The organism is Photorhabdus bodei (assembly GCF_003287735.1).
Taxonomy (GTDB): Bacteria; Pseudomonadota; Gammaproteobacteria; order Enterobacterales; family Enterobacteriaceae; genus Photorhabdus; species Photorhabdus kayaii.
Genome location: NZ_NSCM01000041.1, coordinates 1 through 44,500, shown reverse-complemented (window position 1 = coordinate 44,500; position 44,500 = coordinate 1). Strand labels below are relative to the sequence as shown.

The following is a 44,500-nucleotide window of genomic DNA, read 5'->3' as shown; positions in this document are numbered from 1 at the left end:
TTCCATACTTCATCTGTTAACATAGTTCTTGGCATGATGGTGAGGTAGAGTCGTTTTTTGGCGAAAGCAATTATACCCCATCATCATGCTGTTCAGTAATTCCTCTCAAAACGTCAACAGCCCCTAGGAATAAATTGCTTTACTCGAATGGCCAGAACTTCCTGGTCAGCAAGTTTTTCTATATAAGTAGCATCAAGACGATCAGTTTCTATAATCATATTATCTCTTTCCTTATCGTTACCTATAATGCTCTGAAACAGTGTGGTTAGCCATCAAACCACATCATAATGAACGATTAGATTGCCCTTCTTTATCTGCACCTCCTGTACTCTGATACCTCCCAGTTGCCCTAGAGATGTCACATGGGTACCACCGCAGAGGTAAGGCGTAAAATGACCGAAGCTGACTTCTCGGAATCCATCGTCTCTCAAAGTTACTCTGCACGGTAAATCCTTTGTAATATAGTTCTCACAGATCATCTGTATGTGCTCTGCCGATACACTTTGAGCATCCATTCCCGGCTTGAATACTATTCTCCCTTCACCCGGCCAGTGGTGAGCTTTAATTGGGTGCCACATCGCAAGCTCAACCACATGCCCAATAAGATGTCCGGCAGAATGCAGCCGAGAATGTAATTGGCGACGTGCACCGTCAACACGGGCAAAAACGCTTCCCGGTGCCACTGGCTCTATGGTTAGATGAACGATTTCTCCGTCTTCCACAGAAACGTGAACTACCTCCACTTCATTGATCCAGCCTATATCGCTAGGCTGACCACCACCTTGAGGGTGAAACATAGTAGATTTCAGCCATACGGCATAACGACCATCATCGCGAGGCATGCAATCAATTACCTCAATATCACCAGTCAGTACCTGACTGGACAGATAAATACGTTCCGTCATATTCTATTTTCGGGGTATAGTAAAATATATTTAATGATATTTGATAAAGATAGCAAGATCAAGCACTAGAAAAATAGGTATTGATTTCTGCGGGATTTATAAAATGTGCTTTTTTGTCGGCGGAAAAAAATAATATCTCTGACGGTGTACACATGGAAACATCAATTAACATTTCTGACTATAAGATATAAAGTAAGAAAAAATATATATAAATAAGTGTGTTAAAAGGATGGTTAAATCATGTGACGTAAAAAAACCTAAATAAGATGAACCATACGATAAAATAACAAGAGTCTTAATTTAACAGGTATCCATTCTGACGACAACATACCTTTTTCAATAAAGAAATGACTATTTTATCAATCAAGGTAATTATAATTAAATAAAATTAATAACTTATTCAACTAAATAAGTGTGATTTTTCAGAATAACAGTCAATTGCGATATTTCAGTGTCAGGGCGAGAAAGAAATCTGGAGAGCTGAATGGTCAGCAGTCTGAGTTCCCTCAAACAGAGGGAACTATCAGGGAGAAATCAGAACTTTTGCGAGACGCTGAATTTAATGTTACGTCCAATCCCGGAAACCGATTCACCGAGGTATGGGTGATAATCCCGATTAAATAGGTTATTTACGGTTACACGAGCTTCAAAACCTTGCCAGAAATTGGGTTGCCAACTGGCGAATAAACCATGCAGTGCATAACCTTTGCTTTTTTTTAGTGCCCAGTAACTTGCTTCTGGGTCCCCGCTTGTAGGAGAACGATCTTGTTTACGGATAAAATCACCCGTCCATCCCATTGTCATTTGCCACTGAGGGATTTTTACACCTAGCATAGTGTGCGCGGAAGTTGGTGGGATTTCGGCAATCCAGGTTTTATTGCCCCACGGATCGCGTGGTGAAGCATCTCTCTGACCATGCATAGTTGAATAAGAGAATTTGCCGAATAAATAATTGCTGTTATAGAAAGTCTCGATTTCCAGCCCCTGAATCGTGTATCCCGGTAAATTACGATAATTGGATATTGGTTTCTCACAACTTGATGATTTATTGTCGATCTGCGCCTTACACATCACACCACGGCGGACAAATATTTCATTTTTGCCGCGGTTATGGAATAGCGTTGTTCGGATTTGTAAATTATCTTGTTCCAAGATCAAATTGTCGAAATCCAATATTACACCTGCTCTCAATCCCGTTATTCTTTCCACATCCAGATTACGGCTACTGCCAGTAGTATTCGTGCGTGCAGATTGTACTTCATATTGTTCATCTACTAATGGAGCACGCCATGTACGGCTGATATCAGAAAATAGAGAAAGATGATTAGTCGCCTTCCACATGATACCTAAATGGGGAGACCAGCCGGTATAAGTAACATTGTTGTAATCGTGTCCGATATTTGGTGAACTATTATTGTAGATTGCAGCGATATTTGGCTTCCCCGTATTAGTGATATGGTCATAGCGAACACCCGGTGTTACAGTAACACTGCCGATAACCATTGAATCCTGCAAATAGAAACTATTCGTTCTTTGCTCTCCTGATGGCATATAGCTTGGTTGAAAATAGCCATGATTATATTCAGGTTTTTTGTCTTTACTTCTATCATGGATAAGGGTATTACGTTGATTTTTATGCCAACGAACTCCAACTAATAATGTGTGTTCTATTGGCCCGGTTATAAAAGTACTTTCATTATTTATATCTACTAGGTTATCCACATAGTCGATCCAGCTTTCATTCCCCAATGAACCTATATAATGGTTGTAGGCGTTTTCAGAGCGTTTATCATGCTGTTCTGTTTTCGAATAGGCATAGGTTGCTGTCAGGTTAAGTAACGGATTGTCTTCTGGTGCAATATTCCATTTGGCTGTGTAATTTTGGTCTGTTTGATCACGATAAACCAACTTCCGGCGCCAGGCTTCATCCCAACCATATTTTTCAACTTCGGCTTCTGACGGAACGGCTATCTCATCACGTTTTGCTGCCCACGGCTGCCAACCATCAGAATCAGAACGCATAGCGGAAAGTGTCAATGTATTAGCATCGTTCAGGTAAAAATTCGTTTTCAATAAATAGGATGCCTGATCACTTTTAGAGAAAGCAAAGCGGGTGCCATCTGGTCGTTTAATATTGCCGCCATCTCGTTTGCTCATATATAACAGGCCGTCAGCAAAGCCTTCTATTGTCCGGCCATAGACTGCGCTGCTATAAATATTTTGGCGATCATTGGTGTGATAACTGTATTTCAACAATCCACCAAAATCTTCTCCCGGCCGTAATAAATCACTGGCGTCTTTGGTGACAACTTTAACTGTTCCGCCAAATCCGCCATTACCATCAAGTAGATTATGTGGGCCTTTATCGACATCGACTCGCTTGATTAATTCTGGCTCAATAAAGATAGAGCCTTGGCGATATTTCTCGAAGCCTTTCGGTGCGTCATCTAAGGTGACTTTAACATCTTCTGTATCACCCATTCCCCAGATATTCAGAGTTTGGCCGCCTGGGCGAGGCGATCCTGACATAGAAACGCCGGGAAGTTGATCGAGCAGCTCGGCAATATTATCTGCTTGGGTACGTTCAATATCCTCTTTTTTCAATACTGAGCTTCCGGCACTGACGCTGTTATTCAATCCGCCAATAACAGAAAGTGTAGAAAGTGTGATGACTTTCTCTGATTTTTCCGGTTTTTCTTTTGATTTTTGCTCTTCATTTTCCTGTGCGGCCAGATAACCTGGCAGGCCCGTACTTAGCATAATTATGCTTGATAAAGCATAATGAAGAGTGCGATTAATTGGCTGTGTAGTCGCTGTAGCTGAGGTTTTTTGTGGTTTCCCGCTATTTTTCATTGTTATAAGCATCCTTGGAATGTCGTTAAATATAAAAGTTGAACTTACAGGATAGGTAACTTAACGCAAGGAATCGGGCAGTAAAAAGTTAATAACGGTATTAATTATTTTGTTGTTCAAGATATCTTCAAATCTGAGCTAAAAGCGTCTGTTAACAGTAACTCTTGATGTTGTTACTAGATTGCTCTTGAGTCTATTTTTATGTATGTTTATACAGTCATTGTTGATAGGCTAAAGCAGAATGCGAAAGATTATTCATATTGATATGGATTGTTTCTACGCAGCTATTGAAATGCGTGATGATCCGTCACTTCGTCATATTCCCATTGCTGTGGGCGGCGGCGCAGACAAGCGGGGTGTTATTAGTACCGCTAATTATCTTGCTCGTCGTTTTGGGGTACGTAGTGCAATGTCTACTGTAATGGCGCTGAAACTCTGTCCTCAGCTTAAAGTTCTTCCGGGGCGTATGGCGCTATATCGGGAGGTTTCCCGGCATATCCATCAGATATTGTCTCGTTATACTGAGTGGATAGAGCCTCTGTCATTGGATGAAGCTTATCTAGATGTCACTGATAGTCATCATTGTTATGGATCTGCCACGCTTATCGCACAGGAGATCCGTAAATCCATTTTTGATGAATTACAATTGACGGCATCAGCCGGTATTGCGCCGGTGAAATTTTTGGCGAAAATCGCTTCTGATATTAATAAACCGAATGGGCAGTATGTCATTCCTCCTGATCGAGTGGCTGATTTTGTTAAGGTTTTACCTTTGCGAAAAATTCCGGGGGTTGGCAAAGTCATGGTGCAACGGCTGGCTAATATGGGGCTGGAAACCTGTTCTGATATACAAAAATATGACGTGATTGTTTTGGTGAAACAATTGGGGAAATTTGGTCAGGTACTTTGGGATCGTTGTCACGGTATTGATGAGCGATTGGTGAATCCAGATCGTCTGCGAAAATCAATTGGTGTGGAGCGGACACTTGCGAGAGATATTCATCATTGGGAACAGTGCACTGAACTGATAGAAAGTTTATATCTGGAATTAGAAAAACGATTAAGTAATGTTAAACCTGATCTGCGGATTGCCCGTCAGGGGGTTAAACTGAAATTTGATGATTTTCAACTAACCACTCAGGAGCATGTTCATCCATTATTGGATAAGCAGGATTTACTGCAATTGGCCCAGAAAACATGGACATCTCGCCGGGAAGGGCGTGGCGTTCGTTTAGTGGGTTTGCACGTGACTTTGCAGGACCCAGAAATTGAGCGGCAACTCTTGTTTGAATGGTAATCCCCCTGCCATCACATCGAGACAGGGGAGAGCTGATTAAGCCTTTTCAGGAATAGCTTTCAGAATTGCCGTCAGTAGTTGCCAATATTGCCCGACACTCTTGATGTGCACCTGTTCGTCAGGAGAGTGAGCGCCCGTAATGGTTGGCCCGATAGATACCATGTCCATATCAGGATAAGGTTTCTTGAATAGGCCACATTCCAGCCCTGCGTGGATCACCATAATATTAGGTATCTTGTCGAATAACTGCTGATAAGTCTCCCGTACTAAGTGCATTACCGGAGAACTTGCATCTGGCTGCCAGCCGGGATAATCACCTTTAGCGGAAATCTCAGCATTCGACAGTTGAGCTAGCGAAGAGAGCATACCTATGACATAAGACTTGCCGCTGTCGATGAGCGAACGGATTAAGCAAATGAGATTTACCTTATCTTGTTCCATCGCCACAACGCCCACGTTTAGCGAAGTTTCTACTACACCTTTGATGACATCACTCATACGGATAACACCATTAGGGGTACTGTTTAGCAATGAGATAAAACGGCTTTGGCAGTCGTCAGTTAATGCCTGAATGTCGGTTTCGACCTCTTCCAATAATACAGTCAGGTTTTTCTCAACGATGGCATACTCATTTTTCAGTATACCCAAGTACTTATCTTTCAGTTGTATAAGCTGTGCTGCTTTATCGGCAGGGATGGCAACAATAACATGGCCTTCACGGGGAATGGCATTACGCAGCGTACCGCCTTGGAAGTCGAGCAGTTTTAGCGCCAATTCCTGAGTATGGGCGGCAAGGAAGCGAGCCAGTAGTTTGTTGGCATTACCCAGTCCTAAATGAATATCACAACCGGAATGCCCGCCCTTTAGCCCTTTGATGATCAGTTTTAGTGTTTTGTAGTGAGCCGGAACAGCTTCACGAGTCAATGCTAAAGTGGTGGTAAAATCGATACCTCCAGCACAACCCATGTAGATTTCCCCTTCTTCCTCTGAATCGGTATTGATCAAGATATCAGCTTGAAGCCAGCCCGGTTGCAAGCCAAAAGCACCATCCATTCCAGCTTCTTCCGTCATGGTCAATAAAACTTCTAGCGGGCCATGTTTTGCATTGTCATCAGCCAGTACAGCCAACGCTGATGCCAGGCCAATACCGTTATCAGCCCCCAGAGTTGTACCTTGGGCAGTAACCCATTCACCATCAACATAAGGACGGATAGGATCTTTAGTGAAATCGTGCACTGTATCGTTGTTTTTCTGTGGCACCATATCAAGATGTGCTTGCAGAACAACCGCTTTACGATTTTCCAACCCTTTACTGGCTGGCTTTCTGATCAGAATATTGCCGACTTGATCACGTTCAACGTGCAACTCTTTTTCTTGCGCCCATTGAACAATGTGGGTTGCCAGCGCTTCTTCATGGTAAGAAGGGTGAGGAATAGAGCAGATTTTGGCAAAGATGTCCCATAGAGGTTGAGGGGATAATTGTGATAGTTCTGATTGTAATAGTTCTGACACGACGAATCTCCTATGACTGCATCTCAATTAAGATGGAAATAAAATACTACTCTCTACCCGAGAAATAGTTTTTATACCCGTTATCTTTCAAGTTGCCTCTTTGTTGGCTGCACTCACTCACCCCGGTCACATAGTTATCTATGCTCCCGGGGATTCGCTCCCTTGCCGTCGCGATGCATCTTGAAATCCATAGGGTATATATGATGAGCGCTTAACGCCATGATGTTATTGGGCTCAGAATACCACTTTACTTTTGTTAAGAATAATACGATTCATCGATTCCCTGTTTCCGCTAGTTTTTACAGACCTAAGTCACTATAATTCGCGCAACTTTTTTTGCGAGATGCTTTTCTAAAGTATTCTTAAGTTGTCGGGATCAATTCTTATGAGCGAAAAATATGTCGTAACTTGGGATATGTTGCAAATACATGCCCGTAAATTGGCACAACGTTTACTTCCTGTCGAACAGTGGAAAGGCATCATTGCCGTGAGTCGCGGTGGTCTTGTCCCTGGAGCGCTTCTGGCGCGTGAATTGGGTATCCGTCATGTAGATACAGTCTGTATTTCCAGCTATGACCATAATAATCAACGTGAGCTGAAAGTTCTGAAAAAAGCAGAAGGCGATGGTGAAGGTTTTATCGTTGTGGATGATCTGGTTGATACTGGAGGTACTGCTCAGGCCATCCGTGAAATATATCCAAAAGCCCATTTTGTGACTATTTTTGCAAAGCCGGCAGGCCAACCTCTGGTTGATGATTATATTGTTGATATTCCTCAAGATACTTGGATCGAGCAACCTTGGGATATGGGTGTAGTATTCGTTCCACCAATTTGTGAAGGTAAATAACATCAGTATTAGTTATGGCAAATCGGAACCTTTCAGAATCACTTTTTAAGCCAAGACAAAAACATCAGGAAACCTCCACGCTGGTAAAGCACCGCGATCCTCGGTTAATTGCGGGTAATTACAGTACGTTGGATGGTAATAGTCATGGTAGCTGGTATCGTATGATTAACCGGCTGATGTGGATTTGGCGAGAAATTGATCCGTTTGAAATAGAAGAAGTGTTGTGCCGGATTGCCATGACAAACGCGCAGCGCAGTGATGATAATTTACTGGATACTGTGATTGGGTATCGTAAAGGTAACTGGGTTTTTGAGTGGTCACATCAGGCGATGTTGTGGCAACAGAGAGCGTTGCAGGCAGAGCAGATCCCGGAAGCTGGCAATTTCTGGTTGAAAGCGGCTAATTTGTATAGCATCGCTGGTTATCCCCATCTTAAGGGTGATGAGTTGTCTCAGCAGGCCGTCATTCTAGCCAATAAAGCTTATGAAAATGCGGCTCGTTGTTCTGGCTATCAGTTGAGGAAAATAGAGTTCAAACTCAAGGAAGGTGGTTGTGTGACCGGTTTCCTTCATCTGCCTCAGCAACTGCAAAGGCCTTCTCCAACTATTTTGGTTTGTGGCAGTTTGGATAATTTGCAAAGCGATTATTATCGGCTATTCCGTGATTATCTGGCGCCGCTTGGATTTGCGATGTTAACTGTGGATATGCCCTCGATTGGTTACTCTTCACGTCTTAAGCTGACACAGGATACTTGTACTCTCCATCAACAAATCATCCATCAACTGGATGAAATTCCCTGGATTGACCACACCAGGATTGGCCTATTTGGTTTTCGCTTTGGTGCCAATATCGCCGTCCGGTTGGCCTATTTGGAATCTAAACGTATCAAGGGTGTTGCAACTCTTGGCGCTATCGTTCATGAGTGGCTCAGCAGCGTTGAACGTCAACAAAATTCACCTTCGATGTATCTTGATATGTTTGCTAGCAGATTGGGTATTTATAATGTGGATGAAAAGGCGTTTCGTCTCGAACTCGGCTGTTACTCCCTTAAAAAACAAGGTTTGTTAGGTCGGCGTTGTTCCGTTCCTATGTTAGCGGGTTATTGGCAGAATGATATTTTCAGCCCGAAAGAAGAATCTAAGCTGATAGCAATGTCATCAATGGATAGTAAATTACTGGCTATTCCGACAACGCCTGTTTATAACAGTTTCAATAAGGCGTTACGGGAGATTAGTCAATGGTTGAAAAATAAAGTCTGTTGATGAAATTTCCGTTACTTATTGATTATTAGCTGCTTTATTTTGTAAAAATTTCATGCGTTTTCGGGTGAAGTGAACAGCATTAATTTGTTCTAAGCTCCTATATTTTTCAATTTAGCATTATGATGCCTGTTGGCATAACGCTTCTCTCCTGTTAAAACTGAGCACTGTTTTTTTAATTTAAATCTAATGGCAAAAATATGATGAATAGCAGCCAAACATTGGTTGTGAAACTGGGGACAAGTGTACTGACAGGCGGCTCTCGTCGCCTGAATCGAGCTCATATTGTAGAACTGGTAAGGCAATGTGCTCAGCAACATGAAAAAGGTCATCGCATTATTATTGTGACTTCCGGTGCTATTGCGGCAGGGAGGGAACATTTGGGCTATCCGGATCTACCTGCAACGATTGCCTCCAAGCAATTGCTGGCGGCGGTCGGTCAAAGTCGGTTAATTCAGTTGTGGGAGCAGCTCTTTTCTATTTATGGTATCCATGTTGGGCAAATGTTATTGACCCGGGCGGATTTAGAAGATCGCGAACGTTTTTTAAATGCCAGAGATACCTTACAGGCTTTGCTCGATAATCGCATTGTGCCCGTAATTAATGAGAATGATGCGGTTGCGACGGCGGAAATTAAAGTTGGTGATAATGATAATTTATCTGCACTAGCGGCAATTCTGGCGGGAGCCGATAAATTGTTATTGCTGACGGATATTGAAGGGCTGTATACCGCTGATCCGCGTAGCAATCCAGACGCAAAACTTATCCCGGAAATTTATGACATCAGCGATGAATTACGTATGGTTGCCGGTGATAGCATTTCCGGTTTAGGGACGGGAGGAATGGCAACTAAGCTTCAAGCTGCGGGGATTGCAGGTCGCGCTGGTATTGATGTCATTATTGCCGCGGGTAATAAACCAGATGTCATCTCTGATGTCATTGAAGGTAATCCAGTAGGTACTCGCTTTCATGGGTTGGAAAGCCCGATGGAAAATCGCAAGCGTTGGATTTTTGGCGCACCTCCGGCGGGTGAAATTATTGTAGATCATGGCGCTGAAACAGCAATCTGCGAAAAAGGCAGCTCTTTATTACCGAAAGGGATTAAAAATATTAAAGGTGATTTCTCCCGTGGAGAGGTTATCTGCATTCGTAGTCTGTCTGGTAAAGATTTGGCGCATGGTGTTTGCCGTTATAACAGTGATGCTCTACGTTTAATTGCAGGCCACCATTCACAACAGATAAGCCAAATCCTCGGTTATGAATATGGTGCTGTTGCGGTTCATCGTGACGACATGATCGTAAGTTAAGGATTTATAATGTTAGAACAAATGGGAAAGGCTGCCAGGGAAGCTGCATGGCAACTGGCACAGCTAAGTACAAAACAGAAAAATCAGGCATTAATCCGCATTGCAGATTTGCTAGAGCAGGAATGTGTAATCATTCTTGAAGCTAATCAGCTTGATATGATTCAGGCCCGTGAACAGGGCATGAGCGAAGCATTGTTGGATCGTCTATTATTGACGCCAGAACGTTTGACAGCGATAGCTCACGATGTTCGTCAGGTATGCCGTTTATCTGACCCGGTAGGGGAAGTCATTGATGGCAGTTTGCTTGACAGTGGCTTGAGGTTGGAGCGTCGCCGTGTACCGCTGGGTGTGGTCGGGGTGATTTATGAAGCGCGCCCTAATGTCACCATCGATGTTGCATCTCTGTGTTTGAAAACCGGTAATGCGGTTATTTTGCGTGGAGGTAAAGAGACTCATAACACCAATCAAGCGACAGTGAAAGTCATTCAGCAGGCACTTGAACAGAGTGGATTACCTACCGCAGCCGTGCAAGCGATAGATAAACCGGACCGTGAGTTAGTTATTCAGCTACTGAAAATGGATCGCTATGTGGATATGTTGATTCCACGTGGTGGGGCAGGGTTGCATAAGCTGTGCCGTGAGCAATCGACCATTCCAGTTATTACGGGTGGAATTGGCGTTTGTCATACCTTTGTCGATGAAAGTGCTGATTTTGCCAAGGCATTAACTGTAATCACTAATGCTAAGGTACAACGGCCAAGTGCATGTAATGCTTTGGAAACCTTGCTGGTACATCAGAAGATTGCGGCTGATTTTCTGCCTGCATTGAGCAAGAGCATGGAAGAGCAGGGAGTTACTCTGCATGCGAGTAAATCAGCAATGGTGTTTTTGAAAGATGGACCTGCTAAGGTCGTGGATGTTACAGAAGCAGATTACCGTGATGAGTGGTTATCTCTGGATATGAATGTGGAAATTGTTAGTGATATGGAGCAGGCAATTGATCATATTCGTACATATGGTACGTCCCATTCTGATGCTATTTTGACTCAATCTTTGCACAATGCTGACTATTTTGTTCGTCAGGTTGATTCTGCCGCGGTTTATGTGAATGCTAGCACTCGTTTTACTGATGGTGGCCAGTTTGGCTTGGGAGCGGAAGTTGCCGTTAGTACGCAAAAACTGCATTCCCGTGGTCCAATGGGATTAGATGCGCTGACTACGTATAAATGGATTGGTTATGGCGATGATTTAATCCGTAAGTAATGTGTTTACTGTTACCCCAGAAGCGTGTCTGGTTATATTGAAGTTTCGGTAAGATCATGCTCTTGGGGTAGCTTTTACCGTATATATTAACTTTTAATTTTACGTTGATGTAAAGTTCTGGTTACTATAGGCGTTAATATATTTTTAACGATGAAATTTATCAAGGATATCAGGCAGTGAACCAAATATTATTTATTGTAGGTGCACGTGGGGCAGGAAAAACGACGGTTGGAAAATTATTAGCCAATGAATTATCGTACACATTTATTGACACTGATCACCATATCCAACAAACCAGTAACATGACCATTGCGGATATTGTTAACCAGCAAGGATGGCAACAATTTCGGCAATTAGAAAGTCAAGCTTTACAACAAGTTACTCAAAGCAATTGTGTTATTTCTACCGGTGGAGGGATCATTCTTTCCGCTGAAAACCGCCAATATATGCGACAAAATGGCACGGTGATTTATCTTCAAGCTTCAGCGAGCATTTTGGCTGAGCGATTAATGCGGCAACCAGAAAGTACCCAACGCCCTAGTTTGACGGGAAAATCTATTGTTGAAGAAATGGAAGAAGTGCTTGCCGCCAGAGAAAATCTCTACTGTGAATGTGCGAACCATATTATTAATGCGCAACTTTCACCGGAAAAAATTACAACTTATGTGAAAGAAATTATGTTCTCTGGAATAGTTTTCTGACACTATTTTAGTATTTTTTATAGAGAAATAGGAATATTACAGTGTCGAATAATAAATAGTATCTTCTATTTATTTTTTCAAATGGGTTGAGATACGAATATGTTGTTTAAATTTCTAAGGCTTGTTTTTCGTTTAATGTTTCGTTTAACAATAGAAGGAGATATTAAACAATTTAACCACCCCAAATGCCTTATCACGCCTAATCATGTCTCTTTTCTTGATGGTGTTTTGCTGACACTTTTCTTGCCGGTTAAGCCAGTATTTGCTGTCTATTCCAACATTGCAAATCGTGGTTTTATGAAACTGGTAAGGCGCTATGTTGAAATAGTTCCCTTAGACCCAATAAATCCAATGGCTGTCAGGATACTGGTTAAAGAAATAGAAAAAGGGCGACCAATAGTTGTTTTTCCTGAGGGAAGAATTACTATTACCGGTTCTTTGATGAAAATCTATGATGGGGCAGCTTTTATTGCGGCGATATCCGAAGCCGTTGTGGTTCCTGTTCGTTTTGAAGGGTTAGAAAGAACCTTATTCAGCCGATTAAAAGGTATTTTCAAACTTCACCTTTTTCCGAAGGTGACAATGAAAATCCTGCCTGCGACACAATTGCCGATGCCGGATGCGTCTAGTTCGGAGCAACGACGTCGTTTAGCCGGTGAGCGTTTGCATGAAATAATGATGAATGCACGAATGGCGACCCGACCGCAAGAAACAATATTTGAATCTTTATTGGTTGCACGAAAACAATTTGGTCGTTTTAAGCCCTGTATTGAAGATGTTTCTTTTAAAGAAGACAGTTATAACAGTCTGCTTAAAAAAGTACTGGCTGCCAGTCGTATTTTGCAGCGTTTTACCTGCCAGGGGGAACGGATTGGTTTTCTTTTACCTAATGCCACTATTATGGTCGCTGCGATATTCGGGGCATCTTTGAGAGGAAGAATACCGGCTTTACTAAACTATACAACCGACAGTCATGGATTGAAGAATGCGCTAGCGGTTGCCAGTATTAAAACTATCGTGACTTCCCGGCAATTTCTGAAAAAGGAGCGATTAACACATTTATCCGAGCAAGTTACGGCGGTTAACTGGGTTTATCTTGAAGATTTGGAAGGCACAGTGACTTTGCTGGATAAATTATGGATCTTGTGGCACCTCTTTTTTCCGAAGCAAGCGATGGTGGCACAAAAACCAGATGATGATGCTTTGGTACTATTTACGTCCGGTTCAGAAGCTGTATCAAAAGGTGTAGTTCACAGTCACGCTAGTTTGTTAGCCAATGTGGAACAGATAAAAACCATTACTGATTTCAATCCACTTGACCGTTTTATGTCTTCTCTACCGCTATTTCATGCATTTGGATTGACTGTTGGCTTATTCACTCCACTGTTGTCTGGTAGTCGAATATTCCTCTACCCAAATCCATTGCATTATCGGGTAGTACCAGAACTGGTATATGAATGTAACTGTACCGTATTATTGGGTACATCCACTTTCCTGGAGAATTATGCCTATTCTGCTCATCCGTATGATTTTGCGCGTCTTCGTTGTGTTATAGCCGGTGTTGAAAAGCTCACTGAAAATACTAAACAGATTTGGCAAGACAAGTTCGGTATTCGTATTTTAGAAGGATATGGCATGACAGAATGTGCGCCTGTCATTGCATTAAATGTGCCGATGATGGCTAAGGTCGGTACTGTTGGGCGGATTTTGCCAGCAATGGAATCCCGTTTGATTCCAGTAGCAGGAATTAAGACGGGGGGACGTTTGCAACTACGTGGCCCGAATATGATGAAGGGGTATCTGAGAGTTGAAGATCCAAATCATTTAGAACCACCAGCGGCAAAAGATGAGTATGGGAATATTCAGTTTGATTGGTTCGATACTGGAGATATTGTTTCAATTGATGAACGGGGATTCTGTACTATCCTCGGTCAGGAGAAACATTTTGTTAAACAGGAATAAATCGTGTTATTGGAAAGTGAAGCTGAATAGGAACAATAATCGTGAATGCATCCTCCATTGTTCAACCGCTATTAACCCGCGGTATGAAAGCTGTGTTGGTGTCGCAGTTTTTTTCGGCTTTTGCCGATAATGCGCTGTTGTTTGCGATCCTGGCGCAATTGAAAGCCCAGTTTTATCCTGACTGGAGTCAGCCGATATTACAGATAGTGTTTGTCTTGGCATATATCCTATTGGCGCCTTTTGTGGGACAAATTGCTGATCGTTTCCCGAAAAATCGTGTGATGTTGTTTGCTAATAGCCTAAAGTTGTTGGGCGCGTTTACTATTTGCCTGGGATATGATCCATTTCTGGGTTATGCCTTGGTGGGCGTGGGGGCTGCATCATATTCACCGGCTAAATATGGAATCTTGGTTGAATTGACCGATGGTGATCGTTTAGTAAAGGCTAATGGTTTGATGGAGGCTTCAACGATAATTGCCATTCTTACGGGCTCTGTTGCTGGCGGTTTTTTGTCTGATTGGAATTTGGCTGTCGCACTGCTTGTTTGTGCACTGATGTATGGTATCGCTGTTGTCGCTAATTTCTTTATCCCTCGATTATCGGCGGTGCGTCAGGATAAAGGCTGGAATCTGAAAAAGGTGCTGACAGACTTTGCTTCATCTTGTTGTATTCTTTGGCATAACAAAGGAGCTCGATTTTCTTTAATTGGTACGAGTTTGTTTTGGGGCGCGGGTATAACATTGAGATTCCTATTGGTCTTATGGGTACCTGTTGTTCTGGGAATTTCTGACAATAGCACGCCGACAATACTTAATGTGATGGTTGCTGTCGGCATTATTATTGGTGCAGGTATTGCTGCCCGTTTCATCACCCTTAAAACAGTCCACCGTTGTATGCCTGCTGGTGTTTTAATCGGCGTGATGGTGGTCATTTTTGCTGTTCAGCAAAGTATTTGGGCTTCCTACGTCTTATTAATCATTCTCGGTATTTTTGGCGGTTTGTTTATTGTTCCACTGAATGCATTATTGCAGGAAAGTGGCAGACAAACGATTGGGGCCGGTTATGCAATTGCAGTACAGAATTTGGGTGAGAATATCGCCATGTTATTGATGCTTGGCTTGTATTCATTGGTTATTAAAATAGGCGTCCCGGTTGCTACAACAGGGATAGGCTTTGGTACTCTGTTGGCGTTGACAATCACGAGTTTGTGGATTTGGAACCGGTTTCAAAGAAATGGATCTTTTACCGGATAAAGAGAGTGTTATGAGTGAAAAAATTCTGACTCAGCTTAGTATTGAACTGGGAGAGAAGCTGAGACAGCAAAAACTGTGGGTGACTTGCGCTGAATCTTGCACCGGTGGCTGGTTGGCGAAAACAATTTCAGATATTGCCGGTAGCTCTGCTTATTTTGACCGAAGCTTTGTGACATACAGTAATCAAGCTAAGCATCAGATGCTTGGTGTGTCAGAAGCCGTTTTACAGCAATATGGGGCTGTCAGTGAACAGGTTGTGAGAGAAATGGCCGTGGGAGCACTGAAAGCCGCGCAGGCAGATCTGGCGGTTTCGGTCAGTGGCATTGCCGGGCCTGATGGTGGCAGCGAAGAAAAACCTGTTGGTACCGTGTGGTTTGGGTTTGCATATCTAACGGTAAATGGGGTAGAAGTTGTGTCCCACCGTTGTTGTTTTAATGGTGATCGAAATGAAGTACGCCTTCAAGCTGTCATTTATTCTCTGAAGACACTGTTATCAGAGATTATATACCCTATGGATTTCAAGATGCATCGCGACGGCAAGGGAGTGAATCCCCGGGAGCATAGGTAACGATGTGACCGGGGTGAGCGAGTGCCGCCAACAAAGAGGCAACTTGAAAGATAACGGGTATAAAAAATTAACTTGATGCTGTATGATTATACAGTATAATTACAAACAATGTTTTAGTATCAGAAATTATTCATCGGCAGTGAGAGAGCCCTTTCATTGCTTACGAGGGAGTAAAAATGGCTATTGATGAAAATAAACAAAAAGCACTAGCAGCGGCACTAGGCCAAATTGAAAAACAGTTTGGTAAAGGTTCCATCATGCGTTTGGGCGAAGACCGTTCAATGGACGTTGAAACTATCTCCACGGGTTCATTGTCACTGGATATTGCATTAGGTGCTGGTGGCCTGCCGATGGGGCGTATTGTTGAAATCTATGGCCCGGAATCTTCTGGTAAGACAACGCTGACATTACAGGTGATTGCCGCGGCACAACGTGAAGGTAAAACCTGTGCGTTTATTGATGCTGAACACGCTCTTGATCCTATCTATGCTAAGAAGTTGGGTGTTGATATTGATAACCTGTTGTGTTCTCAACCCGATACGGGGGAACAGGCTCTTGAGATCTGTGATGCGTTGACACGTTCCGGCGCTGTTGATGTCATTATCGTAGACTCCGTTGCTGCCTTAACACCAAAAGCCGAAATAGAAGGGGAAATTGGCGATTCTCATATGGGGCTGGCAGCTCGAATGATGAGTCAGGCAATGCGCAAACTGGCCGGTAACTTGAAAAGCTCCAATACATTGTTGATCTTTATCAACCAGATTCGTATGAAAATTGGTGTCATGTTTGGTAACCCTGAAACTACCACCGGTGGTAACGCGCTGAAATTCTATGCTTCTGTTCGTCTGGATATTCGTCGCATTGGTTCTGTGAAAAATGGCGAAGAGGTCGTTGGTAGCGAGACCCGTGTCAAGGTGGTAAAAAACAAAGTGGCAGCGCCATTTAAGCAAGCAGAATTCCAGATTATGTATGGCGAAGGCATTAACACTTATGGTGAATTAATCGATTTAGGTGTGAAGCATAAATTGGTGGAAAAAGCAGGCGCATGGTACAGCTATAATGGCGATAAAATTGGTCAAGGCAAAGCGAATGCTACCATCTACCTGAAAGAACATCCTGAAGTCGCTACTGAGCTGGATAAAAAATTACGTGAAATGCTGTTGCACAATGCCGGCGAATTCAATAGTGCTGCTTCTGATTATGAAGCCAATGAAAACGAAGAGATGAATAACGAAGAATTCTAATCTAATAATATCGGTAGTCTCCATTCTTGTATTCAAAGCTGTAAAAGTTTTGTCATCAAACTTATACCGCGTTAATAATGACGCGGTTTCTTCTCTCAGAAAGCGATATTATCCATATTATGCGATCATGCTTTCAGAAAATACCTAGACGATTTACAATGCTGCCAGCGAATGGATGTATATGGGATTTTATACCTTATGGATTTCAAGATGCATCGCGACGGCAAGGGAGTGAATCCCCGGGAGCATAGGTAACTATGTGACCGAGGTGAGCGAGTGCGGCCAACAAAGAGGCAACTTGAAAGATGACGGGTATATACCCTATGGATTTCAAGATGCATCGTGACGGCAAGGGAGTGAATCCCCGGGAGCATAGGTAACTATGTGACCGGGGTGAGCGAGTGCAGCCAACAAAGAGGCAACTTGAAAGATGACGGGTATACTTCTAATAGAAGAACTTTTATCTTATCCCCACTTTGTTTATTCGTGAGTTGAAAATAGGTGATGGAATATCCCACCTAACCAATTCATAAATCTGTTTTTTCCAGCTTGATTTTGGGACAATTATGAGCAAAAGCACCGCTGAGATCCGTCAAGCGTTTCTCGACTTTTTTCATACTAAAGGGCATCAAGTCGTACCAAGTAGTTCTTTGGTGCCAAATAATGACCCAACACTGCTGTTTACCAACGCAGGGATGAACCAGTTTAAGGATGTCTTTCTTGGACAGGACAAAAGATCTTACTCCCGAGCAACAACTGCTCAGCGCTGTGTTCGTGCTGGTGGTAAACATAATGATTTAGAAAATGTAGGTTATACCGCACGCCATCATACTTTCTTTGAGATGCTGGGTAATTTTAGTTTTGGCGACTATTTCAAACATGATGCTATTAGTTATGCTTGGGAACTTCTGACGGGTAAAGATTGGTTTAATTTGCCTAAAGAAAAATTATGGGTGACTGTCTATCAGACAGATAATGAAGCCTATGATATCTGGAAGAATGAAGTCGGAATACCAGCAGAAAGAATTATCCGCATTGGTGATAACAAAGGTGCGCCTTATGCATCGGATAACTTCTGGCAAATGGGTGATACCGGTCCCTGTGGCCCTTGCACTGAAATTTTTTATGATCATGGTGAGCATATCTGGGGTGGGCCGCCAGGAAGCCCAGAGGAAGATGGTGACAGATATATTGAAATCTGGAATATCGTCTTTATGCAGTTCAATCGTCATGTTGATGGCACGATGGAGCTGTTGCCAAAACCATCAGTAGATACTGGTATGGGGCTGGAGCGTATCGCGGCTGTATTGCAGCACGTCAATTCTAATTATGAGATCGATCTGTTCCGTGATTTGATTACAGTTGTTGCTAATGTCACTGGTGCTACAGATGATCTGAGTAATAAGTCTCTGCGGGTTATTGCTGATCACATTCGTTCATGTGCATTTTTGATTTGTGATGGTGTAGTTCCTTCTAATGAAAACCGTGGTTATGTTCTGCGTCGTATTATCCGCCGAGCTATCCGTCACGGTAACATGTTGGGGGCTAAAGAAACCTTCTTCTACAAACTGGTTGCGCCATTGCTAGAAGTGATGGGAGCTGCGGGGGAAGAACTTAAACGCCAGCAAGCAATTGTTGAGCAGATCTTGCAAACAGAAGAAGAGCAGTTTGCTCGTACTCTGGAACGTGGTCTTCAGTTATTAGACGATGAACTCGCAAAACTGCCCGGTGATATTCTGGATGGCGAAACGGCTTTCCGTTTGTATGATACCTATGGTTTTCCTGTGGATTTAACCGCTGATGTTTGCCGTGAGCGTAGTATTAGCGTTGATGAAGCGGGATTTGCAGTAGCAATGGAAAATCAGCGTCGTCGTGCTCGTGAATCAAGTGGTTTCGGTACTGATTATAATGAATTGATCAAAGTTGATGAACGCAGCGATTTCTCTGGTTACGATCATAACGAACAGCAGGCAACAGTAACTGCTATCTTCCGTAATGGTGAATCAGTGAATCAAATTCAAGCGGGTGAAGAAGCGATTGTTATCCTGGATAAGACTGCTTTTTATGCTGAATCCGGTGGACAAGTTGGTGACTCGGGTATTCTGAGTAATACCAATTGTGCTTTTTGTGTTATTGATACACAAAAATATGGTCAGGCTATTGGTCATATTGGTAAGCTTGAAAAAGGTACCTTAAGTGTAAACCATACCATCAATGCGGTTATTGATATTGAACGTCGTGATGCAATTCGTTTGAATCACTCAGCAACCCATCTGTTACATGCTGCATTACGTCAAATTTTGGGTGAGCACGTATCACAGAAAGGCTCTCTGGTTAACGATAGATACCTTCGCTTTGATTTTTCTCACTTTGAAGCGATGAAACCAGAACAGATCCGTCAGGTTGAGGATTTGGTTAATGCCGAAGTTCGTCAAAATTCACCTGTTGTTACTGAATTGATGGATCTAGAAACAGCAAAAGCCAAAGGTGCAATGGCACTGTTTGGTGAAAAATACGAAGAGCAAGTCCGTGTACTGTCAATGGGGGATTTCTCCACTGAATTATGTGGAGGGACTCACGCGAATCGTACCGGCGATATTGGCTTGTTCCGTATTATTGCTGAATCTGGAACGGCTGCGGGTATCCGTAGGATCGAAGCGATTACAGGTAAAAAAGCGTTGGAATCTGTACATCAACAGGTTGATTTACTTCAGGATATTGCTCAATTGGTGAAAAGTGATATTCATAGCCTGAGTGAAAAAGTGCGGGTGACACTGGATAGAACCAAAGCGTTGGAAAAAGAGCTTCAACAGCTTAAAGATCAACAGGCTGCACAAGAGAGCTCTTCTTTAGCAAGCAAAGCGAAAGAAGTGAAGGGTGTGAAGTTGTTGGTCAGTCAGTTAAGCAATACAGAGCCTAAGATGTTGAGAACGATGGTTGATGATCTGAAAAATCAACTAGGTTCAGCAATTATTGTGCTTTCCACTATAAGTGATGATAAAGTCAGCTTAATTGTTGGGGTCACAAAGGATCTGACGGCTAAAATAAAAGCAGGTGAGTTAATTTCCTCTGTAGCTCAGCAAATCGGTGGTAAAGGCGGTGGTCGTCCTGATATGGCCCAAGCAGGTGGTTCTGATATTGAAGCGTTGCCTTCTGCTTTGGATAGCGTGGAAGAGTGGGTAGTATCGCGGCTATAAGCGGTATTACCTGAGTTTAGAGGGCACCATAGAGTTGTTTTTATGGTGCCTTGAAATCTTGTTGTGAAATTGTTAAAAGGTTGAGCGCATATTTATTTATTTTGGCTAAACTATATAGATAGGAAATGCGCTTAAAATTGCTTATACTTTAAGCATATACTATTGTTTTACGTTTTCACGGTGTTTGATGGATAATAGCGGGGAAACCGAAAGACCCGACTCTTTTAAATTTTCAAGGAGCAAAGAATGCTTATTCTGACTCGTCGAGTTGGTGAAACGCTCATGATAGGCGATGAGGTAACAGTTACAGTACTAGGGGTTAAAGGTAACCAAGTTCGTATTGGTGTAAATGCCCCTAAAGAAGTTTCTGTTCACCGTGAAGAAATTTATCAGCGGATTCAGGCCGAAAAATCTCAGCCAACAACTTATTGACTCTAAGTTGGCGTCCTATCTCTGTTAGAACCGGGCGCCATTTTTGAGGGATTTCACCTCTGTTGGTATTTTTTGTTGTGCTAAATTCTTAAACTCTTGTCTATTTTCCCATCTTTTTTGTTTTTCTATCGTAAGAACAGAGTGTTCCCATCATGTTATTGTGGCGAATAATGATTTGTATGCACTTTAATTGAAGGTGTAATAGTTTGCTGCTGATAAAATACACTTTTTGGTGTCAAACCACACATCTTGTGTGTGAAGTGTTCAAACAAACACGGGTTTAGAAAAATTGTTTGACTTATAAATCTGGGAAAGTAATATGTGCGCCACGCAGTGACGAGGAGCTTAAACAAAAGTTCTGAGTCGCGATTCGAGAGAAAGCGTACGGTGAGATGGCCGAGAGGCTGAAGGCGCTCCCCTGCTAAGGGAGTATGCGGTCAAAAGCTGCATCGAGGGTTCGAATCCCTCTCTCACCGCCATTTAAACCACGCATCCATAGCTCAGCTGGATAGAGTACTCGGCTACGAACCGAGCGGTCGGAGGTTCGAATCCTTCTGGATGCGCCATACTTAACCTTAAGATGAAGTCATCTGAGGTACCATTTAGGTAATCGAAGCAACTACTGCCTTTTACCAGAGTGAAAAACTGAACACGCATCCATAGCTCAGCTGGATAGAGTACTCGGCTACGAACCGAGCGGTCGGAGGTTCGAATCCTTCTGGATGCGCCAATTTAACCTTGAGATGAAATCATCCAAGGTACCATTCAGGTAATCGAAGCAACTGCTATCTTTTACCAGAGTAAAAAACTGAACATGCATCCATAGCTCAGCTGGATAGAGTACTCGGCTACGAACCGAGCGGTCGGAGGTTCGAATCCTTCTGGATGCGCCATATCAAGCCCTGCTTAAACAGCAGGGCTTTTTCTTTTCTACCTGTATTGCCGTAACCAACCTGCCCTCGGTATGACGCTGAAATATTTTTGCTTATCTATCTAATCAGCGACAATTTGGCTTGTTTAAGATAAAGTAAACCCTTATAAAAATTCTTCTAAAACACTACGGGAGGTCGAATTGATCCCGGACGTATCAAAGGCTCTATCATGGCTAGAGGCGCATCCGACAATTTTAAAGGGAATTCGTCGCGGTGTTGAACGTGAAACATTGCGTATTACTTCAGATGGTAGTTTAGCCATAACAGAACATCCTAAAACACTTGGTGCAGCGCTTACGCATAAATGGATTACTACTGACTTTGCTGAGTCATTGTTGGAATTCATAACACCAGTTGGTGATGATATAAAATATACGATTTCTTTTCTTGGCGATATTCATCGTCACACGGCGCGTTTGCTGGACAAAGAAAAAATGTGGCCATTAAGTATGCCATGCTTTATTGATGCGGAAGAGAACATCACTTTGGCTCAATATGGTGCATCGAATGTTGGTCGCTATAAGACCTTATACCGTGAAGGTCTGAAAAATCGTTATGGCGCGTTGATGCAGACCATATCCGGGGTTCATTATAATTTTTCATTGCCAATTGAGTTTTGGCGTGCTTGGGCTGGTGTTGAAGACGCGGAGAGTGGTAAAGAACAGATCTCTAATGGTTATTTCCGCTTGATCCGTAACTATTATCGCTTTGGATGGGTGATCCCATATTTGTTTGGTGCTTCTCCGGCAATTTGTTCCTCGTTCTTACGTGGAAGAGAGACTTCTTTTCTTTTTGAACGGACAGAAGATGGAACTTGTTATCTGCCTTATGCGACTTCACTAAGAATGAGTAATTTGGGGTACACCAATAAATCACAGAGCGATCTGAATATTACGTTTAATAACCTACATACTTATATTGAAGGGCTGAAAAAGGCGATTCACAAGCCATCTGACGAGTTTGCTAAGTTGGGCACTAAGCAAGGTGATAAATATATTCAGCTCAATACCAACGTCTTACAGATTGAAAATGAGTTGTATGCGCCAATCCGACCTAAGCGTGTCACTAGAGGGAATGAATCGCCTTCTGACGCTTTGTTGCGTGGGGGAGTGGAATATATCGAAGTTCGTTCATTGGATATTAATCCATTTGCTGCGATTGGTGTCAATGAAACACAAATTCGTTTTCTTGACCTATTCTTAATATGGTGTGTGCTTGCCGAAGCGCCGGAAATGGGCAGTGATGAATTAGATTGTTGCCGTAAGAATTGGAATAGAGTGATCCTTGAAGGGCGTAAACCAGAGCAAATGATTGGCTTTGGTTGTGGAAGTGTGGAAGAACCGCTAGTAAAAGTTGGCAAAAAGTTATTTAGTGACTTGAAACGGGTTGCCGCAATATTGGATAGTTGTTCTGGCACACAGTATCAAAAGGTTTGCGAAGAATTAATTGCTATGTTTGATGATTCATCACTGACTTTATCGGCCCGTGTGCTGGAAAAAGTGAAGAGCCAGGGCATTGGTGGTTTTGGACTGGAACTAGCAGATGAATACCGCCAGCAACTGATCAATGAGAAATATGAGGTTATTAGCGACGAGCAGTTCGCTATAGAACGCAGGGCCTCCGTAGAGCGACAAGACGCATTGGAACGTGAGGATACGATGAGTTTTGATGAGTATCTGAAACATCTGAAACAACAAACAGGATACTAGAAAAAAATGGCCACAAGTAAAAGTGGCCAAATGGGATTTTCTAGAGAATAGGGATAATAATTACGCGTCTTTCATTCTTTACGACCGGTGGCAGATGAAAAGGTTTCATTTGCTTGAAGAAAAATCTGAATTTTTTGTGGAGATAAAGAAATGCCTTTACTGGATAGTTTTACTGTTGACCATACTCGTATGAATGCGCCAGCCGTAAGAGTTGCTAAGACTATGAAAACGCCTCATGGCGACACCATCACAGTTTTTGACTTACGTTTCTGTATACCCAATAAACAGGTTATGCCTGAAAAGGGTATTCATACACTTGAGCATTTGTTTGCTGGTTTTATGCGCAATCACCTCAATGGTGAGGGTGTTGAAATTATTGATATATCGCCAATGGGATGTCGAACAGGTTTTTATATGAGCTTGATTGGCGCCCCGGCGGAAATACGCGTTGCAGACGCATGGAAAGCGGCTATGGCTGATGTCTTGAAAGTGAAAGATCAGAGCCAGATCCCAGAACTAAATATTTATCAATGTGGTACTTATCACATGCATTCACTGACAGAAGCTCAGGATATTGCACGTCATATTCTTGATTCAGACGTCCTCGTTAATAAGAATGACGAGTTGGCATTGCCAGAAGAAAAACTGACCGAATTGAAAGTGTAGTTCCATAGCAGTGATAATATTTCGGGTTCCTGAGATGAAGTATACCCTATGGATTTCAAGATGCATCGCGGCGGCAAAGGAGCGAATCCCCGGGAGCATAGATAACTATGTGACCGGGGTGAGTGAGTGCGGCCAACAAAGAGGCAACTTGAAAGATGACGGGTATATTAACAGGAACTTGCCGTTGGAGGTGAGCCTCCAACGGCGTCAATTTTCCGCCTCGATTTAAATGGCTTGTGCTTTTTGCTCAGGAAATTGGCTAATGGGAGTGACTCGAACTTGTTTAATGACATTATCGTTGACTGAAAGTACTTCAAAATTATATTTGCCGATTTGCACTTGTACATTAAGTGCGGGTATTTCTCCTAATTCTTCAAGCACCATACCATTAACCGTTCGTGGCCCATCAACAGGCAATGCCCAGTTAAAGGCTTTATTTAATTCGCGGATATTGGCTGTCCCGTCAATCAAAATAGTCCCATCGCTTTGTGGTGAAACTTCTTCTGCCAGAGAAGGAGACATTGATGTGGTAAAATCACCGACAATCTCTTCGAGGATATCTTCAACAGTGACCAGACCTTGAATATCACCGTATTCATCAACGATGAGCCCGGCTTTCTCCTTATTACGTTGGAAATTTACTAACTGGATATTAAGTGGTGTGCTGACGGGGACATAATAGATTTTATCTGCTGCTTTTATCAGGTTTCTTTTGGTGAACTCTTTTTTTTCTGTCATCAGTCGGTAAGCTTCACGCACACGAAGCATGCCAATGGCATCATCAAGTGAATCACGGTAAAGCACGATCCGGCCATGAGGTGAATGAGTTAATTGTCGTATGATGGATTTCCAGTCATGATTAATATCAATGCCAATAATTTCATTACGGGGAACCATAATGTCGCCGATTGTGACTTTTTCCAGATCTAAAATTGAAGTCAGCATAGCCTGATTTTGCTGTGATAGCTTGGCATTTGACTCATTCACAATAGTGCGAAGTTCATCTTTACTCATTGCGTGACTAGAGCCAGTAGGTTGTTTGATACCAAGGCAACGCATTAACAATAAAGTAATTTTATTTAGCACCCAGACCAACGGCAGCATGATTTTCTGTAACGGGCGGAGCAAAAAACTACTCGGAAAAGCGACTCTTTCAGGATAGAGAGCGGCTATCGTTTTTGGCATAACTTCAGAAAATATCAGTACGATAAACGTCAGAATACCGGTTGCAATAGCGACTCCGGCATCACCGTAAAGACGCATACCAATGATAGTAGCGAGTGCTGAAGCAAGAATATTAACCAGATTATTGCCGATAAGAATCAGACTGATGAGCTGCTCAGGATGACGAAGTAATGCTTCAACTCTGCGGGCAGAGTGGTTCCCTTGCTTTGCCAGATGACGTAAGCGATAACGATTCATTGTCATCATACCTGTCTCGGAGGCGGAGAAATAAGCTGAGACAATGACCATGATGATTAAAATAATCAGTAATGTGCTTGTTGAGACATGCTCCAAAGCAGAATTCCTTCCAAGTATTGATTGAACATAATACTCCTAGTAAATCATGATTTCCTGCAATAATCGATTACCGAAATAGGCGAGTGTCAGGGTAAATGCGCCGATCAGGTTAAACCAGATAACGCGTTTACCGCGCCATCCATCATGGTAGTGACCCCATAATAAAACAATGTAAACAAACCATGCGATAATAGACAAAATTGCTTTATTGATGTTTTCGCTACTGAAAATATTATCCATGTAGAGGATGCCGGTGCAGAGCGTCAACGTTAGCAATATTACGCCAAGCTGAGTGATATGAAACATTTTGCGTTCAATGAACATTAATGGGGGCATATCTGGCGTAAAAGTGAGTTTTTTATTTTTAAGCTGATGATCCAACCACCCAAGCTGTAATGCATATAATGCGGCGATAAGTAAAGTCGCATAACCAAGAAGCGCCAACCCAATATGGATAGATAATTCAAAGCTGGCCTCTAGATGGGTAATGAATTCACCTGGCATAAGACTCGCTAAAACCAAATTTATCATGGAAAAACTGTAAACAATGGGTAGCAGGAACCAAGCACGGCCGTGAGAAGCGACAATTGTCATTATGATACAAGTAAGTAAACTGACGATAGAACCTAGGTTTAGGAGGGTGAGGTTTTGCCCGCTGCTGACGTGGAATATCTGGTGTTTAAGTGCAATAGCATGACAAATTAAAGCGACAATCGCGGAAAGTAATGCCAGCCTGCGGTATCCTTTCGGTTTCCGCAGCAAGCCGGGAATAATCAGTACCAGGCTGAATAAATAAGCGAATGAAGAAATTATAGAAAATACTGGCATGGCATTAGTCGTTTTAGCGATAGTTTTAGGTTGAATTAAAGCTTAAGTATACCGCCAGCAAGGATAGCCTCCAACCGTTGTTAATCATCGGCGTGAATCTCTGTGCAGAGATCCCTTTCCATCGTGTTATAATTTGCGGAATATGCCTTACAGGTAGCCCATTTTTAAAAATTGAGCAGAGACAATGTTTGATAATTTAACCGACAGACTATCGCGCACATTGCGCAATATCAGTGGCCGTGGGCGACTGACCGAAGATAACATTAAAGAGACACTGCGCGAAGTTCGCATGGCTTTACTTGAAGCTGACGTCGCATTGCCTGTAGTGCGTGATTTTATTTCATGTGTTAAAGAGAGCGCGGTAGGCCACGAGGTTAATAAAAGCCTGACTCCCGGCCAAGAGTTTGTCAAAATTGTTCAGAATGAACTCGTTAAGGCGATGGGGGAAGTTAACAGTGAACTGAATCTTTCTACTCAGCCGCCTGCTGTCGTATTAATGGCGGGCCTACAAGGCGCGGGTAAAACGACCAGCGTTGCCAAGCTAGGTAGCTTTCTGAAAGGAAAACAGAAGAAAAAAGTTTTGGTGGTATCTGCTGACGTCTATCGTCCAGCGGCTATCAAACAGCTTGAAACCTTGGCGCAGGCGGTTGGTATTGATTTCTACCCTTCCGATGCTCAGGAAAAACCCGTTGATATCGTGACTCAAGCGGTACAGCACGCCAAATTGAAATTCTATGATGTGCTTTTGGTGGATACTGCGGGTCGTCTACATGTTGACGAAGCAATGATGGATGAAATCAAACAGGTTCATAAAGCCATCAATCCAGTAGAAACCCTATTTGTTGTTGATGCAATGACGGGGCAGGATGCAGCTAATACCGCGAAAGCTTTCAATGAAGCATTGCCACTGACCGGTGTCGTGTTAACGAAAGTCGATGGTGATGCCCGTGGCGGTGCTGCGCTATCTATTCGTCATATTACCGGTAAGCCGATTAAATTCTTGGGTGTTGGTGAAAAAACGGATGCGTTGGAGCCATTCCATCCGGATCGTATTGCCTCTCGAATCCTTGGAATGGGCGATGTTCTCTCCCTGATTGAAGAGATTGAAAGTAAAGTCGATCGCACCCAGGCTGAAAAGCTGGCTTCTAAACTAAAGAAAGGTGACGGCTTCGATTTAAATGATTTTCTAGATCAGTTAAAGCAGATGCGTAACATGGGGGGAATGGCCAGCATGTTAAGCAAAATGCCGGGGATGTCTCAAGTGCCAGATGCAGTGAAATCCCAGATGGATGATAAAATTCTGGTGAAAATGGAAGCTATTATCAATTCCATGACGCGTAAAGAGCGACAAAAACCAGAAATAATCAAAGGTTCTCGTAAACGTCGTATTGCTAATGGTTCTGGCACTCAGGTTCAAGATGTTAACCGCTTGCTTAAACAATTCGACGAAATGCAGCGCATGATGAAAAAGATGAAGAAAGGCGGCTTGGCAAAAATGATGCGTGGTATGAAAGGCATGATGCCACCCGGATTTATGGGCCGTTAATCGATAAAGTCTCGAAGAATATCCACTTTGGATTGCTTTTTGCGCCAAAGTGAGTAAACTTTTCGGGCTTTTTATCTGATAACCGGACTTCGTTCCTCGATGAAGTCTGGTTGTTTTGTTAACTAATGAGGATGTTATGGTAACAATTCGTTTAGCTCGTGGCGGCGCCAAAAAGCGTCCGTTTTACCAAGTAGTCGTGACCGATAGCCGCAGCCCGCGTGATGGTCGCTTTATCGAGCGCGTTGGCTTCTTCAACCCTATTGCAACAGGGAAAGCAGAAGTATTGCGTTTAGATCTGGACCGTATTGAACATTGGATTGGTCTGGGTGCAACTGTGTCTGATCGTGTTTCTACACTGATCAAAGACGCCAAAAAAGCAGCTTAATCTGTCGCGGTGGTAACTATGAGCAAGCAAACCTGTTTTGAACCGCCTGTAAACCCAATTGTATTGGGAAAATTAGGTTCAACTTATGGTATTCGTGGTTGGCTCAGAGTTTTTTCTTCCACCGAACATGCCGAAGACATTTTTGAGTATCAACCGTGGTTTATTCAACGGGCAGGCCGGTGGCAACACATCGAACTAGAAACCTGGAAACACCACAATCAGGATATGATCATCAAAATTAAAGGTATTGATGATCTGGATGCTGCGAATTTACTGACTAATTGCGAAATTATTGTAGATTCAGAACAACTGCCAGAGCTGGATACGGGTGATTACTACTGGAAAGACTTAATAGGCTGCCAGGTAATCAGCACGGCGGGTTATAACTTGGGGACTGTCAACGACATGATGGAAACCGGTTCTAACGACGTAATGGTAATTAAAGCAAACCTGAAAGATGCATTCGGTATCAAGGAACGGCTAATTCCGTTTCTTGATGGGCAGGTTATCAAGAAAGTCGATCTCGCTACTAAAACCATTGAAGTAGATTGGGATCCTGGTTTTTAAACTCCGGTTATAAGCGGTTGAAATGAGTGGGACGCGATAATGTGGATTGGGGTTATTAGCCTGTTTCCTGAAATGTTCCGCGCAATAACCGATTATGGGGTAACTGGCCGGGCAGTGAAAAATGGCCTGTTAAGTATTGAATGCTGGAATCCACGGGATTTTACCTATGACCGGCATCGTACCGTTGACGATCGACCTTATGGCGGTGGTCCAGGCATGTTGATGATGGTTCAGCCTTTACGGGAAGCCATTCATGCAGCAAAAACTGCGGCAGGCGAAGGTGCAAAAGTGATTTATCTTTCACCTCAGGGACGCAAACTCAACCAACAAGGGGTTTGTGAGCTGGCAACAAATGAAAAACTGATTTTGATTTGTGGCCGCTATGAAGGGATAGATGAGCGGGTGATCCAAACCGAGATTGACGAAGAATGGTCTATCGGTGATTACGTGCTCAGCGGTGGTGAAATCCCTGCAATGACGATGATTGACTCAGTTTCTCGGTTCATTCCGGGCGTTCTGGGGCGTCAGGCATCAGCGGAGGAGGACTCTTTTGCTGATGGATTGCTGGATTGTCCGCACTATACTCGCCCGGAGGTATTAGATGGTATGGAAGTTCCACCAGTGTTGCTGTCTGGAAATCATGCTGAAATTAATCGCTGGCGGATGAAACAATCGCTTGGCCGGACCTGGCTTAGAAGACCTGAACTTCTGGAAAACCTAGCTCTGACTGACGAGCAAAGGATATTGCTAACAGAGTTCCAACGGGAACATCTAACTGAAGCAACTAATTAATCCAGACATATCCCCGAAGGGAATGTCTCTGATATATCAGTTTACCTAGGGTAAGAGAATTATTATGAGCAACATTATTAAACAACTTGAACAAGAGCAGATGAAGCAAGACGTACCTTCATTCCGTCCGGGTGACACCGTGGAAGTTAAGGTATGGGTCGTAGAAGGTGCTAAGAAACGTCTGCAGGCATTCGAGGGCGTGGTTATCGCTATCCGTAACCGCGGTCTGCACTCTGCATTCACTGTTCGCAAAGTTTCTAACGGCGAAGGTGTTGAGCGTGTATTCCAGACTCACTCCCCAGTCGTAGACAGCATTAGCGTTAAACGTCGTGGTGCTGTTCGTAGAGCTAAATTGTACTATCTGCGTGAGCGTTCTGGTAAAGCCGCTCGTATTAAAGAGCGTCTGAACAGTAAATAATACGCTTTCGTTACATCCGAAAGTTATCGTTAAAGAGGTCAGCAATTGCTGGCCTCTTTTTTTTATTCTCAACTTAAAACCGCGTCTTGTGGGCGTGGTCATCAATTTGGTTTTGGCTCTCCTGTATTTTAATTATTGTAATGAAGAATCAGGTTGAATACGGGCGGGTTTCTAGAGAATCATTTATTACACTCCCAAGAGTGTAATAAATGCCGACTTTGATGAAGGGGGATTTTTACTCATCGATAAATCATTCGACAATATATTATTATCAGATCGTAATAATCTTAAAGACAATTATTTTGAGAGTTTTAGAATAATTTTAAACATGACTAACTCACTATACCCTATGGATTTCAAGATGGATCGCGACGGCAAGGGAGCGAATCCCCGGGAGCATAGGTAACTATGTGACCGGGGTGAGTGAGTGCAGCCAACAAAGAGGCAACTTGAAAGATGACGGGTATATAAGGATTTGCTTTGAAAACTTTTCAAATACATAACAAAACGATGGCTTACCGAGATGAAGGTGAAGGTTTCCCGTTATTACTCGGGCATAGCTATTTGTTTGATTCTACTATGTGGGAGCCTCAGATCGAGGCCTTAAGTAAAAAATACCGGGTGATTGCTCCTGATCTCTGGGGGCATGGAAACTCGGGAGAGCTACCGGAACAACATAGCACTTTGGCTGATTTAGCTCGGGATTACCTGGCGTTGATGGATCAACTTGGTATTAAGGAATTCGCTATCATTGGTTTATCTGCTGGTGGTATGTGGGGAATTGAGTTGGTGGCTATGGCACCGGACAGAGTTAAAGCACTGGTTTTGATGGATACCTTTGTCGGATTAGAACCTGAAGTGACTCATACAAAATACTTTGCCATGTTGGATGCGATAGAGCAGGTTGGTGCGATTCCTCAATCTATTTTGCAACAGCAGATAGTGCCAGCCTTCTTTAGCCAGCAACCGGCTCAGCATTTGGTTGATGAATTAACTCAGCGTCTGGCAGCCATTCCTGCGGAAATATTGCGTAATAGTATTATTCCGTTAGGTAGAATAATATTTGGGCGTGAAGATAGAATTCATTTGTTGGAAAAACTGGATATTCCCTCGCTTGTTATGACTGGCGAACAAGATACGCCTCGCCCGCCTCTGGAGGGTTATTTAATGGCTGAAATATTGCACTGTGATCATATTATCATCCAGGATGCAGGGCATATTTCCACATTGGAGCAACCCTATAAAGTTAATCAGGAATTAATTGCTTTTTTACAGCAAGCTTTGTAACAGATATTTTAATAAAGAGGCCGGATTTTCCGGCTTCAGACTGCTGATATTAGTGTATACCCTATGGATTTCAAGATGGATCGCGACGGCAAGGGAGCGAATCCCCGGGAGCATAGATAACGATGTGACCGGGGTGAGTGAGTGCAGCCAACAAAGAGGCAACTTGAAAGATGACGGGTATATTGAATTTAAAAGAGTGATCTGGTGGCACAGATTATTTTCATAACAAGTGCTAAATAATACGCATCCAATTATTCTATAGCGAGCTATAGTCATATTATTATTTCTCTTAATAAATTAATGAAAAATCGAGTTGGGTATAGCTTAATATTTTATGGGTGCTATTCGTTAACTTTATATGAAATATAAACTGTGATTATTGATATTATCTTTTTTTAATAATAAAAATAAGGTAAATATATTTTTCACCTAATGATTTTAAATAGAAAAATAAAGGATTAACAATCATAAAATATTGACTCAAATATTGCACTCTTGTGTTTTGATATTAATCTTATTTTAAGATAATTATTTCTATATGAAATAATTCAGTTCTAGAATAGATTTATCACTGAATTGACGCCTTTTTTATTTTCTGTAAATAATAGTTTACAATGTTTTGAGTATGTTTACACTTTTGGATTGTATTCTTTACGACGCGTGATATGTTATTAGTCAAATGCATAAAAACAAATAAGTACAGAATGATAATTTGAGGAGAAAATCGACATGTTCATGCAAAGAGATGCACTTAATAACGTTCACATCAGTGGTGAGCAAATTCTTATCACTCCAAAAGAATTAAAGCAACAATACCCACTGAGTGATGATGATCCGCATGTTATTGCAAATGCACGTAAAACAATTGCGGATATTATTCAGCGCCGTGATCCCCGTTTGCTGGTAGTCTGTGGTCCTTGCTCTATTCATGACGTGGATGCGGCTCTGGATTATGCTCACCGTTTGGCCGCCCTTTCTGCTGAATTGAGTGATAGCTTGTACATTGTCATGCGTGTCTATTTTGAAAAGCCTCGTACAACAGTGGGTTGGAAAGGTCTTATTAATGATCCATACATGGATGGTTCATTTGATGTGGAAGCTGGCCTGCATATTGCTCGCCGTTTACTACTTAGTTTAGTTAAAATGGGATTGCCTCTTGCAACAGAAGCTTTAGATCCGAATAGTCCACAATATTTGGGGGATTTATTCAGTTGGTCTGCAATTGGTGCGAGAACCACGGAATCCCAGACACACCGGGAAATGGCTTCAGGTTTATCTATGCCTGTTGGTTTCAAAAATGGGACTGATGGTAGCTTGAACACTGCAATTAATGCGATGTGTGCAGCTGCTATGCCACACCGTTTTGTGGGAATAAATCAGTCGGGGCAGGTGTGTTTATTACAAACACAAGGAAACCCGAATGGGCATATTATCTTACGTGGTGGTAAGACCCCTAATTACAGCGCCCAACATGTAATGGAATGTGAACAGCAAATGGTTCAATCTGGATTATTACCATCCTTGATGATTGATTGTAGTCATGGTAACTCTAATAAGGATTTTCGTCGCCAAAGTTTGGTTGTAGATTCTGTCGCAGATCAGATCATTTCAGGTAATCAATCTATTACTGGCATTATGTTGGAGAGCCATATTAATGAGGGTAACCAATCTTCTGAGCAACCGCGTAGTGAAATGAAATATGGTGTATCAGTGACTGACGCATGTATTAGTTGGCAGACGACAGAGGCAATTCTAAGAAAATTACATCAGCAAATTAGCATGCAATTGTCGCAAAGAATGGCAGTATTGAAAAAAGCGGGATAATAAATATGGTGGCTGAATTATCTCAATTGCGGGATAAGATTGATGAAGTGGATAAAGCTTTGCTGGGCTTGCTGGCAAAGCGTCTGGAATTGGTTGCGGAGATTGGTGAGGTAAAAAGTCAGAATGGGTTGTCAATTTATGCACCTGACAGAGAAATGGCGATGCTTGCTTCACGTCGGCAGGAGGCTGAAGAGTTTGGTGTTCCACCGGATTTAATTGAAGATATTCTGCGCCGTATTATGCGGGAGTCCTACACCAGTGAAAATAACAAAGGGTTTAAAACACTTTGCCCTCAATTGGGGCCGATAGTCATTGTTGGTGGTTTGGGCAAAATGGGGAAACTATTTGGCCGTTTGTTAACTTTGTCTGGTTATGAAGTCAGAAATCTGGAACCGCAAGATTGGCCTAACGCGGAACAAATTCTGGCGGGAGTGGGTATGGTGATTATCAGTGTACCGATTCATTTGACAGAAGAAGTTATTCGCCGTTTACCGCCATTACCTGACCATTGCATTTTGGTGGACTTGGCGTCCGTAAAACAGCAGCCATTACAAGCCATGCTTGATGTGCATAAAGGTCCAGTGTTGGGATTACATCCTATGTTTGGGCCGGATGTTGGTAGTTTGGTAAAACAAGTTGTTGTTTACTGTGACGGACGTCAAGAGGAAGCTTATCAATGGTTTTTAGAACAGTTGTTGATTTGGGGGGCTTGCTTGCATCAGATGAGCCCTGAACAGCATGATAAAAACATGAGCTTTATTCAGGCGTTGCGCCATTTCACGACATTTGCTTATGGGCAACATCTCGCACAGGAAGGTGCGGATTTACAACAACTGTTATCAATATCTTCACCTATTTACCGTTTGGAACTGATCATGGTCGGGCGCTTATTTGCACAAGATCCTCAGCTCTACGCGGATATTATTATGTCATCACCAGAGAATATTGATCTTATACGCCGTTATCATCAAAGTTTCGGGCAAGCGTTAGAGATATTGGAAAACCAAGACAAACGGGCTTTTGTCAGCAATTTTGAAGATGTTAGTGCATGGTTTGGTGATTATGCACCTCATTTTATGAGAGAGAGCAGGGTATTGCTTCAACAAGCGAATGATAGTCGCCAATAACTATACCTTATGGATTTCAAGATGGATCGCGACGGCAAGGGAGCGAATCCCCGGGAGCATAGGTAACGATGTGACCGGGGTGAGCGAGTGCAGCCAACAAAGAGGCAACTTGAAAGATAACAGGTATAAAAAGAACCGGATATGACAATACCCTGTTCAAATTGTTGACAAGTTTAATTGTATTAATGAGGGTGAAAGGCTTTGCAGATTAGATCACATTAAAGGCATAAAATAGAGGAATAGTTTAACTTAAACCGTAGAAAAGCAATGCTATTGGACGGATTAAAATCGTGTAAATCAAGTTTAAACTGGCGTATTTAAGGTATTCAGCTTTACATAGTAAATGTGCAATATAATAACGTGAGAGTAACTGAGTTATTATTTGGTTAAATTATTTATTTGCGGGTTTTGTTACGCGGATTTTTTATCATCGGATTATTTAACTGGTTTATGAAAAGTTTATCCCACGGTTGAAAACGTTATTAAAGATGGTTTTTTTGGGAGATATATTTTCTGGTAAACGGATAAAGCTATTCATATTCTTATTTATCTTTTTTTTTGAGGTATATAAGCATTGATAAAGCCCGTTTTTATTTCTTATTTTTCACTGATGCTTTATGATAGGCAGTTTTCAAGCTGTTATTAAAAGTCATGGATTTAACTTCTGGGTTTAATCGGTATACGGTTTTAACCGTGTTTTTTTACCCTTTTTCACACCTGTTTTTTACTAAATTTAACCATCATGGTATGTCGGTGTTTTACGCTCAATGAGCATTAATCATATCCGTTTTAAGCATTAACAAACCGATTTTTATTGCTTATTTTTCACTGATGGTTTTATGATGGGCAGTTTTTAAGTTGTTATTAAAAGTCATGGTTTTAGTTTTTGAGTTTAATTGGTATAAGGTTTTAACCGTGTGTTTTTACCCTTTTTTATTGCATTGTTTTTATAACTTTCTTCGTAAAGTAACGGTGAGAAAATACCTGAATAGTAACTCATTCGAATAATATTCTTCTATGTGCTGATCTCTTTTCAACTTTTTGTTAATAGTTGATGGATTTAGATTCAATAAAATTAACTCTCTTACTGAAAAGTTACATTGATTGAGTTAAATAAGATTTCAAAATAGTGCTACATCTTATACCACTCATAATTCTATGTATAACAATGGGTTGAAGAAGGCTATGTGTAGCATAATTACGAAACGTTATTTAAATCAGCCTTTTATACAAAAGCTTTAATCTTTCTGTATTCGTGTTTTTAAATAGTTATGTCAGGTCAATTAAATGTAAAATAAGCAAAATATAGCATCTCTGATGAATAAATTAAATATGGCGGGAAGTAGGCTGTTTTTAGATGCCCTTCACCTTTTAAAAATTTGGCATTAATGGGTATCTGTTTTTTTACACTTTTTTAATTAATAACCGAGTTAATCACCCATAAAAAGGCGCTTGCGATCGCCAAAAAAGCAAATGCAAGCAAAAAGTAAAAGTAAAAGTAAAAGTAAAAGTAAATAATATTAAACAGATAATAAACTTGTGAGACTATTTTTATTCCGAAGTTTTTTATTTTTGAATTAAAAATTCATTTAATGAATGGCCTTCATTGAGTAATTTTTGTAAACCTGATGGTTTTTTCCCGTTTCCTGACCAGTATTTAATTTCTCCGTTGTCATTAAACTGATACTTAGGTTTTCTCGTCTTTCCTTTTCCTGCATTTGATTTTTTAGGTTTAAAATCAGAGAAGGTAACAGGTATATTAATAGTATTAGGATTAAGGCCGATTTCTTCAATCATTCTTAATATTTCTAAACGTTTTTGTTCTTTTTGTTCCGCTTCTAAACTCATTAATCTGAAGGTTTCTTTGCTTTCTTGAACGACTACCTCTAATGTTTTGTAAGCATCTTCTAGCCATTCAACATCTTTTGTTTGAGCAAATCTTCTTAATAAGCTTATTCTTGATAAATATGCTGATACAATATCATATTCTTTTTCTGTGGTTAATGTTGTCATTTTGTCACCTTGTTAATAAGTTTAAAATCTATCTTTTCTGATGTTTTCTCTTCCAGCGTCAGTATAACACCGAATTTTTTACTTGCTTTAAAAAAGCTTTAATCATTTCTGTTTTACCTTTAATGATTAAAGCTTTTGCCTTCTTTTTCGTGATATGCTTGCGGTTTTTTCCCAGATTTTAAAACCGTGGTGACAGATAAAACTAACGCCGGTTTTATCACATTCAGATAAAACGTATTTAATCCTATGTGAATAAGTAGATATTCTTTAATCCCTTGTTTTCAGATGGCACGAAAAGCGATAATCCATATTATTTAATCTGAAAAATCGAGATTTACGGAATAAATAAAGAGCCTTAAACCAAAAGGTTAAAGGCAGTAAAAATTTTCTCATTGATAGTTAAAACGCTAAAAGCCAATCATCTGAACCGGATATTTGAATACCCGGTTCTTTTTAATCAGGAAGGGTTAACCGGTACCACGCTTTCTGTTGGGTAACATCCCAATACCTTTAATGAATGAGTGATTTTCGCCAATGCTTTCAGGACGTGTTGCATATTGATTGAACGAATATTAGCTTGGACATCAATATAAAACATCTCTTCCCACGGATTTCCGTTGATCGGTCGGGATTCCAGTTTACTCATAATAATATTATGTTTTTTCAGCACCATTAGCGCATCTACCAGTGCGCCTGCCTGCTGTCCGGTTGCCATGATAAATGTCGTTTTAGCCGGTACTTGTTCTGCAACTTCAATAGGTTGACGGGCAACAATAATGAAACGAGTAATATTATGTGATTGATTTGCGAGATTCTGTTCCAGAACCTGTAACTGATAAAGTGCACCGCCCGCTTCACTCCCTAAGGCTGCAATTTCTGGTGAATTCTGTTCGGCGACTTTTTGCATTGCTGCGGCAGTGCTTTCGCAATAGTTAATTTTCCAATGTGGGAATTGATTAATATATTGGCTACATTGTTGGAATGGTTGAGGGTGACTGTAAACCGTTTTGATCTCTGATAGCGTTGTGTCTTTTGCAACGAGTAGGCAATGGTCAATAGGAATGGTTATTTCTCCCACAATTGACAAATTGGTATGTTGCAACAAGTCATAAACATCATTGATGGAACCAGAGCTGGTATTTTCAATGGGTAACATTCCGTAATCCGCTTGGCCTGTTTCAACCAAGGAGAAGATATCTTGGAACTTATGGCAGCTACATTCAATTAATTGATTGAAATGGCGTGCGGCATATTGGCGGGCCGCGATATGAGAGTAGGAACCTCTAGGACCGAGGAATGCAATACGCGCTGAATCTTGGGGTGTTTGATTTAGGTGTTGCTGCAATAATGCCTGTTGAGTGAGTACGGAATCTTCAATGATCATCTGAAAGAGACGAGAAATATAAAAGCCATCAAGCCCGTGGTTTTTTCCTTTTTTAATCAGAACATCCAGTAGTTCTCGTTCGCGATCCTTGTCTCTGATAGGGCGATTATCCTGTAACTTAGTTTGGGCAATATCAAAAGCTAATTGGCGACGCTCTGCTAGTAAAATCAGTAACTTTAAATCAAGTTCGCTGACTTTTTCCCGTATTTTCAGCAAATTATTTTGATCCATAAATGGGTTCCTAATGGGTTATTCACATTCTGATAATAATAGGTTTGCAATGGACAGAAAAAAGCCTCCCGATGGGGAGGCTTGCTGTTCGTCTTCTCATTCTTTTTTCAACGACGAAAGCCTCCCTCAAGGGAAGGTAAAAAAGAAAGAAAAGAAAAACAGGCTTATATTCATCATATTCTCATATTCATAGTTTGGGTGACCGATCTTTGCCCAATCGGGCGAAGCTTCCCATTTGCTTGCCATTTCATCGGCAGCCGTCCGCATTGGACAAGGGTTACGGTGGTTTTTGTTAATTAACCTTATGTTGTTGTTTCTGTCAACAAAAAACGCGTCCAAATTGGACGCGTCACAGGCAAGTCATTGTTATTTTATTGTGATATTTCTGGTTCTGTTTCTAATTCTGTTTCTAGGTTAAGGTTTGATTCTTTAACACTGTTGTCAGTACGGCGTGCTTCTCCCTTATGCTGTACTTTATTCAATTGGCGCTCCAGTTTTGTTAATAATTCATTGATAGCGATATACATATCTTCATGTTTTGCACCGGCAACTAGCATACCATTTGGTATACTTATGGTTGCATCAGCCCTAAAAATTTGAGGCCCTTTTGATAGAATAATATGAGGATTTATCAGATTTACTTGCCATTTATTTAGTTTATTTAGACGTTTTTCTACGTGGTTGCGAATTGCCGGGGTAATCTCCATTTGTTTGCTGGTAATATTCACTATCATATAGTTACCTCTCATTATTGATTATCCACCTTCAATAATTTCAGCATACATTTCTTTTTCATGAAAAAGGTGATCTAAATCACTATTTAACCAGATATGAGGCAACTAGTTGAAGTAATTGTGATTAGTGGTAAAAATATGAAGAATATCTATTGCAGGATTGAAGCTAATGGGACACTATTGACAAGTTGAGTCTTTATTCAACTCTGCTGATAAGTAGTCTTTTTTAGATCTCATAAGTAAAAATAAAACAGCGGTACCCACCGCTGTTTTATCATCTGCTTTTTTATACCGGATTAGCAGCAATGAGTTTTGCTACTTTATCTGCCTGGGCTGTTAAACCCAAACGTGTATAAGCTTTTTTCATGTAAGGCAGCGCTTCGAGAGTTGACTGTGTATCAGGGTAATCACGTAACATTTGTTCAATTCGATTTACCACCGCGACATAAGCTCCACGTTTGTTATAATATTCCACAACAGAAAGTTCATATTTTGCCAGGCGCTCTCTGATAAACATTAAACGCTTAATAGCATCGGCAGTATACAGGCTGTTAGGATGATAGCGTACTAATTGACTAAAATCCTTGAATGCTACCCTGGCGTGTTCAGGATCACGATCTGAGCGGTCAATGCCGAAGAAACTTTGCAATAGACTGTTATCTAAGGCTTGTGAAGCTAATCCACGCATATACAGAACGTAATCAATGTTGGGGTGAGTTGGATTCAGGCGTATAAAACGGTCAATAGAAGCGAGAGCCATTGGCAAGTCAGAGGATTTATAATAAGCATAAATCAGATCGAGTTGTACTTGCTGCGAATAGGGGCCAAATGGATAGCGATTATCGAGGGTTTCCAATTGCTTGATCGCATCGGAATAGCTACCTTTTTGCAGCTTTTCCTGACCCTTGGAGTAAATTTCCGCGGGTGGGCTGTCGGGGACAGCATTTTTATTACCAGAGCACCCGGAAAGTACCAGGCTCAATGTGGCTGCCGCCACCAGATATTTCATGCGTATCATCACGTGTTGATTATCCTCTGAGTGTTTTTCTGGGAGACTATCCATGAAGCTCCCGGCAAAAGATCGAGTTACAATAGCACACTATATTAAATTAAACGGCTCTGCCGTCAAAACTCAACGTAAGTGTAGAAACAATATATGGCACAACAAATACGACTTAATACAACAGTCGCCGAATCTCAGCTCGGTCAACGTTTAGATCAGGCTTTGGCTGAATTGTTCCCTGATTATTCAAGATCACGCATAAAAAATTGGATCTTGGATGACAGAGTTCAGGTTAATGGCAAATTAATCAATAAGCCAAAAGAAAAAGTGCTGGGAGGTGAAGAAATTGCAATTGATGCCATCATTGAAGAAGATGCGCGTTGGGAACCTCAGGATATTGCGTTAAATATTGTCTATGAAGATGATGACATTCTAGTCATAAACAAATCGCGTGATTTGGTCGTCCATCCAGGAGCAGGAAACCCAGATGGTACGGTATTGAATGCACTGTTATATCATTATCCTGAAATTGCCGATGTTCCTCGGGCAGGCATTGTTCACCGTCTTGATAAAGATACGACAGGGCTGATGGTCATTGCTAAAACGGTTCCCGCTCAAACACGTTTAGTCGAATCACTCCAACTACGCGAAATTACCCGTGAATATGAAGCGGTAGCGACAGGTTGTATGACGGCGGGTGGAATTGTTGAAGAGCCAATTTCTCGTCATCCAACAAAACGAACACATATGGCAGTGCATCCAATGGGCAAACCGGCTATTACCCATTATCGGGTAATGGAACATTTTAGGGCACATACTCGTCTACGGCTGAGATTGGAAACTGGCAGAACACACCAGATACGTGTTCACATGGCCCATATTAGTCACCCATTGGTGGGCGATCCTTTGTATGGTGGTCGTCCTCGTCCTTTGAAAGGGGCTTCTGATGAGTTCCGCGAGGTAATGCGTAATTTTGATCGTCAGGCATTGCACGCCACGATGCTGCGTCTTTATCATCCGATAACCGGCATTGAAATGGAATGGCACGCTGAATTACCTGAAGATATGGTGATGCTGATTAAGGCATTAAAAGCAGATGCGGAAGCGTTTAAAGACGAAATGGATTGGTAAATGACTGCGCTTATTTTTCCAAACTGGCCACAACCGACGACAGTAAAAGCCTGTAGTTCTACCCGTTTAGGGGGAATAAGCTTATCACCTTACGATAGCCTGAATCTGGGTAAGCATGTTGGTGATAAACCTGATGTCGTTGAACAAAACAGGCATATTTTAGCGAAAATGGCAGAACTGCCTCAGCAACCAGTCTGGTTAGAACAGGTTCATGGTACGCGTGTTGTGAGACTCAATGGTCAGCCACTGGAAGATAATAGAGCTGATGCTGTTTATACCAATATTCCTGGGCAGGTTTGTGCTGTGATGACAGCAGATTGCCTGCCTGTACTATTTTGCAGTTCTGCGGGTGATGAGGTTGCGGTTGCCCATGCGGGGTGGCGAGGTTTGTGCGCCGGCGTATTGGAAAATACGATCACTCAATTTAAAGCTAAACCTAATCAGATCCAAGCTTGGTTAGGGCCGGCAATTGGTGCAAAAAAATTTGAAGTTGGTAATGAGGTTTTGCAAGCATTCACTATCCAGCATGCTGATTTGAGTCGAGCTTTTATACCTTTTGGCGAAAAGTATTTAGCGGATATCTATTTGTTGGCAAAGTTAAAATTGCAATCTGTTGGTGTGAAAGCGATTTTTGGCGGGGATGAATGTACTGTCAGTAATAAAGAGAAATTTTTCTCTTATCGTCGTGATGGGATCACCGGACGTATGGCAACTTTAATCTGGCTGATATAACCTATCCCGTAGGGCGATCCATTGGCGCATAAGAGAATATCTCACAATTTGCTTTTCAGAATAACCTTGAATATTTGAGGAATGGCCTCATTTAATCTCCAGTAGCAACATTCTGAACAGTATTGGAGGTGTTATGCGTCTGGATCGTCTTACTAATAAATTCCAGCTTGCTCTCGCTGACGCCCAGTCCTTTGCGCTTGGGCATGATAATCAGTTCATCGAACCAATTCACTTAATGAGTTCACTGTTAAAACAAGAGGGTGGCTCTATTCGCCCATTATTAACGTCAATTGGAATCGATGCAGGCCGTTTCAGCAATCAGCTTGAGCAGGCTTTAGAACGTTTGCCGCGGGTACAGGGTATTGGTGGTGATGTACAACCATCCAATGACTTAGTTCGTCATTTAAATCTGTGTGACAAACTAGCACAAAAAGCCGGGGATAATTTTATCTCCTCTGAATTATTTGTTCTGGCAGCATTGGAAGAACGTGGCACATTAAGTGACATATTGAAAGCTGTTGGCGCAACAAAAGAAAAAATCACTAAGGCAATAGAACAAATGCGTGGTGGTGAAAAAGTTGATGATCAGGGAGCGGAAGATCAACGCCAGGCCCTGAAAAAATACACTATTGATCTGACTGAACATGCTGAACAAGGCAAACTTGATCCGGTAATTGGCCGTGATGAAGAAATTCGCCGCACCATTCAGGTATTACAACGCCGTACTAAAAATAATCCGGTCTTAATTGGTGAACCTGGGGTTGGTAAAACAGCCATTGTGGAAGGGCTTGCTCAACGGATCATTAATGGTGAAGTTCCTGAGGGGCTTAAAAATAAGCGAGTTCTTTCCTTGGATATGGGCGCGCTGTTAGCAGGGGCTAAATATCGTGGTGAATTTGAAGAGCGTTTGAAAGGTGTGTTGAACGACCTTGCTAAACAGGAAGGCAATGTCATTCTGTTTATTGACGAATTGCATACTATGGTTGGCGCGGGTAAGGCTGATGGTGCAATGGATGCTGGTAACATGTTAAAACCAGCTTTGGCCCGTGGTGAACTTCACTGTGTTGGTGCAACAACACTGGATGAATATCGTCAATATATTGAGAAAGATGCAGCGCTGGAACGCCGTTTCCAAAAAGTCTATGTTGCAGAACCTTCCGTGGAGGACACAATCGCTATTTTGCGCGGTCTGAAAGAACGTTATGAGTTACATCATCATGTACAAATTACCGACCCTGCGATTGTCGCGGCAGCAACATTATCTCATCGTTATATCTCAGACCGTATGTTGCCAGATAAAGCTATCGACTTGATCGATGAATCGGGTGCCAGTTTACGTATGCAAATGGATTCAAAACCGGAAGCGCTGGACCGTCTGGAACGTCGGGTTATCCAATTGAAGTTGGAACAGCAGGCGCTGAAAAAAGAGTCTGATGATGCCAGTAAAAAACGGCTTGAAATGCTTAATGAGGAGCTGCTCGTAAAAGAACGCGAATATTCTGAACTAGAAGAAGAATGGAAAGCTGAAAAAGCAGCACTTACGGGTACTCAGCACATAAAAGCGGAATTGGAAAATGCCCGTATCAGTCTGGAACAGGCACGTCGCAGTGGTGATTTAGCGAAGATGTCTGAAATTCAGTATGGAAAAATACCTGGATTGGAAAAACAACTTGCCGCAGCCACACAAGCTGAAGGTAAGCATATGAAACTGCTTCGTAACAAAGTTACCGATGCCGAAATTGCAGAAATTCTTGCTCGTTGGACGGGTATTCCTGTTGCCAGAATGCTTGAGAGTGAAAAAGATAAACTGTTGCGCATGGAGCAAGAGCTGCATAAACGTGTTATTGGTCAGGATGAGGCAGTCGATGCAATATCTAATGCGATTCGCCGTAGTCGTGCTGGATTAGCTGATCCAAACCGTCCGATTGGCTCATTCCTGTTCCTTGGTCCAACTGGTGTTGGTAAAACTGAGTTGTGCAAGGCGTTAGCAAATTTCCTGTTTGACAGCGATGATGCAATGGTGCGTATCGATATGTCTGAATTTATGGAAAAACATGCCGTATCACGGTTAGTAGGAGCACCGCCGGGATATGTTGGTTATGAAGAAGGTGGTTATCTAACAGAAGCTGTTCGTCGTCGACCTTATTCCGTTATTTTGCTTGATGAAGTGGAAAAAGCGCACCCAGATGTATTCAATATCTTATTGCAAGTGCTGGATGATGGTCGATTGACTGATGGGCAAGGTCGTACTGTCGATTTCCGTAATACGGTTGTAATCATGACTTCTAATCTCGGGTCGGACATGATCCAGGAGCGTTTTGGTAGTCTAAATTATGATGAAATGAAAGATATAGTGATGGGAATTGTTAGCCATAATTTCAGACCTGAATTTATTAACCGTATTGATGAAGCTGTTGTGTTCCACCCATTAGGGCGTCGGCATTTATCAGCGATTGCAGATATCCAATTGCAACGTTTGTATAAACGTCTAGAAGAACGTGGTTATCAGGTGACGATTACTCAGCAAGCGTTGGAAATGTTGGCAGAAGCCGGGTTCGATCCTGTTTACGGTGCACGGCCATTGAAGCGAGCTATCCAGCAGGAAATCGAAAATCCATTAGCTCAAAAGATACTTTCCGGCCAACTATTGCCAGGAAAACTAGTTACTCTGGATGTGGAAAATAGCCATATCGTCGCAAAGCAATAACTGTATATTTAACGAGAGAGCAAAGTTAACGAGAAATGAGGGGCAGGAAACTGCCTCTTTTTTTATCATTTTGCGCATTAAATCGCAATTTAGCACTGTTTTTGTTTAATTGGTGTTCGGATGAATTATTTTTTCAAAATAATTATTGCCATCGTCAAAGAACGCCCTATAATGCGCCACCACTGACCGACACAACGCTGATAAACATTGTGAGGTCGGGCAGAGAGAAAGCCAATAAGCGCTTGACTCTGCGGGCGAAAAGCGTAGTATACGCAGCCCGGCTGAATGAGAATATCATTTTTTAATTCAGCCTGCTCTTTAACAATTAATCAGACAATCTGTGTGGGCACTCACAAGACCGTA

Annotated in this window: 37 protein-coding genes, 4 tRNA genes, 1 pseudogene and 1 other annotated feature; of the genes and pseudogenes, 32 read left to right on the top strand and 10 right to left on the bottom strand. The window is 42.0% G+C overall.

All coding sequences use genetic code 11. The features are described 5' to 3' along the window. Nucleotides 1–272 precede the first annotated feature (272 nt). Together CKY02_RS18295 and CKY02_RS18290 are read right to left on the bottom strand one after the other, a co-directional pair. On the bottom strand, nt 273–905 hold the full coding sequence (locus CKY02_RS18295) for an alanyl-tRNA editing protein (RefSeq protein ID WP_112896383.1): 633 nt from the start codon (nt 903–905) through the stop codon (nt 273–275). Between the two features lie 534 nt (nt 906–1,439). After that, nucleotides 1,440–3,758 carry a TonB-dependent hemoglobin/transferrin/lactoferrin family receptor gene (locus tag CKY02_RS18290; protein WP_112896382.1) on the bottom strand — a complete coding sequence of 773 codons (2,319 nt, stop codon included), beginning with the start codon at nt 3,756–3,758 and terminating at the stop codon, nt 1,440–1,442. A 241-nt stretch (nt 3,759–3,999) separates the two neighbouring features. Between CKY02_RS18290 and dinB the strand changes: the two genes are divergently transcribed. After that, nucleotides 4,000–5,055 carry a DNA polymerase IV gene (gene dinB / locus CKY02_RS18285; RefSeq protein WP_112896381.1) on the top strand — a complete coding sequence of 352 codons (1,056 nt, stop codon included), beginning with the start codon at nt 4,000–4,002 and terminating at the stop codon, nt 5,053–5,055. 36 nt (nt 5,056–5,091) lie between these two features. Here the strand turns inward: dinB and pepD are convergent, their stop codons facing one another. Further along, nucleotides 5,092–6,567, bottom strand: a complete 1,476-nt coding sequence (pepD, locus tag CKY02_RS18280; protein ID WP_112896380.1) for a beta-Ala-His dipeptidase — start codon at nt 6,565–6,567, stop codon at nt 5,092–5,094. Nucleotides 6,568–6,952: 385 nt separating this feature from the next. On the opposite strand from pepD, the gene gpt reads away from it, so the two are divergent. The 9 genes and pseudogenes from gpt (at nt 6,953) to recA (ending at nt 16,971) form a co-directional block, all read left to right on the top strand. After that, nucleotides 6,953–7,414, top strand: a complete 462-nt coding sequence (gene gpt, locus CKY02_RS18275; protein ID WP_112896379.1) for a xanthine phosphoribosyltransferase — start codon at nt 6,953–6,955, stop codon at nt 7,412–7,414. Nucleotides 7,415–7,428: 14 nt separating this feature from the next. Further along, nucleotides 7,429–8,676 (top strand): esterase FrsA, encoded by a 1,248-nt coding sequence (frsA, locus tag CKY02_RS18270; protein ID WP_112896378.1) that lies wholly within the window; start codon nt 7,429–7,431, stop codon nt 8,674–8,676. 200 nt (nt 8,677–8,876) lie between these two features. Continuing rightward, a complete protein-coding gene (gene proB, locus CKY02_RS18265) occupies nt 8,877–9,980 on the top strand; it encodes a glutamate 5-kinase (protein ID WP_112896388.1) in 1,104 nt (367 codons plus the stop codon). A 9-nt stretch (nt 9,981–9,989) separates the two neighbouring features. Beyond that, nucleotides 9,990–11,243 (top strand): glutamate-5-semialdehyde dehydrogenase, encoded by a 1,254-nt coding sequence (gene proA, locus CKY02_RS18260; RefSeq protein ID WP_112896377.1) that lies wholly within the window; start codon nt 9,990–9,992, stop codon nt 11,241–11,243. 176 nt (nt 11,244–11,419) lie between these two features. Beyond that, complete coding sequence (gene aroL, locus CKY02_RS18255; protein WP_112896376.1) at nt 11,420–11,944, top strand: shikimate kinase AroL; 525 nt, start codon at nt 11,420–11,422, stop codon at nt 11,942–11,944. 99 nt (nt 11,945–12,043) lie between these two features. Continuing rightward, nucleotides 12,044–13,897, top strand: a pseudogene (gene aas, locus CKY02_RS18250) (bifunctional acyl-ACP--phospholipid O-acyltransferase/long-chain-fatty-acid--ACP ligase); the annotation flags it as partial. Between the two features lie 92 nt (nt 13,898–13,989). Continuing rightward, nucleotides 13,990–15,159: a lysophospholipid transporter LplT gene (gene lplT, locus CKY02_RS18245; protein ID WP_112896387.1), complete on the top strand. Its 1,170-nt coding sequence runs from the start codon at nt 13,990–13,992 to the stop codon at nt 15,157–15,159. Nucleotides 15,160–15,169: 10 nt separating this feature from the next. Beyond that, nucleotides 15,170–15,727 (top strand): nicotinamide-nucleotide amidase, encoded by a 558-nt coding sequence (gene pncC, locus CKY02_RS18240; RefSeq protein ID WP_112896374.1) that lies wholly within the window; start codon nt 15,170–15,172, stop codon nt 15,725–15,727. Nucleotides 15,728–15,903: 176 nt separating this feature from the next. After that, a complete protein-coding gene (recA, locus tag CKY02_RS18235) occupies nt 15,904–16,971 on the top strand; it encodes a recombinase RecA (protein WP_112878357.1) in 1,068 nt (355 codons plus the stop codon). Between the two features lie 205 nt (nt 16,972–17,176). On the opposite strand, the gene CKY02_RS26410 is transcribed toward recA, so the two are convergent. Next, nucleotides 17,177–17,305, bottom strand: coding sequence for a hypothetical protein (locus CKY02_RS26410; RefSeq protein ID WP_275658227.1), 129 nt, complete (start codon nt 17,303–17,305; stop codon nt 17,177–17,179). A gap of 232 nt (nt 17,306–17,537) precedes the next feature. On the opposite strand from CKY02_RS26410, the gene alaS reads away from it, so the two are divergent. The 9 genes from alaS to CKY02_RS24075 all read left to right on the top strand — a co-directional run bounded on the left by alaS (nt 17,538) and on the right by CKY02_RS24075 (nt 24,136). Beyond that, nucleotides 17,538–20,168 (top strand): alanine--tRNA ligase, encoded by a 2,631-nt coding sequence (alaS, locus tag CKY02_RS18230; RefSeq protein WP_112896373.1) that lies wholly within the window; start codon nt 17,538–17,540, stop codon nt 20,166–20,168. A gap of 246 nt (nt 20,169–20,414) precedes the next feature. Then, nucleotides 20,415–20,600 (top strand): carbon storage regulator CsrA, encoded by a 186-nt coding sequence (gene csrA / locus CKY02_RS18225; protein WP_002209449.1) that lies wholly within the window; start codon nt 20,415–20,417, stop codon nt 20,598–20,600. A gap of 386 nt (nt 20,601–20,986) precedes the next feature. Continuing rightward, nucleotides 20,987–21,079: transfer RNA gene (locus CKY02_RS18220), tRNA-Ser, on the top strand. Between the two features lie 10 nt (nt 21,080–21,089). After that, a tRNA-Arg gene (locus CKY02_RS18215) sits at nt 21,090–21,166 on the top strand. Between the two features lie 87 nt (nt 21,167–21,253). Continuing rightward, nucleotides 21,254–21,330 (top strand) — tRNA-Arg (locus CKY02_RS18210). Nucleotides 21,331–21,416: 86 nt separating this feature from the next. Next, nucleotides 21,417–21,493 (top strand) — tRNA-Arg (locus CKY02_RS18205). Between the two features lie 179 nt (nt 21,494–21,672). Next, nucleotides 21,673–23,241, top strand: coding sequence for a glutamate--cysteine ligase (gshA, locus tag CKY02_RS18200; protein ID WP_112896372.1), 1,569 nt, complete (start codon nt 21,673–21,675; stop codon nt 23,239–23,241). Nucleotides 23,242–23,391: 150 nt separating this feature from the next. Then, nucleotides 23,392–23,907, top strand: coding sequence for an S-ribosylhomocysteine lyase (luxS, locus tag CKY02_RS18195; RefSeq protein WP_036814109.1), 516 nt, complete (start codon nt 23,392–23,394; stop codon nt 23,905–23,907). Between the two features lie 34 nt (nt 23,908–23,941). Further along, nucleotides 23,942–24,136, top strand: coding sequence for a hypothetical protein (locus CKY02_RS24075; protein ID WP_146747471.1), 195 nt, complete (start codon nt 23,942–23,944; stop codon nt 24,134–24,136). Here CKY02_RS24075 and CKY02_RS18190 read toward each other — a convergent pair. Both CKY02_RS18190 and CKY02_RS18185 read right to left on the bottom strand, forming a co-directional pair. Further along, nucleotides 24,133–25,425 carry an HlyC/CorC family transporter gene (locus CKY02_RS18190; protein WP_146747470.1) on the bottom strand — a complete coding sequence of 431 codons (1,293 nt, stop codon included), beginning with the start codon at nt 25,423–25,425 and terminating at the stop codon, nt 24,133–24,135. The genes CKY02_RS24075 and CKY02_RS18190 overlap by 4 nt on opposite strands. Before the next feature lie 39 nt (nt 25,426–25,464). Continuing rightward, nucleotides 25,465–26,256 carry a cytochrome C assembly family protein gene (locus tag CKY02_RS18185; protein ID WP_112896371.1) on the bottom strand — a complete coding sequence of 264 codons (792 nt, stop codon included), beginning with the start codon at nt 26,254–26,256 and terminating at the stop codon, nt 25,465–25,467. A gap of 184 nt (nt 26,257–26,440) precedes the next feature. Here CKY02_RS18185 and ffh point away from each other — a divergent pair, with 184 nt between their 5' ends. The 10 genes from ffh to CKY02_RS24880 all read left to right on the top strand — a co-directional run bounded on the left by ffh (nt 26,441) and on the right by CKY02_RS24880 (nt 34,347). Continuing rightward, nucleotides 26,441–27,802 (top strand): signal recognition particle protein, encoded by a 1,362-nt coding sequence (ffh, locus tag CKY02_RS18180; RefSeq protein ID WP_049583027.1) that lies wholly within the window; start codon nt 26,441–26,443, stop codon nt 27,800–27,802. Nucleotides 27,803–27,938: 136 nt separating this feature from the next. Continuing rightward, entirely contained in the window at nt 27,939–28,187 is a 249-nt protein-coding gene (gene rpsP / locus CKY02_RS18175) for a 30S ribosomal protein S16 (RefSeq protein ID WP_015835325.1), read from the top strand. An 18-nt stretch (nt 28,188–28,205) separates the two neighbouring features. Further along, the gene (rimM, locus tag CKY02_RS18170; protein ID WP_112878362.1) at nt 28,206–28,754 is read left to right on the top strand and encodes a ribosome maturation factor RimM; all 549 of its coding nucleotides are present in this window, start codon (nt 28,206–28,208) and stop codon (nt 28,752–28,754) included. 39 nt (nt 28,755–28,793) lie between these two features. Continuing rightward, nucleotides 28,794–29,546: a tRNA (guanosine(37)-N1)-methyltransferase TrmD gene (gene trmD / locus CKY02_RS18165; RefSeq protein ID WP_112896370.1), complete on the top strand. Its 753-nt coding sequence runs from the start codon at nt 28,794–28,796 to the stop codon at nt 29,544–29,546. Between the two features lie 64 nt (nt 29,547–29,610). Continuing rightward, nucleotides 29,611–29,964 (top strand): 50S ribosomal protein L19, encoded by a 354-nt coding sequence (gene rplS, locus CKY02_RS18160; RefSeq protein ID WP_112878363.1) that lies wholly within the window; start codon nt 29,611–29,613, stop codon nt 29,962–29,964. A gap of 480 nt (nt 29,965–30,444) precedes the next feature. Further along, the gene (locus tag CKY02_RS18155) at nt 30,445–31,251 is read left to right on the top strand and encodes an alpha/beta fold hydrolase (protein WP_112896369.1); all 807 of its coding nucleotides are present in this window, start codon (nt 30,445–30,447) and stop codon (nt 31,249–31,251) included. A gap of 52 nt (nt 31,252–31,303) precedes the next feature. After that, nucleotides 31,304–31,477, top strand: coding sequence for a hypothetical protein (locus CKY02_RS24885; protein ID WP_162120452.1), 174 nt, complete (start codon nt 31,304–31,306; stop codon nt 31,475–31,477). 503 nt (nt 31,478–31,980) lie between these two features. Beyond that, the gene (locus CKY02_RS18150; RefSeq protein WP_167405333.1) at nt 31,981–33,075 is read left to right on the top strand and encodes a 3-deoxy-7-phosphoheptulonate synthase; all 1,095 of its coding nucleotides are present in this window, start codon (nt 31,981–31,983) and stop codon (nt 33,073–33,075) included. Between the two features lie 5 nt (nt 33,076–33,080). Beyond that, nucleotides 33,081–34,202 carry a bifunctional chorismate mutase/prephenate dehydrogenase gene (gene tyrA, locus CKY02_RS18145; protein ID WP_112896368.1) on the top strand — a complete coding sequence of 374 codons (1,122 nt, stop codon included), beginning with the start codon at nt 33,081–33,083 and terminating at the stop codon, nt 34,200–34,202. Next, nucleotides 34,186–34,347, top strand: a complete 162-nt coding sequence (locus tag CKY02_RS24880) for a hypothetical protein (protein ID WP_162120454.1) — start codon at nt 34,186–34,188, stop codon at nt 34,345–34,347. Before tyrA ends, CKY02_RS24880 begins: the two co-directional genes overlap by 17 nt. A gap of 1,421 nt (nt 34,348–35,768) precedes the next feature. Here CKY02_RS24880 and CKY02_RS18140 read toward each other — a convergent pair. The 4 genes from CKY02_RS18140 to bamD all read right to left on the bottom strand — a co-directional run bounded on the left by CKY02_RS18140 (nt 35,769) and on the right by bamD (nt 39,582). Then, entirely contained in the window at nt 35,769–36,215 is a 447-nt protein-coding gene (locus tag CKY02_RS18140; protein ID WP_112896367.1) for an H-NS histone family protein, read from the bottom strand. Between the two features lie 457 nt (nt 36,216–36,672). Further along, a complete protein-coding gene (pheA, locus tag CKY02_RS18135; protein ID WP_112896366.1) occupies nt 36,673–37,830 on the bottom strand; it encodes a bifunctional chorismate mutase/prephenate dehydratase in 1,158 nt (385 codons plus the stop codon). A 55-nt stretch (nt 37,831–37,885) separates the two neighbouring features. Further along, nucleotides 37,886–38,005, bottom strand: a sequence feature (Phe leader region). A 196-nt stretch (nt 38,006–38,201) separates the two neighbouring features. After that, the gene (gene raiA, locus CKY02_RS18130) at nt 38,202–38,564 is read right to left on the bottom strand and encodes a ribosome-associated translation inhibitor RaiA (RefSeq protein WP_112896385.1); all 363 of its coding nucleotides are present in this window, start codon (nt 38,562–38,564) and stop codon (nt 38,202–38,204) included. A 286-nt stretch (nt 38,565–38,850) separates the two neighbouring features. Continuing rightward, a complete protein-coding gene (gene bamD, locus CKY02_RS18125) occupies nt 38,851–39,582 on the bottom strand; it encodes an outer membrane protein assembly factor BamD (RefSeq protein WP_112896384.1) in 732 nt (243 codons plus the stop codon). Between the two features lie 138 nt (nt 39,583–39,720). On the opposite strand from bamD, the gene rluD reads away from it, so the two are divergent. The 3 genes from rluD to clpB all read left to right on the top strand — a co-directional run bounded on the left by rluD (nt 39,721) and on the right by clpB (nt 44,137). Further along, a complete protein-coding gene (rluD, locus tag CKY02_RS18120) occupies nt 39,721–40,698 on the top strand; it encodes a 23S rRNA pseudouridine(1911/1915/1917) synthase RluD (protein ID WP_112896365.1) in 978 nt (325 codons plus the stop codon). Continuing rightward, complete coding sequence (gene yfiH / locus CKY02_RS18115; RefSeq protein ID WP_112896364.1) at nt 40,699–41,430, top strand: purine nucleoside phosphorylase YfiH; 732 nt, start codon at nt 40,699–40,701, stop codon at nt 41,428–41,430. 133 nt (nt 41,431–41,563) lie between these two features. Beyond that, entirely contained in the window at nt 41,564–44,137 is a 2,574-nt protein-coding gene (clpB, locus tag CKY02_RS18110) for an ATP-dependent chaperone ClpB (RefSeq protein WP_112896363.1), read from the top strand. The last annotated feature ends 363 nt before the right edge of the window (nt 44,138–44,500 follow it).

Excerpts from the sequence above, each read along its gene's own strand:
- trmD (WP_112896370.1), top strand. The coding sequence starts at position 28,794 with ATGTGGATTGGGGTTATTAGCCTGTTTCCTGAAATGTTCCGCGCAATA.
- csrA (WP_002209449.1), top strand. The coding sequence starts at position 20,415 with ATGCTTATTCTGACTCGTCGAGTTGGTGAAACGCTCATGATAGGCGAT.
- rluD (WP_112896365.1), top strand. The coding sequence starts at position 39,721 with ATGGCACAACAAATACGACTTAATACAACAGTCGCCGAATCTCAGCTC.
- rplS (WP_112878363.1), top strand. The coding sequence starts at position 29,611 with ATGAGCAACATTATTAAACAACTTGAACAAGAGCAGATGAAGCAAGAC.
- rpsP (WP_015835325.1), top strand. The coding sequence starts at position 27,939 with ATGGTAACAATTCGTTTAGCTCGTGGCGGCGCCAAAAAGCGTCCGTTT.
- ffh (WP_049583027.1), top strand. The coding sequence starts at position 26,441 with ATGTTTGATAATTTAACCGACAGACTATCGCGCACATTGCGCAATATC.
- lplT (WP_112896387.1), top strand. The coding sequence starts at position 13,990 with ATGAAAGCTGTGTTGGTGTCGCAGTTTTTTTCGGCTTTTGCCGATAAT.
- CKY02_RS24075 (WP_146747471.1), top strand. The coding sequence starts at position 23,942 with ATGAAGTATACCCTATGGATTTCAAGATGCATCGCGGCGGCAAAGGAG.
- bamD (WP_112896384.1), bottom strand. The coding sequence starts at position 39,582 with ATGATACGCATGAAATATCTGGTGGCGGCAGCCACATTGAGCCTGGTA.
- CKY02_RS18185 (WP_112896371.1), bottom strand. The coding sequence starts at position 26,256 with ATGCCAGTATTTTCTATAATTTCTTCATTCGCTTATTTATTCAGCCTG.
- raiA (WP_112896385.1), bottom strand. The coding sequence starts at position 38,564 with ATGATAGTGAATATTACCAGCAAACAAATGGAGATTACCCCGGCAATT.
- CKY02_RS18150 (WP_167405333.1), top strand. The coding sequence starts at position 31,981 with ATGTTCATGCAAAGAGATGCACTTAATAACGTTCACATCAGTGGTGAG.
- pheA (WP_112896366.1), bottom strand. The coding sequence starts at position 37,830 with ATGGATCAAAATAATTTGCTGAAAATACGGGAAAAAGTCAGCGAACTT.
- clpB (WP_112896363.1), top strand. The coding sequence starts at position 41,564 with ATGCGTCTGGATCGTCTTACTAATAAATTCCAGCTTGCTCTCGCTGAC.
- CKY02_RS18140 (WP_112896367.1), bottom strand. The coding sequence starts at position 36,215 with ATGACAACATTAACCACAGAAAAAGAATATGATATTGTATCAGCATAT.
- alaS (WP_112896373.1), top strand. The coding sequence starts at position 17,538 with ATGAGCAAAAGCACCGCTGAGATCCGTCAAGCGTTTCTCGACTTTTTT.
- CKY02_RS24880 (WP_162120454.1), top strand. The coding sequence starts at position 34,186 with ATGATAGTCGCCAATAACTATACCTTATGGATTTCAAGATGGATCGCG.
- tyrA (WP_112896368.1), top strand. The coding sequence starts at position 33,081 with ATGGTGGCTGAATTATCTCAATTGCGGGATAAGATTGATGAAGTGGAT.
- gpt (WP_112896379.1), top strand. The coding sequence starts at position 6,953 with ATGAGCGAAAAATATGTCGTAACTTGGGATATGTTGCAAATACATGCC.
- dinB (WP_112896381.1), top strand. The coding sequence starts at position 4,000 with ATGCGAAAGATTATTCATATTGATATGGATTGTTTCTACGCAGCTATT.
- proB (WP_112896388.1), top strand. The coding sequence starts at position 8,877 with ATGAATAGCAGCCAAACATTGGTTGTGAAACTGGGGACAAGTGTACTG.
- CKY02_RS18290 (WP_112896382.1), bottom strand. The coding sequence starts at position 3,758 with ATGAAAAATAGCGGGAAACCACAAAAAACCTCAGCTACAGCGACTACA.
- luxS (WP_036814109.1), top strand. The coding sequence starts at position 23,392 with ATGCCTTTACTGGATAGTTTTACTGTTGACCATACTCGTATGAATGCG.
- yfiH (WP_112896364.1), top strand. The coding sequence starts at position 40,699 with ATGACTGCGCTTATTTTTCCAAACTGGCCACAACCGACGACAGTAAAA.
- proA (WP_112896377.1), top strand. The coding sequence starts at position 9,990 with ATGTTAGAACAAATGGGAAAGGCTGCCAGGGAAGCTGCATGGCAACTG.
- CKY02_RS18295 (WP_112896383.1), bottom strand. The coding sequence starts at position 905 with ATGACGGAACGTATTTATCTGTCCAGTCAGGTACTGACTGGTGATATT.
- rimM (WP_112878362.1), top strand. The coding sequence starts at position 28,206 with ATGAGCAAGCAAACCTGTTTTGAACCGCCTGTAAACCCAATTGTATTG.
- recA (WP_112878357.1), top strand. The coding sequence starts at position 15,904 with ATGGCTATTGATGAAAATAAACAAAAAGCACTAGCAGCGGCACTAGGC.
- frsA (WP_112896378.1), top strand. The coding sequence starts at position 7,429 with ATGGCAAATCGGAACCTTTCAGAATCACTTTTTAAGCCAAGACAAAAA.
- pncC (WP_112896374.1), top strand. The coding sequence starts at position 15,170 with ATGAGTGAAAAAATTCTGACTCAGCTTAGTATTGAACTGGGAGAGAAG.